Below are 56,649 nucleotides of genomic sequence, written 5' to 3'. Positions count from 1 at the left end.
GCGACGGGGCCGTCGGGTCGAAGCCCACGTAATAGTCCACGGTGCCCTCCGACAGCGCCGTACGCAGCGCGGCCTCGTCGGTGGACTGTGCCACCAGGCCTCGCCATTGCAGCTCGTCGAGAATGTGGGTCACCGTGGATGCTCCTTCTGCTGGGAAGACCGGTCGTCGTCGGTCGGGCGTTGCTCGGCGGGCGTGGCGGCCCGCACGTCATAGTCTGCCCGACGTCAGCGTGTCACTCGGTGCCGGCGCGCTCCCGGGCCTCGGGGGTGACGGGCGTGAACAGGTTCACGAGGGTGCCGTCCGGGTCGCGCACGAGCAGCGACCGGTTGCCCCACGGCATGGTCGCGGGCCCGCTCACGGTCTCGACGGTGTCGCCGAGCCGGGTGGCCGCGGCGTCGACGTCGTCGACGAGGAACTCCACGATGGCGGTGCGGTTGGCCGCCGGCTCGGCGGAGCCGGCGGCGAAGAGGGGGACGGTGCGGGTGCTGCCGACGGCGAGCGTGCCCCGGGCGGTGCGCAGCTCGGCGAACTCGGGCGACGGCCGGTCCGCGGTGACGCCCGTGACGTGCTCGTAGAACGCCGTCAGCCGGTCGACGTCGTCGGTGATGAGACGCACGGAGGCGAGGGTCGTGCGGTGCGTCGTCGTGGGGTGCATGGGTGATACCTCCTGGTTCGAGCCGCGGCCCCTCCGCGGCCTCGGCCAGTCTTCGCCGCCTCCGCGACACCCCTGTGTCGGTGTTTCCGGTGCGTCGGTGCGTGGACCGGGCTGCTCAGTCCAGGAGCGTCAGGGTGCGCAGGTCGCCCTCGGGTACCTGGACGTCCTCGGGTCGGACGGTGCGCCGCGGGGCACGCTCGCTGGTCGCGGTGACCCGGTCGACGCGGTCGAGGCGGAAGGCACGGATGCCGTCGCGCAGCCGGCACCAGGCCAGGAGGTACCAGGCGGTGGAGGACCCGACGAAGCCGAGCGGCTCGACGTCGCGCGTGGTCGCGGTGCCCGCGCGGTCGGTGTAGCGCAGGCGCAGCACGCGGCGGGCGGAGATCGCGTCCGCGAGCGCCGCCGGCACGGGTGCGGCCTGCGGGGGCGCGCCGAGCAGGTGCACGCGGGCGGCGAGCTCGTGGGCGGCGGTCTCGTCGTCGTCCCGCATGGCCGCGAGGATCTTGCGCAGCGCCGTGGCTCCCCCGCCCGCGAAGGGCGTCCCGGCCAGCCCGCCCAGGGCGACGGCGACGGCGACCGCCTCGTCGGGGCTGAAGTTGACGGGCGGCAGCGTGCGGGCGCGGTCGAGGCAGTAGCCGCCGGTCCGCCCCGGCTCGGCCCAGACGGGCACGCCGGTCTGCTGCAGCGCGCCGATGTCCCGCTCGATGGTGCGGCGGCTGACCTCGAAGCGGTCCGCGAGCCACGACGCGCTGCGCGGGCGCGGGGCGACGGCCCGCAGCTCCTCCACGATCGCGTAGAGGCGGTCGGTCCGGTTCACCCCGTGAGCCTATGCCGGGCGCACCATCACGATCGCGACGTCGTCGTCGGCCGTGCCGTCGAGCATTCCTGCCAGGGTCACCTCGACGAGGGAGCCCAGGTCCGCGTCGTGGGCCTGCGCGAGCACCGCGGCGAGCTGCCGCAGGCGGTCCCGCAGCCGGGTCTCCCGGGTCTCGATCAGCCCGTCGGTGTAGAGCACGAGGGTGTCCCCCGGGCCGAGCTCTGCGGTGTGGTCGCGGCGGGTCGCCTCCGGGTCCATGCCGAGCAGGAGGTCGTTGCGGATCTGGAGGATCTCGCACGTGCCGTCGGCCCGGACCAGGAGGGGCGGCGGGTGCCCGGCGCTCGACCAGCGCACGGTGCGGGTCGCGCTGCGCCCGTCCGGCCGGTCGACGTGCGCCACGAGGGCGGTCGCGGTCGCCGCGCTGCCCAGGCCCAGCCCCTCGATGGCCGCGTCCACGCGCTCCAGCACGCGCGCGGGCGTCGCCTGGCTGTCGTACCCGATGGCACGCACCAGGGCACGCAGCTGGCCCATCGCGACGGCGGCGCCCAGGTCGTGCCCGATCACGTCGCCGATGACCACCGTCGTGGCGCCGTCGCGCGTCTCGAACGCGTCGTACCAGTCGCCGCCGATGTCCCGCTCGACCGCGGCCGGCTGGTAGTGCACGACCACGTCGAGGTCGTCGATCTGCGGCGGCTCGCTCAGCACGGCCTGCTGCAGCGCGAGGGACACCTCGGTGGCCCGGTTGCGCTCCTCCTCCGAGCGCGCGGCCCGCAGCCGCAGCTCCTCGTCGTTGGCGCGACGGCGGACGGCGTCGCGCAGCGCAGAGGCCACCGACGTCGAGAGCACGGCCAGGAAGCGGGCGTAGTCCGCGTCCCACGGCCGCACCTCGGTGCCGCACAGCACGAGCACGGCGAGGATCCCCCGCCCGGTTCCGGAGCGGACGGGCTTGACCACCATGCCCGGCACGACCAGGCGCCGCCCCGAACGCAGCGCGCGCAGGACGAGGGCGAGCTCCCGCGGGTCCCGGGGCTCCCCGGTCTCCAGGAGGATCTTGGGGCCGCGGACGTCGTAGAACGCCGTGCGGGCGATGTCCGCGCTCTGCGCCAGCAGGCCCACGACCGGCAGCGCGAAGGCGCGCAGGCTCGTGAACGTCGTGGGCAGCGTCGCGTGCACCTCGCCGAGCACGGCCAGCCGCCGCTGGGTCACCACCTCGTGCGTGGTCTCGGTCGCGATGTCCAGCACGCCGGCGACCCGGCCGTCGTCGTCCAGGAGCGGGCTGTAGGAGAACGTGAAGTAGGTCTCCTCGTCGAACCCGGACCGGTTCATGAGCAGGTACATGTCGCGGCTCAGGGTCGACTCCCCCGTCCTGAGCACGTGGTCGAACAGCGGGCCGACGTCGTCCCAGATCTCCGACCACACGGTCCGCGCCGGCGCACCCAGCGCGCCCGCGCGCTTCTCGGTGCCGAGCATGTCCCGGTGGCCGTCGTTGTAGATCAGGGTCAGGTCCGGGCCCCAGACCAGCATGACGGGGAACTTGGTCGAGAAGCACATCCGGACGGCGTGGCGCAGCGCCTCGGGCCAGGTCTCCGGCGGGCCGAGCGGCGTCCGCTCCCACGCCACGGCGCGCGCCTCCCGGCCCACGGCGCTGAGCGCCGTCGCCTCCTCGAACCATGCCGCGCCCACATGTTCATGCTAACGAGGACCCGGCGCCCGACCGGAACGTGCAGCGCGGCGCGGGTGCGGGCCCGATGAGTTCGCGCGCCCGCCGTCGTCGGACGTGGCATGGATACCGAAAAAGGTCAGCGTCCCGCGGCCGCGTCAGGCAGGCTGGAACCATGAACGACGTCGACATGCCCGGCTGGAAGCGCAACGTCGGGCTGTTCCTGGCGGGCCAGACCATCTCCCTGTTCGGCTCGATGGTGGTCATGTACGCCGTGATGTGGCACCTGACCATCGAGACCCGCTCCGGCTCCGTGCTGATGCTCAGCATCGTGTTCGGCATGCTGCCGCAGGCGTTCGTGTCGATCTTCGGTGGCGTCTGGGCGGACCGGCACCACCGCAAGTTCCTCATCATGGGCTCCGACACCGTCATCGCCGTGGCCACGCTCGGTCTCGCGCTGCTCATGCTCAGCGGCGTCGACTCCCTGTGGGTCATCTACGCGGCCCTGGCCGTGCGCTCCGTCTTCGCGGGCATCCAGACGCCCGCCGTGAGCGCGATGATCCCCCAGATCGCCCCGGCCGACCAGCTCATGCGCGTCAACGGCATGTTCCAGTCCATCCAGTCGGGCATGATGCTGCTCGCGCCGGCCCTGGCCGCCGTCATCTACGCGTCGTTCGACATCGTGACCGTCTTCTTCGTGGACGTGGCCACCGCGCTGATCGGCGTCGGCATGCTCGCGCTGGTCGCCGTGCCGCGCCTGGTGCGGTCCGACGCGGGCGAGCCCGTCAGCTACTTCGGCGACCTCGCCGCGGGCGTCCGCTACATCGGCACGAACGCGCCGGTGCGCTGGCTCATCATCCTCTTCGCGCTCGTGATGTTCCTCGTGGGCGCGCCGAGCTACCTGACGCCGCTCATGGTCACCCGCACGTTCGGCGACGAGGTGTGGAAGCTGACCGCCAACGAGCTGTTCTGGGGCGGCGGCATGCTGCTCGGCGGCATCCTCATGGCCTCGGTCGGGCCGCGGATCACCCGGCGCGTGCGGCTCATGGTCGGCTCCGTGCTGGCCACGGGCGTGCTGGTCGCGGGCCTGGGCGTGTCCACCAACATGTGGGTGTTCTTCTCGATCGGCCTCGTCATCGGCGTCATGTTCGCCGCGCTCAACACGCCTGCGATGACGATCGTCCAGGAACGCGTCGAACCCGAGATGCAGGGCCGGGTCTTCGGGTTCGTGGGCATCGTCATGACCGTCGCGATGCCGCTGTCGATGGTCGTGTTCGGGCCGCTGGCCGACCGGTTCTCCGTCGAGGCCCTGCTGGTGCTCGCCGGCGTGCTGCTGGTCGTCGTGCTGGCCGCGATCCTCGCGTTCCCGGGGGCGCGGCGGTCGCTGGCGCAGGTGGACGCAGCGCCGGAGGGCGCAGCGCCGGAGCCCGTTGTGCCGCAGGACACAGCCGGCCTGCGCTGACCACGTGACAGGATCGGAGCCGTGAGCGCCCCGAAGATCTATGCCCTGCACGAGAACCCCGAGTGGTTCCCTCCGTTCGCCGAGGCCTTCGCGGCAGAGGGCGTGGAGTACGAGGAGTGGCTGCTGACCGACGGCGTGCTCGACCTCGACGAGACGCCGCCGGAGGGTGTCTTCTGGTCGCGCGTCTCGGCCAGCAGCCACACCCGTGAGCACGGCCTGACCAAGGACTACGCGCGTGCCGTGCTGTCCTGGCTGGAGGCGCACGGGCGGCGCACCGTCAACGGGCGGCGCGTGCTGGAGCTGGAGATGAGCAAGGTGGACCAGCTCACGGCGCTGCGGGCCGCGGGCATCGACACCCCGCGCACGGTGGCCGCCGTCGGGCGCGAGCAGGTGCTCAAGGCCGCGCAGGGCTTTCCCACGCCGTTCGTCACCAAGCACAACCAGGGCGGCAAGGGCCTGGGTGTGCGGCGGTTCGAGTCGTACGAGGACCTGGCCGAGCACGTGGCCTCGGACGAGTACGAGGAGCCGGTGGACGGCATCACGCTGATCCAGGAGTACGTCGTGGCGGCCGACGGCGGCATCACCCGCGTGGAGCTCGTCGGCGGCCGGATGGTGTACGCCGTGCGCGGTGACACCGAGCGCGGCGGGTTCCAGCTCTGCCCCGCCGACGCGTGCGCGATCGACCCCGAGACGGGCCGCCCGGTGCCACCGGTCGGCGCGACGATCTCGATGGCGCCGGACGACGACTGGAACCTGTTCTCCGAGCGCGCGGGCTACGACGACCCGGTGGTGGCGCAGTACCTCGCGTTCACCGAGAGGTACGGCATCGAGGTGGCCGGCATCGAGAACATCCGCACGGCCGACGGCCGCGTGCTCACGTACGACGTGAACACCAACACGAACTACAACAGCGAGGTGGAACGCTCCACGACGATCTCGGGCCCGCGCGAGATCGCCCGCCACCTGTCCCGCGTCCTGCGCGACACCTACCCGACCCGCTGAGTGCGGGATCTTCGCCCTTCTGGCACACGACAAAGGGCGAAGATCCAGCACTCAGCGAGCGGGCGGGCGGGTGGGTCAGGCGAAGGCGAAGATCGGGCCGAACGCGACGACGACGATCGCGGCCCAGAGCCCGTAGACCGGGAGGTACTGGGTCTGCCAGCGCTCGACGTCGGCGAACGGGCGCCGGCCGCGGGCGAACCCGAGGTTGAGCCAGGCCGCCCAGACCAGGTGCACCAGCAGCACGAGGTTGAGCCCGAGCGCGGCGACCTTGTTGGCCGTGAACCCGAACTCCGCGATGCGGGTGAGCATCGCCGTCAGCGCGACGGCGTCCACCGCGAGCGCCGCGCCCACCAGCACGAGCTGCAGCCAGTCGAAGATGCCCGCGGGGGCGAGCGGGTCGCGGGCCGAGATCGAGTACAGCAGCAGGAACAGCACCAGCACCAGGATCGCGTCCATGAGGATGAGCAGCTCGCGGTCCACTGCGGTGAGCGGGCCGTTGACCAGCAGCGCGACGAAGAGCGCGACGAGCATGACGATCGTCAGCGGCGTGAAGACCCGGGTGAGCACGGGCGCGATGTTCTCGACCACGTTCTTCTTGGCCTCGACGAGCCATGCGCCCACCAGGAGGGCGCCGGGCATGGCGAACGGGAGGAGCCACTCGCCGAGGAACGGCTCGAAGTCGACCCCGACCAGGCTGAGCGTGCCGAACGTGAGCCCGATGAGCAGGCCGCCGCCGAGGGCGATGAGGGCGAGGTAGATGATGAGCTCGCCGGTGAAGCGCACGAAGTCCATGCGGCGCGGGCCGGACCGCCAGGCGCCGCCCGCGTACACGACGCCGAGCAGCAGCCAGAGCACGACGGGCGTGTGGCTGATCGCGAGGAACCCGGTCATCCCGGGGTCGCCGTGGGGCCCCTCGACGAACGGGTAGAGGTTCACGACGAGCGCGAGCGCGGCGGTCGCCGCGAGCAGGACGGCGCTCACACCCCAGGGGACGCGGCGCTTCCACGCGAAGTAGCCGGCCAGGAACGGCAGGACGGCGAAGACGGCGTTGCGGACCAGCACCAGCTCGTCGGTGCCGGCGGCGTCGAGCAGGATCTTGACCCAGATGCCGGAGGCGACGGCGAGTGCCAGGACGACGCCGAGCTCGCGCCAGCGACCGTTCTCGCCGGCCTCCTCGGGCACCAGCACCAGCTGCTTCCAGAGCCGGCCGGAGTGCTCGCGGGCGAACTCGCGCGAGACCTCGTCGAGGTTGCCCATGCGCTTGACCGCGACGAGGAACGCCTCGTCGTCCTCGAGGCCGCTCGCGGTGAGGTCGGCCACCTGGCCGCGCAGGTGGTCCTCCATCTCGTCGACGTCGGCGGGCGTGATGGCACGGCGCCGCTGCACGTAGCCGCGCCACTGGTCGATCTGCTCCTCGAGCACCGCGTGCTCGGCGCCCTGCGGTGCCCGGGGTGTCTGCTCGCTCATCAGGCCCACCCCTCGGCGACGACGGGACCGGGCTGGACGTCCTGCCAGACCTGCTTGAGCGCGTCGGACACGACGGCCCACTGCCTGCGCCGCTCCGCGAGGGTCTCGCGGCCGGCAGGCGTGATCGCGTAGTGCTTGCGCCGCCGCCCGACGTCGGAGGTGCCCCACGTGGCCTGCACGTAGCCGAGCCGCTCGAGCCGGTGGAGCAGGGGGTAGAGCATGCCGTCGGTCCACTCCATGCGGCCGCCGGAGAGGTCGTTGACCCGCTTGAGGATCGCGTACCCGTACGACTCGCCGTCGGCGAGGATGCCGAGGACGAGCGGTGTGGCGGACGCCGCGACCAGGTCCTTGTCGATGTGCACCTGCACTCCTATGCCTAGTGCTGCTAGGGATGCCTACCCTAGCAGCACTAGGCATAGGAGACCTAGGCAGCCGCGTCAGGTCACCGGCGGCAGACGACGAGGCGGGGGCGCCGGGCGGTACACCGAGACCGTCGGCTCGTCGTCGAGCCAGAACCGCCACGGGAACAGGTCCGCGCGGCCGCCGTTGCCGCTCACGCCCACCCGGGGCCCGGCCAGCACGGTTGCCGGGGTCGCGGCAGGCATCACGGCCACCGCTCCGTCCGGGTCGGTGACGTCGGCGCCGTCGTCGGCCAGGTCGAGGCCGAGCGCGACGGTGAGCCGGGCGGGGCCCCGGGCCAGGTCCCGGTCGGTGCGCGCCACCCCGGAGGCCAGGCGCCGGTCGCGGGCGAGCGCGACGCCGCCGGTCACCTCGCCGGCCCGCAGCAGCACCGCCGCGCCCGTCCCAGCCGGGCCGCACACGACGTTGGCGCAGTGGTGCAGTCCAAGGTGCCGGTACACGTACAGGCGACCGGGCTCGCCGAACATGGTCTCGTTGCGGCGGGTCGGCCCGCGGAAGGCGTGCGACCCTGGGTCGTTCGCGCCGTCGTACGCCTCGACCTCGGTGATCCGGAGCGTGACGACGCCGTCGGACGTCCGCCGGACCAGCGTGGCGCCGAGCAGGTCGCGCGCGACCTCGATCACGGGCCGCCGGTAGAACGCGCGCCCACCCCCCTGCGGACCTGACGTGCTCTCCTCTGTCACGCCCCCCATTCTCGGGGGTCCCGCAGAGGTCCGCCGTCAGGTGAGGGCGCCGTGGCCGTCCAGGTGGAGGTCGGCGCGGGCGCGGGTGCGCTCGCGGGCGTAGTGCTCGGCCTCGTCGGCCATCCAGCGCAGCCAGTGCTCGCGGGCCGCGGCGCCGTCCCGCTCCAGGCCGCGGCGCAGCCGCTCGGCGTCGTCCGCCTCGACCCAGACGCGGAAGGCGCCCAGCGCGTCCACCTGGCGTGCGGCCGCGCCGCAGCCCTCGACCACGAGGTGGGCCGACGGCGGCACGTCGTGCCACTCGGCCCACGCACCCGCGACCCAGTCGTAGCGGCGGTACCGCACCTGCTCCCCCGCGGCCAGCGGGTCCAGCACCCAGCGGCGCAGGTTCGCGGCACCGCCGTCGGGGCCCGCCGCCCAGCCCTCGTAGAGGTCGTCCATGTGGACCACGGGCGCCTCCAGCGCGTCGCCGAGCTGCGCGGCGAGCGTCGTCTTGCCGGACCCGGCCGGCCCGTCGACGCACACCAGGCGCGCGTCGGCGGAGCGGATCCGGGCCAGCACCTCGCCCAGCACCCCTGGCGTGACGGTCATACCGCTCCCCTCATCGGCCCACCCAGTGATTGTGCCCGGAATCCGCGCGAGATCCGGGCACGATCGCTGGGTGGTCAGACCTCGCTCGGCTGGGCCCAGAACCGGTACTCGGTGGCGCGCTCCTTGGCGGCCTCGATCTGCTCCCGCACCCGCGCCGGGGCAGTGCCGCCGACACCGTCGCGGGACGCGAGCGAGCCCTCGACCGACAGCACCGTGCGGACCTCCGGCGTGAGGTGCGCGGAGATCGCGGCGAGGTCCTCGTCGGACAGGTCCCACAGCTCGATGCCGCGGGCCTCGCACACCTGCACGCAGGAGCCCGCCACCTCGTGCGCCACCCGGAACGGCACGCCCTGCCTGACCAGCCACTCGGCGATGTCGGTCGCGAGCGAGAAGCCCTGCGGTGCGAGCTCGGCCATGCGGTCGGTGTCGAACACCATGGTGCGGACCATGCCCGTGAAGGCCGGCAGCAGCACCGTCAGGGTCGCCACCTGGTCGAACACGGGTTCCTTGTCCTCCTGCAGGTCGCGGTTGTACGCGAGCGGGAGGCCCTTGAGCGTGGCGAGCAGGCCGGTGAGGTCGCCGATCACGCGCCCCGCCTTGCCGCGCGCGAGCTCGGCGATGTCCGGGTTCTTCTTCTGCGGCATGATCGAGGAGCCCGTCGAGTAGGCGTCGTCCAGCCGGACGAACCCGAACTCCTTCGTGTTCCAGAGGATGATCTCCTCCGCGATCCGGGACAGGTCCACCGCGATCATCGCGGCCACGAACGCGAACTCCGCGGCCACGTCGCGCGAGGCCGTGCCGTCGATCGAGTTCTCGACCGGCCCGCCCTCCAGGCCCAGGTCGGCGGCCACGGCCGCCGGGTCCAGGCCGAGCGACGACCCCGCGAGCGCGCCCGACCCGTAGGGCGACCTCGAGGCGCGCACGTCCCAGTCGAGGAACCGGTCCACGTCGCGCAGCAGGGGCCACGCGTGGGCCAGCAGGTGGTGCGCCAGCAGCACGGGCTGGGCGTGCTGCAGGTGGGTGCGCCCGGGCATCGGGGCCTCGCCCGCGGCGACGGCCTGCGCGATCAGCTCGTCCACCAGGTCGAGCACCTGGGTGCCGATGGTGCGGGCCTGGTCGCGCAGGTAGAGACGCACGAGCGTGGCGATCTGGTCGTTGCGGGACCGGCCGGCGCGCAGCTTGCCGCCCAGCTCCTCCCCCGCGCGCTCCAGCAGGCCGCGCTCCAGCGCGGTGTGCACGTCCTCGTCGTCGAGCACCGGGAGGAAGGCGCCCGAGGCGACGTCCTGCTCCAGCACCTCCAGCGCATCGATCATGCGCGCGAGCTCCGGCTCGGTGAGCAGGCCGGCGGCCGCCAGCACGCGGGCGTGGGCCTTGGACCCGGCGATGTCGTACGGCGCGAGCCGCCAGTCGAAGTGGGTCGACTGCGACAGCGCCGCGAGCTCCGGCGAGGGGCCGCCGGCGAACCGGCCGCCCCACAGGGCGACCTTCTCGCCGGACGGCGCCTGCGCCGCGCCCGTCGCGCGAGCGGCGACGTCCTTGCTGTCCTGCCCGCCGGCCTGCTCGCTCACAGCGCGCCCGCCGTGAGGTTCGCCGCGGTGCCCAGGTCCACGCCGTTGCCGAACTTCTCGTCGCGCGCGGCGGCGAGCTTGGCGGTCAGGCCGTAGATCTCGATGAAGCCGCGGGCCTGCGACTGGTCGAACGCATCGCCCTCGTCGTAGGTGGCGAGGTTGAAGTCGTACAGGGACTGCTCCGAGCGGCGCCCGGTCACGGTGGCCCGGCCGCCGTGCAGCACCATGCGGATCTCGCCGGAGACGTACTTCTGGGTGTCGTCCACGAAGACGTCCAGCGACTTCTTCAGCGGGGAGAACCACATGCCGTCGTACACCAGCTCGCTCCAGCGCTGCTCCACCTGGCGCTTGAACCGGGCCTGCTCGCGCTCGAGCGTGACGTTCTCCAGCTCCTGGTGCGCCGTGATCAGCGCGATGGCACCGGGCGCCTCGTAGATCTCGCGGGACTTGATGCCCACCAGGCGGTCCTCGACGATGTCGATGCGGCCGATGCCCTGGGCGCCGGCGCGGCGGTTCATCTCCTGGATGGCCTGCAGCGGCGTGACGGGCACGCCGTCGATCGCGACGGGGATGCCCTGCTCGAACGTGAGGATCACCTCGTCGGCCACGGGCGGGAACGTCGGGTCGTCCGTGTAGGAGTAGACGTCCTTGGTGGGCTCGTTCCAGATGTCCTCGAGGAAGCCGGTCTCCACGGCGCGGCCCCAGACGTTCTGGTCGATCGAGAACGGGTTCTTCTTGGTCGTGGCGATCGGCAGGCTGTTCCGCTCGGCGTAGTCGATCGCCTTCTCGCGGGTCAGGGCCAGGTCGCGCACCGGCGCGATGGACTTCAGGTCGGGCGCGAGCGACGTGGTGGCCACCTCGAACCGCACCTGGTCGTTGCCCTTGCCGGTGCAACCGTGCGCCACGGTGGAGGCGCCGAACTGGCGGGCCGCGCGCACCAGGTGCTTGACGATGACGGGGCGCGAGATGGCCGAGACCAGCGGGTAGCGGTCGAGGTACATGCCGTTGGCCCGCAGGGCCGGCATGCAGTACTCGGCCGCGAACTCGTCGCGCGCGTCGGCGATGTACGCCTCGACGGCGCCGCAGTCGAGCGCGCGCTGGCGGATGACGTTCATGTCCTCGCCGCCCTGGCCGACGTCGACGGCCACCGCGACCACCTCGGCCCCGGTGGCCTCGGCGATCCAGCCGATGGCGACGGAGGTGTCCAGGCCGCCCGAGTAGGCGAGCACGACGCGTTCAGTCATGATTGACGTTCTCTTTCCGGTGGTGGTGTTCAGGTGCGATTGTGGTGGGTCTTCAGGCGCTGAGCGCGAGGAAGCGCTCGGCGAGCGCCGATCCGTCGGCGTCGCGCGCGATGACGAGGATGGTGTCGTCCCCCGCGATGGTGCCGAGCATGCCGGGGAACACGGAGTGGTCGATGGCCGAGGCGAGCAGGTTCGCCGCGCCCGGCGGGGTGCGCAGCACCACGAGGTTGCCCGACGACTCGGCCGAGACCAGCAGCTCCTTGGCGAGCCGCGCGAGCCGCGCGGACAGGTACTCCTCGCTCGCGTCGGACTGCGCGCTGCGGTCGCCGCCCTCCCCCGGCACGGCGTAGACGAGCGAGCCGTCCGAGCCGCGCACCTTCTCGGCCTGCAGCTCGATCAGGTCGCGCGACAGCGTGCCCTGGGTGACGCTCACGCCGTCCGCGGCCAGGGCGTCGGCGAGCTCCGCCTGGGAGTGGATGGCGTTGCGCGTCAGGATCGCGGTGATCCGGGCGTGCCGGGCCGCCTTGGTGGTCGCGGTGGTCGCGGTCTGCTTGGTGACCATCAGCCCTGCTCCAGGAGCCAGGTCAGCAGGGCCTTCTGCGCGTGCAGCCGGTTCTCGGCCTCGTCCCACACCACGCTCTGCGGCCCGTCGATGACGTCGGCGGTGATCTCCTTGCCGCGGTAGGCGGGCAGGCAGTGCAGCACGAGGGCGTCGGGCGCGGCGCCCGCGAGCAGCTCGGCGTTCAGCTGGTAGTCGCGGAACGGCTCGGCGCGCTCGGCGGCCTCCGCCTCGTCGCCCATCGACACCCAGGTGTCGGTGGCCACGACGGCGGCGTCCGCCACCGCCTCCTTGGCCGACGTCGTCACGGTCACCGAGCCGCCCGTGTCGCCGGCGATCTCGCGCGCCCGGGCGACCACGTCGCCGTCGGGCAGGTAGCCGTCCGGTCCCGCGACCCGCACGTGCAGGCCGGCGGTGGCGCCGCCGAGCAGGTAGGAGCTGCCCATGTTGTTGGCGGCGTCGCCCACGTAGGCGAACGTGGTGCCGGGCAGCGTCTCCAGGCCGCGGTGCTGCGCGACCGTGAGCAGGTCGGCGAGGATCTGGCACGGGTGGAACTGGTCGGTGAGCGCGTTGACCACCGGCACGCGGGAGGCCGCGGCCATCTCCTCGAGGCGCTCCTGCCCGTACGTGCGCCACGCGATGGCCGACACCTGCCGGTCGAGCACCCGCGTGGTGTCGGCGATCGACTCCCGCACGCCGATCTGCGCCAGCGTGCCGTCCACGACCAGGGGGAATCCGCCGAGCTCGGCGATGCCGGCCGCGAACGACACCTGCGTGCGCAGCGTCGGCTTGTCGGTGATGAACGCGACGGCGCGCGGGCCCTCCAGGGGGCGGCGGGCGAACCGGTCGGCGCGCAGCGCGAGGCCGAGCTCCAGGACGGCCTTCTGCTCGGCGGGCGTCAGGTCGTCGTCGCGCAGGAAGTGGCGGGTCATGCGGGGTCCTCCGTGAGCTGTGCGGGGTCGAGGGCCGCGAAGAAGCGGGCTGCCTCGGTGGCCTGCTCCGCGGTCAGGATCAGGGGTGGCGCGAGCCGGATCGCGTCGGGCGCCACGGCGTTGACGACGAGACCGGCCTCCAGCGCGGCCGTCGCAACCCGGGGCGCGACCGGTTCGTTCAGCACGACGGCCAGGAGCAGCCCGCGGCCGCGGACCTCCTTGACCAGGGGGCTGCCGCACATCTCGATCTCCTGGCGCAGCAGCGACCCGACCTCGCGCACGTTGGTCAGCAGGCCGTCGCGCTCGATCACGCCGAGCGTGGCGAGCGCCGCGGCCGCGGCCACCGGGTTGCCGCCGAACGTGCTGCCGTGCTGGCCGCGGCCGAGCAGGCGCGCGGCGTCGCCGTATGCGATCACCGCACCGACGGGGAACCCGCCGCCGAGGCCCTTGGCGACGGTGACGACGTCGGGCACGATGCCGCCGCCGATCTCGGGCTGCTGGTAGGCGAACCAGGACCCGCACCGGCCCACGCCCGTCTGCACCTCGTCCAGGACCAGGAGCGCGCCGTGCGCCGCGGTCAGGCGCCGGGCCGCGGCGAGGTAGCCGGGCGGCAGGGGCCGCACGCCCGCCTCGCCCTGTACGGGCTCGACCACCAGCGCCGCGACCTCGCCGTGCTCGGCGACCGACCGGGGCGTGAAGGCGGCCTCCAGGGCGGCCAGGTCGCCGAACGGCAGGTGCTCGACGCCGCCGGGCAGCGGCTCGAACGGCTCCCGGTAGGCCTGCTTGGCGGTCAGCGCGAGCGCGCCCATGGACCGGCCGTGGAACGCGCCCTCCAGCGCGAGCACGCGCGTGCGCGTGCCCACCCCGGACGACGCCGCCACGCGCCGCGTCATCTTGAACGCCGCCTCGACCGCCTCCGTGCCGGAGTTGGTGAAGAACACGCGCGAGCCGTCGGGCGCCTCGGCGACGCGCAGCAGCGCCTCGGCCAGGGCGATCTGCGCGGGCGTGCCGAAGAAGTTGGAGACGTGCCCCAGCGTGCCGAGCTGGGCGCTGATCGCGGCGGTCAGCGTGGGGTGCGCGTGGCCCAGCGCGTTCACCGCGATGCCCGCGAGCAGGTCGAGGTAGCGCTTGCCGTCGGCGTCCCACACGTACGCGCCCTCGCCGCGCACCAGCACGCGCTGCGGCGGACCGAACGTGTCCATGACGGCGCCCGTGTAGCGCTCGGTCCAGGCGGCGACCGAGCCGTCCGCGGACAGCTCCGCGCCCTCGGCGGGGACCAGGGTGCTCATGCCGTGCCACCTTCCCGGCCCGGCGTCGCCGGGACCACCATCGTGCCGTTGCCCTGCGTGGTGAAGACCTCCAGCAGCACGCTGTGCGGCTGCCGCCCGTCGATGACCGTGGCCGCGGGCACGCCGCCCTCCACGGCCCGCAGGCACGCCTCCATCTTGGGCACCATCCCGGCCTCCAGGCTGGGCAGGAGCGCCGAGAGCTCGGGCGCGGTGATGCGCTGCACCAGGGAGCCCTTGTCGGGCCACGCGGTGTAGAGACCCTCGACGTCGGTGAGGACGATGAGCTTCTTGGCGCCCAGGGCCACCGCGAGCGCCGAGGCCGCGGTGTCCGCGTTGACGTTGAGCACCTGCGTGGGGTCGTCCTTGTCGGGTGCGATCGTGGAGACGACGGGGATGCGCCCGGCCTCCAGCAGGTCCTCGACGGCGCGCGGGTCCACCTGGACGACGTCGCCCACGAGGCCGACATCGACGGGCTCGCCCTGGACCATCGCGTGGCGGCGCTCGGCGCCCAGGAGGCCGCCGTCCTCCCCGGACAGGCCGACGGCGACGGGGCCGTGCGCGTTGATCAGGCCGACCAGCTCGCGGCTGACCTGGCCGGTGAGCACCATGCGGACCACGTCCATGGCCTCGGGCGTGGTGACGCGCAGGCCGCCCTTGAACTCCGAGGCGATGCCGAGCCGGTCGAGCATGGCGTTGATCTGCGGTCCGCCGCCGTGCACGACGACGGGCCGCAGGCCCACCTGCCGCAGGAACACCATGTCCTGGGCGAAGGCGGCCTTGAGCGTGTCGTCGACCATGGCGTTGCCGCCGTACTTGACCACGACGAGGGCGCCGGAGAACTCCTGCAGCCAGGGCAGGGCCTCGATGAGCACCTCGGCCTTCTGGTCGGGCCGCAGCCCGTTCACGATGTCGCTGCTCATGTGCTGTACGCGCTGTTCTCGTGGACGTAGTCGTGCGTGAGGTCGTTGGTCCAGAGGGTCACCTCGGCGTCGCCCGCGTGCAGGTCGATGGTGAAGGTGACGTCGCGGGAGGCCGCCATGTCCACCTTCTCCGGCGGCTCGTGCGCGCCGCCCGCCTTGCAGACCATGACGCCGTTGACGCTCACGTCGAGCTCGGCGGGGTCGTAGGGGGCCACGTCCTCCGGGACGGTGCCCACCTGCGACAGGATGCGGCCCCAGTTGGGGTCGTTGCCGAAGACGGCGGCCTTGACCAGGTTGGACCGGCTCACGGCGCGGGCGACGGCCAGCGCGGCGTCCTCGGTGGTCGCGTTCGTGACGGTGATCGCGATGTCGTGGGACGCGCCCTCGGCGTCGGCCACGAGCTGGCGGGCGAGGTCGGCGCAGATCTCCGTGACGGCGGCGGTGAGCGCGTCCAGGCCCGGCGCGACGCCGGAGGCGCCCGAGGCCATGAGCACCACGGTGTCCGAGGTGGACATGGCGCCGTCGGAGTCGACGCGGTCGAACGTGACGCGCGTGGCGGAGCGCAGCGCGGCGTCGGCGTCGTCGGCGGCCACGACGGCGTCCGTGGTCACCACGCACAGCATCGTCGCCAGCGCGGGCGCGAGCATGCCCGCGCCCTTGGCCATGCCGCCCACGGTGAAGGTGCCCGCGGGAGTCTCGACGGTGCGCACCGCCGTCTTGGGCACGGTGTCGGTGGTCATGATCGCGGTGGCGGCGGCCGTGCCGGCCGCGTCGTCGGCCGCGAGCGCGCCGACCGCGACGGGCACGCCCGCGAGGAGCTTGTCCGCCGCGAGCCGCACGCCGATGAGGCCCGTCGAGGCGACGAGCACGTCGATGGCGCCGATGCCGAGCTCGCCGGCGACCTTCTCGGCGGTGGCGTGCGCGTCCTGGAACCCGCCCGGGCCCGTGCACACGTTGGCGCCGCCCGAGTTGAGCACGACGGCGCGCGCGACGCCGTCCTTGACGGCCTGCCGCGACCAGAGCACGGGCGCGCCCACGACGCGGTTGCTCGTGAACACCGCGGCGGCGGTGTGCTCGGGGCCGTCGTTGACCACGAGCGCCAGGTCGGGTGTGCCCGAGGCCTTGAGGCCGGCGGTGACGCCGGCGGCCCGGAACCCTTGCGGGGAGGTCACCGTCACGGGGCCACTCCTTCGGTGATGAGGCCGGCGGTCTCCCGCAGGCCGAGGGCGAGGTTCATGGACTGCACCGCGGCGCCCGCGGTGCCCTTGACCAGGTTGTCGATGGCCGTCACGGTGACCACGCGGCGGGCGGCGGCGTCGACGGCCACCTGGACCAGGGCCATGTTGGCGCCGAGCGTCATCGCGGTGCTCGGCCACTGCCCCTCGGGCAGCAGGTGCACGAACGGCTCGTCGGCGTAGGCAGCCTCCCAGGCGGCGCGGACCTGCTCCGGGTCGGCCCCCGGGGCCAGCGGGGCCGTCGCCGTGGCGAGGATGCCGCGGGACATCGGCACGAGCGTGGGCGTGAAGCTGAGGGTCACGTCCGGCGCGCCGGCGGCCCGCAGGTTCTGCCGGATCTCCGGGATGTGCCGGTGCGTGCCGCCCACGGCGTACGGCTGGGCGGACCCGAGCGCCTCGCTCGCCAGCAGGTGCGGCTTGAGCGCCTTGCCCGCGCCGGAGTATCCGTTGGCCAGCACGGCGACGACGTCGGTGGCCTCGACCACGCCCGCGGCCACGCCCGGCTGCAGGCCCAGGGTGACGGCCGTGACGTTGCAGCCGGGCACGGCGATGCGGCGCGTGCCGGGCAGCTTGTCGCGCTGGCGGGCCGCCGTGGCCAGGTCGGCGCCGGGCGCCTCGGCGTGGATCAGCTCCGGCATCCCGTACGGCCAGGTGCCCGCGTGCGTCGAGCCGTAGAACTGCTCCCAGTCGCTCGCCGACTCCAGGCGGTGGTCGGCGCCGAGGTCGATGACCAGCACGTCGTCCGGGAGCTGCGCCGCCACCTGGCCCGAGGCGCCGTGCGGCAGGGCGAGCAGCACGACCTCGTGCCCCGCGAGCGTCTCCGGCGTGGTGGGCTCCAGGATGCGGTGCGCCAGGCCGCGCAGGTGCGGCTGGACCTCGCCGAGGCTGGACCCGGCGCTGGCGTGCGCGGTGAGCGCGCCGATCTCGACGAACGGGTGGGCGGCCAGGAGGCGCAGCGCCTCCCCGCCGGCGTAGCCGGACGCACCGGCGACGGCGACTCGGACGAGCTGGCTGCTGGACATATTCGGTACTATACATAAATATGCAGCACGCCGGTAGCGGAGGTCAGTCGACCAGCGGCAGGTACATCACGTGCAGCCCCGTGTACCCGTGCGCGGGCGAGCGGAAGGCGCCGGGCACCGTGCCGACCACCTGGAACCCGAGCGACCGCCACAGGTGCACGGCCGCCGCGTTGGTCTGGACCACGGCGTTGAACTGGATGCCGCGGTAGCCGTGCTCCCGGTGCCAGGCGATCACGTGCTCGCCCAGCGCGCGGCCCACGCCGCGGCCGCGGGCGGCGTCGGCCACCATGAACGACGCCGTGCCCACGTGGGCGCCGTTGCCCGGCCGGTTGGGGCCCATCTTGGCGGTGCCGAGCACCACCGGGCCCTCCCCGCGGTCCTCCTCGAGCACCACGGTGGCGCCGGGCGGGGGCTCGATCCAGTACGCGCGGGCGGTCGGCTCGTCGATGTCGGTGGGGTAGGCGTAGGTCTCGCCCGCGCGGCACACGGACTCGATGACCGGCCAGACGGCGGGCCAGTCGGACTCGGCGAAGGGGCGGATGTCTCGGCTCACGCACCTCAACGTACCCGCCGCGGTCCGCGTGGTTAGGCTCGGCCCATGCACGCAGTCGTAGCCCGTGAGGCGGGCGGCCCCGAGGTCCTGTCGTACACCGAGATCCCCGACCCGGCACCGGGGCCGGGGCAGCTGCTGGTCCGCGTCGCCGCGGCCGGCGTGAACTTCATCGACACCTACCGCCGCGCCGGCGTGTACCCGATGTCGTACCCGCACGTCGTCGGCGTGGAGGGTGCCGGCACCGTGGAGGCGCTGGGCGACGGCGTGACCGGCTTCGCCGTCGGCGACCGGGTGGCCTGGCACGAGGGTCCGGGCTCCTACGCCGAGCTCGTGGCCGTGGACGCGGCCGGCGTGGTGCCCGTGCCGGACGGGCTGGACCTGACCGTGGCCGCCGCCCTGCCGCTGCAGGGCATCACGGCCCACTACCTGGTGCGCTCGACGTTCGAGGTGGCGCCGGGCCACGACATGCTGCTGACGGCGGGCGCGGGCGGCGTCGGCCTGCTGGCCACGCAGCTCGCCGCGGCGCACGGCGGACGCGTGATCACGACGGTCTCGACACCCGAGAAGGCCGCGCTCTCCACCGCGGCAGGTGCCGCGCACACCATCGACTACGCCGCGCTGGACGACCTCACGGCCGAGCTGCCGGCGCTGGTGCGCGAGCTCACCGACGGGCAGGGGGTGCACGTGGTGTACGACGGCGTGGGGCGGACCACGTTCGAGGCGTCGCTGGCGTCGCTGCGCCCGCGCGGCACGCTCGTGCTGTTCGGTGCGGCGTCCGGCCCGGTGCCGCCGTTCGACCCGCAGCGCCTCAACCGGGCCGGGTCGCTGTACCTCACGCGGCCGACGATCGCGCACTACGCGCTCACCCGCGAGGAGCTCGAGTGGCGCACCTCGGAGGTGCTGGGCGCGGCGGTGTCGGGCGACCTGGACGTCCGGGTCGGGGCCACCTACCCCCTGGCGGACGCGGCCGCGGCCCACGAGGCCCTGGAGGCTCGCGCCACGACGGGCAAGGTGCTCCTGGTCCCCTGACCCGTGCGGGCGGGTGGGTTTACAGGGGCAGCGGGGATGGCGACAATTCACCCGTCCCGTTCCCCTGTGCTCGGAGGTTCAACGTGGTACTTCCTCGCTCCTCACGCCTGCTGGCCGCGGCCGGCGCGACGCTCGTGCTCGGCGTGCTGGCCGCCGGCTCGGCCGCGGCCGTACCCGCCAGCGGACCCGAAGCCGGCTCCGACGACGCCGGCGTCAGCGTCGGCGTCCAGGCCACCGTGCGCCCGAGCCTCGTGCTCGACCGCGACTTCCCCGACCCGGACGTGTCGAAGTTCGGCGACACCTACTACGCGTACGCGACCAACGAGGGCAAGAACCTGCCCTGGGCCACCGCGCCGGACCCGGACGGGCCGTGGACGTACCGGACCACGGACGCGCTGCCGACCCTCGGCGCCTGGGCCCAGGAGGGGCGTACGTGGGCGCCGGACGTCTCGCGCCGCGCCGACGGCCGCTACCTGCTGTACTACACGGCCTGGCACGCGGCGTCCGGGCGCCAGTGCATCGGCGCCGCGCTGGCCGACTCCCCCGGCGGGCCGTTCGTGCCGGTCGGCAGCGAGCCGCTCGTGTGCCCGCTGGAGGCCGGCGGCGCCATCGACGCGTCCAGCTTCACCGACACCGACGGCACGCGGTACCTGGTCTGGAAGAACGACGGCAACGCCATCGGCGCCACCACGTGGATCCACGTGCAGCGGGTCGCGGCGGACGGCATCACGTTCCAGGGCGGCCCCACACAGGTGCTGCGCAACGACCGCGCCGACGAGGCGGGCATCATCGAGGCGCCCGTCATCACGAAGGCGAACGGGAAGTACGTGCTGTTCTACTCGGCCGGGCCGTACTCGACCGACAGCTACGGCACGAGCTACGCGGTGGCGAGCTCGGTCACCGGCCCCTACACCAAGGCGTTCCGGTTCCTCATGACCACCCAGTCGCTCGACGGCGCCGTCCGCGGGCCGGGCGGCGCCGACGTGCTGCGCGACGCGGGCGGCGACAAGCTCGTCTTCCACGGCCACCGGCCCGCGGGCGGGCGGGGCATGTACGTGGCCGACCTCGGCTGGGCGAACGAGCTCCCCGTGGTGCGCGGCAGCCGGGTGCGCTACGAGGCGGAGCGCGGCAGCCTGAACAACTGCTCGGTGCGCGAGAACGCGGCGGGCGCGTCCGACGGCAAGGTCGTCGCCTACATCGACCACGCGGACAGCTGGGTCGACGTCGGCGCGATCTACGTGCCGACCAGCGGCAGCTACACGCTGCACGTGGGCTACGCGAACGGCTCCGCCCAGACCGCCTCGCACACCGTCACGGTGAACGGCTCCGCGGCCGGCTCGATCAGCTACCCCGTGACCGGCTGGGACAGCTGGCGGCAGGCGTCGCAGGACATCACGCTCCGGGCCGGCTGGAACACCGTCCGGCTCGGCAAGGGCACGGCGTTCGCCGAGGTGGACTACATCGAGATCGCGTGACCCATGGCTCCTCGTCGTCGTGTATCTTGACATCAAGATACTCGACGACGAGGAGTTGCGATGGCCGACTGGAACCCCGGTGCCTACCTGCAGTACACCGACGAGCGGTCCCGCCCGTTCACCGACCTGATCGCGCGCGTGCCCGGCTCGCCCGCGACCGTCGTCGACCTCGGGTGCGGCCCCGGCCACCTCACCGCCGTGCTGCGCGCCCGCTGGCCCGACACCCGCGTGACCGGGGTGGACGCCTCCCCCGCCATGATCGAGCGGGCCCGCGCCACCGACCCCGGCACCGAGTACGTGCTGGGCGACCTCACCACCGACGACCACACCGCCGAGCTCGTCGTCAGCAACGCCGCCCTGCAGTGGGTACCCGGCCACCGTGACCTGCTGCCGGCGCTCGCCGACCGGGCACGGCGGACGTTCGCCTTCCAGGTACCCGGCAACCACGACGCGCCCAGCCACCTGCTGCTGCGCGAGGTCGCCGCCCGCGCCCCCTACGCCGACGTCGCCGGACCGGTCGAGCGGCGGGCCACCGCCGACCCCGCCGAGTACCTGGAGACCCTGGCCCGCCCGGGCTGGACCGTGGACACCTGGGAGACCACCTACACGCACGTGCTGCGGGGTCCGGACCCGGTGCTGCGCTGGATCTCGGCCACGGGCGCCCAGCCCACGCTCCAGGCGCTGGAGGCCGCCGACCCGGCCCTGCGCGCCCGGTTCGAGGACGAGCTCGGCACGGCGCTGCGCGCCGCCTACCCCGAGCACCCCTACGGCACCCCGCTCGCGTTCCGCCGCGTCTTCGCCGTCGCGACCCGGGTCTGACCGGGCTACCGCTCCAGGTCGATCACCGTCTTGACCTCGTGCCCGCCGCCGGACCCGTCCTCGAACGCCTCCAGCGCGTCCTCGAGCGGCACCCGGCGGGTCACGACCCGCCGGAGCCAGCCGAGGTCGGCGTCGGCGAGCGCCTGCGCGCCGGCCCGGTAGTGTGTCAGGTTGGCGTTCACGGAACCGATCACGGCGTCGTTGTCCAGCACGATCCCGCGGTTCGCGGCCCCGACGTCGAACTCCAGCCTGCGGCCGGACGACGTCACGCCGGTCAGGCACGTCACCCCGTAGCTCCCGGTCGCCGACAGCGCGTCGAGCACCACCTGCCCGGCACCGGTCGCCTCGATCACGATGTCCGGACGCACGGCCTCGGCCACCTCCGGCACGGGCCGGGAGTGGTACTCCGCGCCCAGGTCGGCCACCAGCCCCGGCTTCGGACCGTCGGTCACCCGGTCCAGGACGTGCACCTCCAGCCCGCGCCGCACCCCGAGCAGCGCGGCCAGCAGACCGATGGGGCCGGCGCCCGTCACGAGCGCCACCCGCGGCTCGAACCACGCCCGCTCCCCCACGAGCTGGACCTGCTCCCACGCCTTGGCCACCACGGTGGTCGGCTCCAGCAGCATGCCCACGTCCTCCAGCGACGGGTCCAGCCGCACGGCGTAGTCCGCCTCCACCGTCCACCGCTGCGCCGCGAAACCGTCCAGCGCCTTGATGCCCCGCTCGGTGTACCGGCCGTTGCGGCACATGTCGAACTGGCCCCGGGCGCACGCCCCGCACGGTTCGGGGTCGGGCCGGCGCACCACGCCGGCCACCAGGTCGCCCGGCGCGAAGCCCGAACCCTCCGGCGCGGTGCGCACCCGCCCCAGCGACTCGTGGCCCAGCACCAGGCGCTCGCGGCCGGGCGGGGCCCAGCCGTACTCCCCCGCCGCGATCTCCCGGTCGGTGCCGCAGACGCCGACGGCGATGCCGTCGACCAGCAGCTCGCCCGGGCCCGGCTCGGGCTCGTCCACGTCGGTCACGGCGAGCGTCCCGGGCTGCCCCGGGACCAGGGTCAGTGCGCGCATCAGGCGGTCTCCTCCTCGACGGGCTGAAGCCGGGCAGGCTGAGGCTCGGGCTGAACCTCGGTGGGCCGGGGTCCGGCCGGGCTCGGGCCGTCCGCGGCCGGACGCGGCCGCACGCCCGACTCACGGTCGCGGACCGTCACGCCGCGGCCGAGCCGCAGCGCGCTGTTGACCAGGCCGAGGTGGCTAAACGCCTGGGGCGTGTTGCCGAGGTGCGCGCCCGTGCGGTGGTCGTACTCCTCGCTGAGCAGCCCGAGGTCGTTGGTCAGGCCCACCAGGCGCTCGTAGAGGGCGACCGCCTCGTCGGGGCGCCCGATGCCGTGCAGGGCGTCGACCAGCCAGAAGCTGCACACCAGGAACGTCGACTCGTCGCCCGGCAGGCCGTCCACCCGGCCGTCGGCGTCCGTGCGGTAGCGCAGGAGCAGGCCGTCGCGGCCCAGCTCGCGCTGCACGGCCTCCACGGTGCCGACCACGCGCGGGTCGTCCCACGGCAGGAACCCGACCTGCCCGATCAGCAGCAGCGCCGCGTCCACCCCGCGCGAACCGTAGAACTGCGTGAACGTGTTCCGATCGGGGTCGTACCCGTTCGCGCAGACGTCGGCGTGGATGCGGTCGCGCACGGCTCGCCAGCGTTCGACCGGCTCGCCCTCCAGGCCGCCGTCCTCCACCGCGCGCACAGCCCGGTCGAAGCCGGCCCACGCCATGACCCGCGAGTGCACGAACGCGCGCCGCGGTCCGCGGATCTCCCACAGCCCGTTGTCGAGGTCGTCCCAGTGCTTCTCGAGGTGGTCCAGCAGCGCCTTCTGCAGCTCCCACGCCTCGGCGTCCGTCTCCAGCCCCGCCTCGCGCGCCAGGTGCAGGGCGTCCAGCACCTCGCCCCAGACGTCGATCTGGAGCTGGTCCACCGCACCGTTGCCGACACGCACCGGCGCGGAGCCCCCGAAGCCCGGCAGCCAGTCCAGCGTGTACTCCGGCAGGCGGCGCCGCCCGTCCAGCCCGTACATGATCTGCAGGTCGGCCGGGTCGCCCGCCGCCGCGCGCAGGAGCCAGGCCCGCCACGCCCGCGCCTCGTCGACGAAGCCGGTGCCCACCAGCGCCTGCAGCGTGAAGGCCGCGTCCCGCAGCCAGCAGTACCGGTAGTCCCAGTTGCGCGACCCGCCGAGCTGCTCCGGCAGCGACGTCGTCGCCGCGGCCGCGATGGCACCGGTCGGTGCGAACGTCAGCGCCTTGAGGGTGATCAGCGAACGGTGGACGGCGTCCGCCCACGGCCCGTCGTAGGTCGAGCGCGCCAGCCACGCGTGCCAGAACTCCTCCGTGTCCCGCAGCGCCACCGCGGCCTCCACCGGCGGCTTCGTGGGCAGGTGGGACGCGTGGTAGGTGAGCACGAACGGCACCCGCTCCCCCGGCCCCACGGTGAAGTCGGCGCGCAGCACCGAGCCCTCCGCCACGCCGTCGTGCGACAGCGGCACCCCCGCGTCCACGCGCACCGAGTCGGGGCCCGCCACCGCGCGCAGCGCCCGGCCCTCCTCGGTGACCCACGGCACCACGTGCCCGTAGTCGAACCGCAACCGCAGCACGGTCGTCATGGGCACCCGCCCGCTGATCCCCTCGACGACACGCACCAGGTCGGCCTGGTCGCCGCGCGGCGGCATCAGGTCGATCACGCGCACCTGCCCCTCGGGCAGGTCCCACTCCGTCTCGAGGATCAGCGTGCCGTCCCGGTAGCGGCGCCGCGTGCACTCCCCGCCCGCCGCGGGACCGAGCCGCCACGAACCGTGGCTCTCGTCCCCGAGGAGGGCGGCGAAGCACGCCGGCGAGTCGAACTGCGGCAGGCACATCCAGTCGACCGCGCCGTCGCGCCCGACCAGCGCTGCGGTCTGCAGGTCCCCGACGATCCCGTAGTCCTCGATGCGACGCGTCATCGCACTCAGACTAGGTGCGGCGCACGCCGCTCACCAGGGGACGCACTCAGAACGACGACGCGTCCGCCGCGTACACCCAGCGGTACCCGGGGTACTCCCCCAGCGACCACAGGTAGTCCCGGGTCGGGTCGTAGGACAGGTCCTCCGCCCCCACGGTCAGCGCGTCCCCGTGCCGCACGAGCGACCCCGACGGCGCACGGAACGTGTGCAGGTCGCCGTCCGAGGTCGGGTTCGAGTGGTCCGACCCGTCGCTCTGGGAGAAGAAGAACTCCCCGTCGATCGCCGTCGACCCCTGCACGCTCTCCAGATCCGTCCGGTACGCCTCCGTCGCCTTGATCACGCCGTCCGACGCCGGCTCGAGATACCGGTCCGTGTAGTCGATCGGCACCCGGACGGTGCGCACCTGAGCGCCCTTCGCGAGGTCGTCCTTGCTGCGGTACTCGCTCACCACCACCGAGTCCGGCGACGACGTCCGGTCCAGCGACACCGACGAGTGCTGCAGCTGCGCGTACCCGCCCACCGTCGAGTCGGCGAACTTCGCCGTCTGCGGCAGCACGTACTTGTAGTCGAACGCGTGGTACGAACCGTCCGGCTGACGACCCACCTTCGACGCGCTCCCCGTCGAGACCCGCCACAGGTGGTCCAGGTCGAACACCCGGAAACCGCCCGACGTGTCCGCCACGTACAGCAGGTTGCCGTACCACATGATGCCGCCCGCGTGGACGTTCACCGGCTTGTACGACGGCGCGCTCGACGTGCCGCTCGGCTCCACCAGCAGCACGTGCCGGTACGGCGGGGCCGAGGCGCTCGCCGACAGGTTCGAGACGCTGATCCGGACGCCCTTGTCGATCCCGTCCTCCGCGTGGTCGTACCAGCTCACGAGGTTGAGGCGCTTGCCCTCGTAGGTGCCCTCGCCGTACGCGTCGGAGCTCGTCGTGATGCCCTGCGGGTACCAGTCGCTCGTGCCCCGGTCGCCGTCGTTCCAGCAGTAGTAGGCCGTGCGGTGCGTGACCGACGGGGCGCTGGGACAGCTCGGGGTGCGGTTGGCGTCGTCGGCCACGGCGCTCATGGTCACGTTGGGCAGCGCCGCGTCGAGAGCTGAGATCAGCGCCGACGGCGTGTGCGACAGGGTGTAGCGGAAGTTGCTCGCGGTGAGCGGGGTGACGGCCGCCGCGAGCCGGTCGCCCGATGGGTCCGGGCCTGCGGCGGGACCCGCCGCGGCGGGGTTCGCCGTGGCCAGCAGGGCGACCACCCCCAGGGTCGCGACGACGAGTGCGGGACGACGACTGCGCATGGTGGTCTCCTTGGTCGAGGGGACTGCTGCTCGTCCACCGTACGGACGGCTCACCGGGCGTGCCAGCAAAAAACCTTCTCTCCTGATGACAGCGTTGACAGTCCGTTTCCCGGGTCGTACGTTCCCCTCTGGCGGGCCGCACGGGCGGTCCGCCGTGCCGAGCAGTCCGAGCAGCGAAGCGGGTGGACCGATGGTGTTCCGAGACCTTGCACGTGCCCTGATCACGGTCGTCACGGCGGCGGGGGTCGTCGTCAGCGGCGGCGTCACCGCGGGGGCGTCCGCACCACGCGCCGACACGTGGTCGACGTCGTGGGCGCAGTCGCAGCAGCGCGCCTCCGGACTGAGCCCGGAGACCTTCCAGAACCGGTCGGTCCGTATCGTGACCCGGGTGACGCAGGGCGGCTCCGCGCTGCGCCTACGGCTGCAGAACCAGTTCGGTACGGCGCCGCTGGTGGTGGACGCCACGACGGCGGGCCTGAGCGCCGGGGGTGCCGCCGTCCGGCCGGAGAGCTTGCGCAGCGTCACCTTCGGTGGCGCCCGCAGGGTGTCGATCCCGGCCGGCGGGCAGGTCTGGAGCGACCCGGTCGCCCTCGCGACGTCCGACCTGGCCGACGTCGCCGTCAGCTTCTACCTGTCCGGCCCCACCCGGATGATGCTGCACGACCTGGCCGGCCGCACCAACTACTTCTCGACGCCGAACGGCGGCGACCGGACCACCGACACCTCGGGCGGCGGCTTCCCCGAGACGCACGGCTGGACCTACCTGGTCAGCGCCGTGGACGTGCTCGGCCCCCGCGTCGGCGGCACCGTGGTGGCGTACGGCAGCTCCGTGGTCGACGGCGTGGGCGCAGACAGCTGCGGTCCCGGCTGCCCGCCGCCCGCCGTCTTCCAGCGCTGGACCGACACGCTCGCACGGCGCGTCGTCGACGAGCTGCCGGGCGACCGCCAGATCTCCGTGGTCAACGAGGGCATCTCCGGGACGACGGCGGCACCGGCGTGCGGGGGCGACGGCAACGACGGCGTCACCCGGCTGGACCGCGACGTGCTCGCCCTGCACGACGTCAAGGCGGTCATCTACTACTACGGCACCAACGACCTGGCCAACAACTGCAGCGCCGAGACCATCCTGGCGGCGTACCGCGACACGTTCGCCCGGCTGCGCGCGGCGGGGATCAAGGTGTTCGTCACGCCGATCACGCCGCGGCCGGGCTACACGGCGGAGCAGAACGCACGCCGCGCCGTCGTCAACCAGTTCGTGCGCGGCGGCGGCAACTGCTCGGGCACGTGCGACGGTGTCTTCGACTTCGACGCCGTGCTGCGGGACCCGGCGAACGCCAACTCGATCCGGCCCGAGTACGACACCGGGGACGGCGTGCACGCCAACATCGCGGGGCAGACGGCGATCGCCCGGTCGGTGCCGCTGGACCGCCTCCGGCGCGCGGTGCTCTCGACCCACTGACGGCCCGCCGCCGGCCCCCTCACCCGCCGCTGGCCCCCTCACCCGCCGCCGATCACCTTCGAGACCGAGGTTGCTTCGCTTTGAGCCCTGTCAAAGCGAAGCAACCTCGGTCTCGAAGAGAAGGGGGCGGGCGCGGCTCGGCCCCCGGGCGGCGCCGGGCGGGGCCGGGCGGGGTGGGCGCGGGGCCAGGCGGGTACTCAGCGGGTCGTGAGGGCTCTCGTCAGCGGGTCGTCGCTGCCCGCCGGGAGCACGCGGAGGCGGCGGGCCGTGGCCTGGGTGCCCTCCGCGGCGACCTGCGCGGCGCGCTCCTTCAGGGACTCCGGCGTGTCGTCGGAGACCCGCAGGAACCAGCCCGAGCAGGCGTCGAGCTCGCCCGCCGCGATGGCGTTCACCACGTCGGTGACCCGCTCGACCGACGTCCACTCGGTGCGGCCCTGGTGCAGGGTCATGCCGGTCGACATGTCGGTGCGCACCACGCCAGGCGCGAGCTCGAAGACCCGCAGCCCGTGCCGGAACCCGTCGTCGTGCAGGTTGGCACCGAGCCGCAGCAGGGCGGTCTTGCTCGCGTTGTACGCCGAGCTGCCGCCCCGCATCTCGTGCGAGCTGGCCCCGGAGGCCAGGTCGACGACCCGCCCGCCGCCGCGCGCGATCATGCCGGGCACCACCGCACGGTCGAAGAGGAACGGCCCCCGCACGTTGGTCTCGAAGACCGACCACCACTCGTCGGGGTCCGCCTCCCACAGGGGGTGCTCCGACTCCAGCGCACCCGCGTTGTTGACGAGCAGGTCGATCGAGCCGAGCACCTCCTCGGCGTGCGCCACGGCGGCGTTCACGGCCGCCGCGTCCGAGACGTCGGCGGTCAGCTCGACCGCGGTCACGCCGAGCGCCCGGACGCCCTCGGCGACGGACCGGATGCGCTCCGCGTCCCGCGCGAGCAGGGCGACGTCCAGCCCTGCCCGCGCGAGACCCAGCGCGATCTCCCGGCCGATGCCACGTGAGGCGCCTGTGACCAGCGCGGTGCGCGCCGGCGGGACCTGTCCCGCCGGCGCCACCTGCGACCCTCCGCTCGGCTCAGCCACGGAGCACCGCTCCGACCCGCTGCGCCGCCGACTCCACGACGGCGTCCCGCACCGCGCGAACCTCCTGCGCGGACAGGGTCCGGTCCGCGGCCCGCAGGCGGAGCGAGTACGCCAGGGACTTGCGCCCCTCGCCCACCTGCTCGCCGGTGAAGACGTCGAACAGCGCGACCTCCTCCAGCAGGTCACCGGCGCCGGTCACGATCGCCGACCGCACCGCCTCGGCGGGCACGTCACCGTCGACCACGAAGGCGAAGTCCTCCTTGGCGGCAGGGAACGCCGACACCGGCGTCGCCACGACGGGCTCACCCGAGGCGGCCCCGACCAGGACGGTCAGGTCCACCTCGAACGCCGCGGCGCGAGCGGGCAGCCCGAGGGTCTCGACGACCTTGGGGTGCAGCTCGCCGGCGTGGCCGACGACGGTGCCGTCGGCGAGCTCCAGCCGAGCACACCGGCCCGGGTGCCACGGCATCCGCTGCGTGTCCGGCACGACGACGACCTCGACCCCGGCCCGCTCGGTCACCAGCCGCGCCGCCGCCAGGGCGTCCTCCCAGCCGGCCGCGCGACCCGCACCCCACCAGCCGGCGAGCTCACGCCGGCCGGTCAGCACGCCGGCGACCAGCCGCGGCTGGTGCGGCACAGCGGCGTCGAGCGCGGCGAGCTGCTCGTCGGTGGGTCGTGCGCCGCCGGGCAGCGTGGGCGCCGCGGGGGCGCCCGGAGCCGGCCGCGTGACCAGGCCGACCTCGTACACGGCGAGGTCGGTCAGCCCGCGCGACACGTTGCGGCGCACCGTGTCGAGCAGCGTGACGAGCAGGGTCGACCGCATCAGCGGCTTGTCGTCCGCCATGGGGTTGACCAGGCGCAGCGACGCACGCCGCTCGTCATCGGCCGGGAGGCCGAGCGCGTCGTACTCGGGCGTGCCGACGAAGGGGTAGCTGAGCGTCTCGACGAAGCCCGACTCTGCGAGCGCCCGCGCGACCGACCGGCGCGTGCGCTGCTCGGCGGTCAGGCCCCGGCCGCCCGGGGCGGACGGGAGCACCGAGGGCACCTGGTCGTAGCCCTGGATGCGGACGACCTCCTCGACCAGGTCGGCCGGTCCGGTGAGGTCCGGGCGCCAGGTGGGCGGCGTGACGGTGAGCACGCCCTCGCGGGCCGGCTCGACCGTCGCGCCGATCTCCTCGAGCGTGCCGCGCACCTGCTCGGGCGTGTACTCGACGCCCGCGAGCCGCGTGGGCTCCGACAGCTTGAGCTCGACGGGCCCGGGCAGCGCCCCCGCGGTCTCGTCGAGGTCGCTCACGGCCGGGTCGGCGGTGCCGCCGCCCAGCTCGACGAGCAGGTCGACCACGCGCTGCGCCGCGACGGGCGGCAGCAGGGGGTCGACCCCGCGCTCGAACCGCTTGGCGGCCTCGCTCGAGAGCTTGTGCCGCCGCGAGGTGCGCGCCACGGTGATCTGGTCGAAGTGCGCCGCCTCCACGAGCACGTCCGTGGTGGTGTCGCTGACCTCGGAGGAGGCGCCCCCCATCACGCCGGCGAGGCCGAGCACCCGGCTGCCCGGGCCGTCGGGCGAGTCGGTGATGAGCAGGTCCTCCGTGTCGAGCGCGCGGTCCACGTCGTCGAGCGTCGTGAGCCGCTCGCCCGCCGCGGCCCGGCGCACGACGACCGGGCCAGCGACCTTGGCGAGGTCGTAGGCGTGCAGCGGCTGCCCCAGGTCGAGCATCACGTAGTTGGTGACGTCCACGGCCAGCGAGATCGAGCGCATGCCCGAACCCTCGAGGCGGTGCTTCATCCACGCCGGCGTGGGCGCGGACGGGTCGATGCCCCGCACGATCCGCGTCACGAACCGGTCGCACCCGGCCACGCCGTTGATCGGTGCGTCGTCCTGGACGCGCACCTCGAAGCCGTCCGCGGTCGCCGCGGGCTCGGCACCCGAGGGCAGACCGTGGTCGGTGAACTTCGCGCCCGTGGAGTGCGCGTACTCGCGGGCCACCCCGCGGTAGCTGAACGCGTAGCCGCGGTCCGGCGTCACGTTGATCTCCAGGACCTCCTCGCCCAGGCCGAGGAGCGCGATCGCGTCCTGCCCCGGCGTGAGATCGGCGGCGTCGTGCCCCGCGCGCGTCAGGACCAGGATCCCGTCGTGGTCCTCGCCGATGCCGAGCTCACGGACCGAGCAGATCATGCCGTCGGACACGTGGCCGTACGTCTTGCGCGCGGCGATCGGGAACGGGCCGGGCAGCACGGTGCCGGGCAGGGCGACCACCACGAGGTCACCGACGCCGAAGTTGTGCGCGCCGCACACGATGCCGCGCGCGCCCTGCTCGTCGTTGTGCTCCGGGCCGACGTCGACCCGGCACCAGTTGATCGTCTTGCCGTTCTTCTGGGGCTCCGGCGTCTGCTCCAGCACGCGGCCGACCACCAGCGGTCCGGTCACGGCCGCGGGGTGGATCGCCTCTTCCTCCAGGCCGACCTTCACGAGATCGGCCGCCAGCTGCTCGGCGGTGAGGTCGGCGGGCAGCTCGACGTGGTCGGCCAGCCAGTCCTTCACGATGAGGGGCACTTCAGATCTCCGTCCCGAACTGGGTGGAGAAGCGCACGTCGCCCTCCACCATGTCGTGCATGTCCGCGATCGAGTGGCGCAGCATGAGCGTGCGCTCGATGCCCATGCCGAACGCGAACCCCGTGTACTCCTCCGGGTCGATCCCCGCCGCGCGCAGCACGTTGGGGTTGACCATGCCGCAGCCGCCCCACTCGATCCAGCCGGCCCCGCCCTTCTTCTGCGGGAACCACAGGTCCATCTCGGCGGACGGCTCGGTGAACGGGAAGAACGCGGGGCGCAGGCGCGTGCGGGCCTCGGGGCCGAACATCGCGCGCGCGAACGCGTCGAGCGTGCCCACGAGGTTGGCCATCGTCAGCCCCTTGTCGACGGCGAGGCCCTCGACCTGGTGGAAGACCGGCGTGTGCGTCTGGTCGAGCGCGTCGGTGCGGAACGTCTTGCCCGGCACGGCGACGTAGAGAGGCACGCCGCGCTCCAGGAGCGAGCGCGCCTGGACCGGGGACGTGTGGGTGCGCAGGACCAGGTTCGACTCGGCGCCGTCGGCACCCGCGACGTAGAACGTGTCCTGCATCTGCCGCGCGGGGTGGTCCGGGCCGAAGTTCAGCGCGTCGAAGTTGAACCACTCGGCCTCGACCTCGGGGCCGTCGGCGATCTCCCAGCCGAGCCCGACGAAGAAGTCGGCGATGCGCTCCTGGACGAGCTCGATCGGGTGGCGCGCACCCGCCGTCGTGCGCTGGACCGGCAGGGTGACGTCGACCGTCTCTTCCACCAGGACCCGGGCGTCGCGCTCGGCCTCGAGCTCGGTCTGGCGCGCGGCGATCGCCTGGTTGATCCGGCCGCGGCGCGGTCCGACGAGCTTGCCCGCCTTCGCCTTGTCCGGGCCGGGCAGCGCACCGATGCCCCGGTTGGCGAGGGCGAGGGCGCTGCGGTCCCCCGTGTGCTGGGTGCGGACGGTCTTCAGCGCGTCGAGGTCGCCGGCCTGGGCGATGTCGTCGAGGGCGGCCTTGACCGCGGCGTCGAGCGCCGCCTCGTCGAGCGGATCGATGGGTGCCTTCTCTTCGGGCGTGGACATGCTTGCCTTCCTGGCGGATTCGGGAGCCGGCTCCGGTCCCCTGCGCGGGGACCCGCATACCGGCATCTGAAGTCTAGGTGCCCGCCAGGGCTCAGGACGCGTTGTCCACAGGGGCAGATCAGTGCCCGCGCGCAGCGGTCGCCGCGCAGCCCATGGCGGGCTGCGTAAATCGGCGGGTCAACGGCTGCATGCCGCCATCATTCCATGCGCCCACGGAACCGGGCAACGGGATCGGTGGGGACGGGACGCCGTGCTTGGCACACTTTTTCTACGGGCGTGCCGGCGGAGAGCGGGTGCGTGGGCGACGGCTCAGCCGTCGAGCGACCAGGTCTCCACGACGTCGTAGAGCGGCCCGCCCTGCGGCCCCTCCCCGGGGCGCGACTCGACGAGCGCGAGGGTGTCCGCCGTCCATGCCGGCCCCGCGTAGACGGACAGCGCCTGCGCGGCGGGCTCCAGCGCGGAGCGCGGCTCGCCACCGCCGCGCTTGCCCCAGCGGTCCCGGCCGCGCGGCGGCTTCACCTGGCCGGCGCGTGCCCGGGCCACGGTGACGTGCGCACGGTGCGGCTTCACGTCGTCGGGCACCTCGCGGGGCGAGGCCGCCAGGCAGTCGGCGGCCAGGTCGCGCAGCGCGTCCGTCCGCCCGTCGACGCCGATCCACAGGACGCGGGCACCGAACGACCCGGCACCACGCAGCCGCAGGTCGACCGGGCCGTGCTTGCGCGCCACGGCAGCGAGCTCCTCGCACAGCTCAGGGACCGTCCCCTCGGGCAGGTCGGCGTAGAACGCGAGCGTGATGTGCAGGTTCTCCCGCGGCACCCAGCGCGGCGACGCGGGTACGCCGTCGATCGCGAGCTCGAGGTGGTCAAGGACGCTCGGGGGCGGGACGACCGCCGTGAACAACCGCACGGCACGATCCTAGGCGCGAGCGCGCCCCGCCCCGCCCTACCTGCGGCGGCGGGTCAGCGCCCAGCCGACGACGACGGCCGCCAGCACGAACGCCACCTGCCCGCCCAGGACGATCCGGTTCACGTCGAGGGCCGGCACCCAGCGCACGCCACGGTCGTCGAGGACGAAGGCTCCGGCAGGTTCGGCGCGCCGGCCGAAGCCCACGCCCCCACCCCCGCCCTCGGCCGGCGGGCGCGGCTCGTCGCCGGCCGGCGCACCGTCGGCGGCCGGGGCCTCCGCGTCGTCCGGTTCGGCGCCCGGCTCGGCAGCGGGACCGGCCGCCGACCCGGCGTCGCTGCCACCCCCGCCGCCCGCACCGCCTCCGGAGACCACGCGCACCGCCGGGACGACGACCACACCGTCGCGCTCCACCGGCTCGCCGTACACCTGCCGCACGCCGAACGACTCGGCAGCGGCCTCGCTGATGCGCCTCAGGTCAGGGATGTACCTCATCCGACCACGGTAGTCCGGACACCGTGGGCCGGACACCGTGAGCGTGGGCACGGCTCAGCGCTGCGCGCGGCTGCTCGCGTACAGGCAGACCGTGGCGGCGGTCGCCAGGTTGAGCGACTCGGCCCGTCCCCGGATCGGCACCCGGACGACGGCGTCGGCCAGGGCCCGGTGCTCCTCGGGCAGCCCCCAGGCCTCGTTGCCGAACACCCAGGCCGTCGGGCCGGCGAGGTCGGGCGCGGTGCCGCTCCCGGCGTCGTCCAGCAGGTCGTCGAGGTCGAGCGCGCCCGCGCCGTCGGCCGCGAGCACGAGGCAGCCCGCGGCCCGCAGCTCGGCCAGCGCCGCGTCGAGCGGGATCCCCGCGACGACGGGCAGGTGGAACAGGGAGCCGGCGGTCGAGCGCACCACCTTGGGGTTGTGCACGTCGACGCTCTCCCCCGCCAGGACGACGAGGTCCGCCCCGGCGGCGTCCGCGGCGCGGATCACCGTGCCCGCGTTGCCGGGGTCGCGCACGGCCGCCAGCACGGCCACGAGCAACGGCCGCCCGGCCCGCTCGGGGTCGCGCGCGGCCAGGGCGTCGGCCAGGGTCGGCGCCTCGCCGCGCACGACGGCGAGCACACCCTGGGCGTCGGGGCTCATCGCCTCGAGCACCTCGGGCGTGCCGACGTGCAGGTACAGGCCGGCGGCGCGCGCGTCGCCGACGATCTCGGCGTACCGCTCCGCCGCCGCCGGCGTCAGGTAGACGTCGCGGACGGCGGCGGGCGCGTGCCGCACGGCCTCGCGCACGCCCTGGGGGCCCTCGACGAGGAACTGACCGTGCCGCGAGCGCGCCGAACGCCCGGACAGTGCTCGCACCTGCCTGACCCGGTCGGCTCGCGGGTTCGCGAGCGTCGCGTCAGGCACCGGCACCGTCCGGGCGTCCGGGATGTTGCTCAACCTCAGGCAGCGGCCGGGGCGTTGACATCCGCCGGCAGCGCGTCCTTGGCGACCTGGACGAGGGCGTTGAACGCGGCCACGTCGTTGACCGCGAGCTCGGCGAGCATGCGGCGGTCGACCTCGACACCAGCGGCCTTGAGGCCCTGGATGAGGCGGTTGTAGGTCAGACCCTGCGCGCGGGACGCAGCGTTGATGCGCTGGATCCACAGCTTGCGGAAGTCGCCCTTGCGCGCCTTCCGGTCCCGGTAGGCGTAGACGAGCGAGTGGGTGACCTGCTCCTTCGCCTTCCGGTAGAGGCGCGAGCGCTGGCCGCGGTAACCGGCGGCGCGCTCAAGGGTTGTACGGCGCTTCTTCTGGGCGTTGACTGCCCGCTTCACGCGTGCCACGTGAGACTCCTTGTACTTCGGGGCTGGAAGGGTTCCGGGCGGCGCCGGTCAGGCGCGCGCCGAGGTCACTTACCGAGCAGCTTCTTGATCTTCTTGACGTCGGCCGGGGCGACGACCTGGTCCATGGCCAGACGACGCGTACGACGGCTGGACTTGTGCTCGAGGTAGTGGCGGGCGTTGGTCTGCTCGCGCATGACCTTGCCGCTACCCGTGACCCGGAACCGCTTCTTGGAGCCGGAGTGCGTCTTGTTCTTCGGCATGACTGCCGTCTCTCCTCATGTCGGTCACCGCTGCTGGAGCGGCGACGTGTACCAGGGCCGGTAAGCCGGCCCGGTGCCGTTGTGGTCTGGGCGACCTCAGCCGGCCTTGCGCGGGGCGCGCGGCTTGGGGGCCACGGGCTTCGGCACCGGCTTCGGGGTCGGGGCGGGCTTGGGAGCCGCCTTCGCCGCGGGCTTGGCCGCCGGCTTCGCAGCGGGCTTGGTCGCCGGCTTGGGCGCCGCCGGGGCGGGCGCCTCGGCGACAGGCTCCTCGACGGGCGCCTCGACAGACTCCGCCACGGCCGGCTCCTCGACGGGCTCCGGCGCAGCGGGCTCCTCGACGGGCTCCGGCGTGGCGACGGCTGCGGGCTCCTCGGCGACGGCCTCGGCAGGCTCCGCGACCTGGTCCTCGACGACCTCGTCGACGTCGGGCTCCTCGGCCGCACGGGCCTGGGCCTTCGCCTCCGACTTGGTCATCCGGCCCGCGTTCACCTCGGCCGCACGCTTGCGCTGCTCGACCTTGGCGTCCGCCTTCTTCTTGACCGGCCCGAGGACCATGGTCATGTTGCGGCCGTCCTGCTTCGGCATCGACTCGACGAAGCCGAGCTCCGCCACGTCCTCCGCGAGACGCTCCAGCAGACGACGGCCCATCTCCGGGCGCGACTGCTCACGGCCGCGGAACATGATCATGACCTTGACCTTGTCGCCGGCCGAGAGGAAGCGCTCGACGTGGCCCTTCTTGGTGCCGTAGTCGTGCGGGTCGATCTTGAGGCGGAACCGGATCTCCTTGAGAACCGTGTTCGCCTGGTTGCGCCGCGCCTCTCGCGCCTTCATGTCGGACTCGTACTTGAACTTGCCGAAGTCCATGAGCTTGGCGACGGGCGGGCGGGCGTCCGGCGCGACCTCGACGAGGTCGAGGTCAGCGTCCTGGGCGAGCTTCAGGGCGACCGCCGTGGCAACCACGCCGACCTGCTCCCCGCCAGGGCCGATGAGACGGACCTCGGGGACACGGATCCGGTCGTTGATGCGAGGCTCGGTGATGGTGATGCTCCTCAGAAGTCGTTGATTGACCACCAGGAACGGGAAATGGCCCCCGCCCTGAACACAGGTGGAGGCCATCACGAGGAAAGGACACGAAGGTCCGGTGACGACGCCACCAGCCCTGCGTACCCGACCAAGGACCCGGCCTCTGTCGGCGCCGTGCGGCGCTCTGTCGTGACTCGGGTGGGATGGGATCCACTTTGCGCACCCGGCTCTCACCGGGTCGGTCGTACGGACACGATATCAGGCCGACGAGCCCTCCCGCCAGGCGACCCGGTGTGAGGTCGGCCGCCGTCGCACGAGCGGGTGAAACTCGTGGCCCACGTTACTGGAATCATTCCAGAAAAGGGGTTAAGGTGCTGGCTATGACGTCGACCGCCCCCGCTCCCGCCGCGCCCGAGGACCTCCTCCGTGGCGCCGGGCTGCGCGTGACGGCCGCCCGCGTCGCCACGCTGCGCGCGGTGGGCGAGCGGCAGCACGCCACGGCGGACGACGTCCTCGGCTCCGTCCGGGCAGAGCTCGGCACCGTGTCCGTGCAGGCCGTCTACGACGTGCTGCACGCGCTCACCGACGCGGGCCTCCTGCGCCGGATCGAGCCCGCCGGCCACCCCGCGCGCTACGAGCGGCGCACCGGCGACAACCACCACCACGTCGTCTGCCGCTCCTGCGGGGCGATCGGCGACGTGGACTGCACGGTGGGCCACGCACCCTGCCTCACGCCGAGCGACGACAACGGCTTCGTCGTGGAGACCGCCGAGGTCACGTACTGGGGCCTGTGTCCCCACTGCCGGTGACCCGGCGGCGACCCCGCACCGGACCGGCACCGGCCCGGCACGAACAGACCCGCAAGAACCCCCGCTAGCAGCACAGGAAGGCACGTCTGAATGACCACGCCCTACACCACCACGCAGACCGGCACCCCGGTCGCCAGCGACGCCCACTCGCTCACGGTCGGCGCCGACGGCGCGACCGTGCTGCACGACCGCTACCTGGTCGAGAAGCTCGCGCAGTTCAACCGCGAGCGCATCCCGGAGCGCATCGTGCACGCAAAGGGCGGTGGCGCCTTCGGCGAGTGGGAGATCACCGGTGACGTGTCGCAGTACACGCGTGCGGCGGCCTTCCAGCCCGGCGCGAAGGGCGAGGTGGCGCTGCGCTTCTCGTCCGTGGCCGGCGAGATGGGCTCCCCCGACACCTGGCGCGACGTGCGCGGCTTCGCGCTGCGCTTCTACACGACCGAGGGCAACCTCGACATCGTCGGCAACAACACCCCGGTGTTCTTCATCCGCGACGCGATCAAGTTCCCGGACTTCATCCACTCGCAGAAGCGCCTGCCGTGGTCGGGCCTGCGCGACGCCGACATGCAGTGGGACTTCTGGACCCTGTCGCCGGAGTCGGCGCACCAGGTCACCTACCTCATGGGCGACCGCGGCCTGCCCGCCTCGTGGCGCGAGCTGAACGGCTACGGCTCCCACACCTACCTGTGGACCAACGCCGCGGGCGAGAAGTTCTGGGTCAAGTACCACTTCATCTCCCGCCAGGGCGTGAAGTTCCTCAGCAACGAGCAGGCGCAGCAGATCGCCGGCGCGGACGCGGACTACTACCGCCGCGACCTGTACGAGGCGATCGAGCGTGGCGACAACCCGGTCTGGGACATCAAGGTCCAGGTCATGCCGTACGAGGACGCCAAGACCTACCGGTACAACCCGTTCGACCTGACGAAGGTGTGGCCGCACGCGGACTACCCGCTGATCCACTTCGGCCACTTCACGCTGAACCGCAACCCGCGCAACCACTTCGCGGAGATCGAGCAGATCGCGCTGTCGCCGGCCAACCAGGTGCCCGGTACGGACATCTCGCCCGACAAGATGCTCATGGCCCGCGTGTTCTCCTACCCGGACGCACAGCGCTACCGCGTGGGCACCAACTACCAGTCGGTGCCGGTCAACCAGCCGCACGCCGCGCCGGTGCACAACTACTCGCAGGACGGCTCGCAGCGCCACCACTTCAACGACGTCGGCGTGCCGAACTACGCGCCGAACTCGTTCGGTGGCCCCGCCGCCGACCCGGCCCGTGGGCACGACGGCGCCTGGGCCTCGGACGGTGAGCTGGTCCGCACCGCGGCCACGCTGCACAGCGAGGACGGCGACTTCGTGCAGCCCGGCATCCTGTACCGCGAGGTCTACGACGACGGCGCCAAGGCCCGTCTGCTGGAGACCCTGACCGGCCAGGGCCAGTCGATCACGATCGACGACATCCGCGAGCGGTTCTTCCAGTACTGGACGAACGTCGACGCGGAGCTGGGCGCCAAGCTGCGCGCGGCCGTCGCCGCCGCCTGACCCGTCCGGGGTCGGTAGCGGGTCCCGCTCGAGAGGGCCGGGCACCCCACGGGGTGCCCCGGCCCTCTCACGTGCCCGCTCGTGTGTCCGCTCGTGTGGTGAGGGGTTTCCGCCGAGCTCGGCGGGAGGGGTTTCACCCGGCCGGTGGTGCCGCTAGCGTCGGCGGTGGCGCCTCTAAAGCGGTTTAGGCGCCGCACCGCCCGCTCGTACCGCCCGGAGACCAAGGGAGCCAACGATGTCCCGCTCGCTCGCCCGAATCGGCGCCGCCCTCGCGGCCGGCCTGCTCGCCCTGACCGCCGCGGCCGGACCTGCCGCCTCCGCACCACCGCCCGCACCCGACCAGGCATTCGACCAGGCATTCGACCAGGCGCCCGACGACGCCTCGCACCGCGTCCTCGCCTTCTACCAGACGATCTACGAGACCGGCTCGGACGGCGTGCGCCGGTACGTCGACCCGAAGCCCCTCGTGGGCTCGGTCACCGACGTCAACATGGGGGCGATCCACCTCAACGCCGACGCGTCGCTCACCGTGAACGACATCCCGGCCGACCACCCCGAGCTCGACGTGATGTGGGACGACCTGGCCACGATGCAGGACCAGGGCGTCACGGTCAGCGCCTTCCTCGGCGGGGCCGCCCCGGGCACGTACCGCTACCTGCGTGAGGACTTCGACCGGTTCTACCCTGTGCTGCGCGACTTCCTGCGCACGTACGGGCTGGACGGCGTGGACCTCGACATCGAGGAGACGTTCTCCCTCGACGACACGATCCACCTGATCGACGCGCTGCGCGCCGACTTCGGCCAGGACTTCGTCGTCACGCTCACGCCCGTGGCCACCGACATGGCCGGGCGGACCAGCTTCTCGGGCGGCTTCTCCTACGCCGAGCTGGAGCGGCGGGCCGGCGACCGGATCGACTGGTACAACACGCAGTTCTACTGCGGCTGGGGCGACCTGCGGTCGACCACGGTGTACGACCAGATCCTCGCCAACGGCTTCACCCCGGGCCGCGTGGTGGCGGGCACCGTGACCAACCCCGCCAACTGCGGCGGGTACGTCGACTGGCCCACCTTCGACGCCACGGTGGGCACGCTCGTGGCCCGCCACCCGGACTTCGGCGGCGTCTTCGGCTGGGAGTACTTCAACTCCGTCGGGTACGACGGCGGTGACCGCACCTCCTGGTTCGCGCACGTGGCGGACGTCGTCGGCCGCTGACCCTGCCCCGAGCACGGCCCGCCCCTGGGCCTGCCGTCCCTGCCAGGACTTCTACCAGGACGGCAGGCCCAGCGCGGCCAGCGCCGAGCGCAGGTGCTCCCGGCCGCGCAGCGAGCCGTTGCCGCGCAGGCGCGTCACCGCGCGCGCGACCCAGCCGCCCTCCAGGCCCTCGTCCCGGTAGAACTCGGCCATGCGTCGCTCGTAGGCGGCCACCGGCCGCAGCTGGCGGTTCACGTCGTACGTCTCGTGGTGCAGGACGGCGGCCTGCGGCAGGCGCGGCTTGACCCGCCCCGGGCAGCCGGGGTCGGGGTGACCCACGACGAGGCCGACCACGGGCGCCGCGCCGCGCGGCAGCCGGAGCTCGGCAGCCAGGGCCTCCGGAGCGTCCCGGACGCCTCCGAGGTAGACCGTCCCGAGCCCGAGCGACTCGGCCGCGACGACGGCGTTCTGCGCCGCGAGCGCCGCGTCCAGGAACGCGGCCACCGTGGTCTCGAGGTACCCGGTCGCCGGGACGCTCCGGCCGCGGCGGGCGGCCAGGGTGCGTACGCGGGCGACGTCGGCGACCCAGACCAGCAGGAGGGGCGCGCAGCGCACGTGGTCCTGCTCGCCCGAGAGCTTCGCGACGCGCGCGAGGCGCGCGGGGTCCGTGATCGCGACGACGCTCCAGAGCTGGAGGTTCGACGACGTCGGGGCGGACTGCGCGGCGGCCACGAGCGTGGGCAGCACCGACGGCGCGAGCGGGCGGGGCAGGAACCGGCGCACGGACCGGTGGGCGAGCTGGACGTCGAGCACCGACCGGGGCAGGTCGGCCGCGGCGGCGACCGTGGCGGCGACCTGCGGCGCGGCGGCGTCGGCCCGGCGTCGGCTCACGCCGTAGCGGGCGGCCACCTGGGCACGTGCCACGGCGAGGCGGCCGGGCCGCTCGGGCGCCTCGCGGTGGCGGACCGGCCGGGCGTGGGCGGTCCGGCCGGCGGGTCGGGTCGTCGGGTCGGGAGCGGTCTCGGTCGGGGTGGTGACCGGAAAGGCGTCGATGGCTGTCATGAGAGCTCCGTGGGGTGGACGGAAGGCTACGCACTCACGTTCAGGGTGGTTTCGTCAATGCCCTGATTCGCCGTCTCACATGCCGGGAGGGCTGCGTTGCCCCGCCGTCGGCCTGTTCTCGGCCTGGAGTGCGCGATCGGGTCAGTATATGGACTCTTGAGAAGTTTTGTGGACTCGTCGGATTTCTTCCTGTTCGCGGCGCCCGTCATGCGCTGAGCAGCCGGCCCGTGGGGACCGCGCGCGGCGCGGTCCCGGCGTCCGGCAGGCCGAGCGCGCCGCGCAGGGTCGTCGCCGTGCGTGCGGTGCGGAACAGGCCCGCGCGCTGCAGGGCCGGCACGAGGTGGTCCGCGATCGAGTCCAGGTCCGCGCCGAGCGAGGAGGGCCGCAGCAGGAAACCGTCCGCCGCCCCCACCGCCGCCCAGTCCGCCAGGAGGGTCGCGAGCTCGTCCGGCGTGTCCGCGACGACGAGCGCGCCGCCCATGGGCGCGGTCCCCTCGAGCGCCTCGACGAGCTCGAGCCGCGCCCGCGCACCGGCCCGCTCCTGCGCGAGCACCACGTACACCTCGACCAGCACCCGGACGGACTCCGGGTCCCGCCCGGCGGACAGGGCCGAGTCGCGCACCAGCCGGCGCAGCCGCGCCGCCTGCGCGGTCTCGGTCGCCACGACGCGCGCGACGTCGGCCGTGCGCCCGGCGAGCGCCGCGCTCGCCGCGGACCGCACCCGTACTACGACGGGCGGGCGCACCCGTGACAGCGCCCCGCCGACGCCCGCCGTGCGCCCGCGGACGGCGAACCGGATGCCGTCGTGGTCCACCCGGAACCGGCCGTCGGCGTCGAGCTCGACCGCACCGGAACCGGAACCGGGCCGCCCGGTCCAGACCTGGTGCACCGACTGGATGCCCGGCTCGACGCGCGCCGCCCAGGCCTCGTCGGCCTCGGCGACGGCCGTCTGCCGGGCCGCCTGCCAGCCCGCCCGGCCCCCGCTCGCCCGGTCCACGCTGCTCAGGGCGACGGCGGCGTGCGCGGCCTCGACGTGCACCGTGTCGACCGCGGGCACCAGGCCCACGCTGGTCGTGACGCGCGCGGCCCGGGCCGCGGCCACCACGGTGTCGAGCCGGCCGGTGACCTGGCCGCGCCCGGGGTGCAGCAGGAAGTCCTCGTCGAGCGTGACGAGGTCGAGCAGGCAGCGGTCGGCGGTCCGCACGAGCTGCAGGAAGCGCTCGCCGTCGAACGGCCGCGGCGGGACGGGGCCGCGGGACCGGTGCGCACCCGGTCGGGCGCCGGCGGCGGTCAGGTCGACGCCCAGCGCGAGCGGGCGGAGGGAAGATCTGAGCGAGGTGGGCTGCGGAGGGTAGGGCACGGCGGGGCTCCGTTCGGGCTGCGGCTGCGCGACCGTCCACGGCGCCCTGCCGGCGGCGCGGGAGGGCGCGCGACGGCGGGTGCACCGGGGCGGGGGGCTACCGGAGGGCAGGCGAGAGACGTCGGAGGACGTGTGGGGGCTGGGTCGGCCGGACCGGGCGCGGTCAGCGGACCGAGGTCGCGGCGGTCAGCGACACGACCGGCGACACGACATGGCCTCGTGCGGGGTGTCCTCGTGCGGGCCGGCGCAGGGCCGGACGGAGGCGGTGGGCGGCAGGGACACGTGGACGGCGGGGGCGGTGCTCCGGGTCATCGTCGTTCTCCTCACCTGCTCGCCTGCGGCGAGCGACGCGTGTTGTCCGCCGCCGGTCGGCGACGGGCCTGGTCCTCACCCGGGGCACCCACCCGCGCGGGGGGTTGCCGTCCGACCAGCCGGGGCTTGGCGTCGGAGCTCATGACCTTGCCGGGACGGATCCACTTTTCCTATCAGTCCGATCGGAATAATGGATCTGTCTCGATGGCGAAGAAGATACGAAGAGACCTGCCCGTCGTCAACGCTCGCCGGAAACTTCTCACATGCCGGACCACCCCCGCACCCCGGTGCCGGTGGGGTGCGGGGGTGGGGGGTGGTGCGTCAGGGGCGGGTCAGGAGCTCGATCTGGGTCAGGGTGCCGCCGTCCGCGAGCTCCAGGCGCAGGCCCGTCAGCGGCACGGGCTCGTCGAGCACGAAGGGGCGCAGCTGGCCCGGCCAGGGCCACCGCTCCCCGGAGCGCTCGTCCAGCACCCGCCCGTCGTCGGCGACCAGGCGCCAGGCCGACGGCGGCGCACCGGCGCCCGCCGAGGTCAGCGTGTAGCCGACGAGCGCCCCGCCCGATCCGGCGTCCGCCGGACGCCACTCGAGCGCGCCCGACACCTGAGCGGGCGTCGTCAGGTCGCCGTCCGTGAGCTCCTGCAGGGGCCCGTCCGCGCCGCGCCAGGTGCCCGCCGCCCGGCCCCAGGGGCCGTCGGACGGTCGCGGCGAGCCGCCCGCCGCACCCCAGCCGGCCGGCGTCGCCGACAGCGCGAACCGCAGCGTCGCTCCCCCGGTCAGGTCGCCGTGCTCCACGGACGGCACCTCGACCGCCCGCTCGGCCCCGGCGCCGTCGACCAGACAGAGCCCCGCCACGTACCAGCGCCGCGCCGCGTCCGGCGCCTCGACGACGAGGTCGCCGCCGGGCCGGTGCACCACGGCGCGCTCGAACAGCGGCGAGCCCACGGCCCACCGCGACGAGCCGATCTCCAGCGGGTACAGCCCCAGCGCGGAGAGCACGTACCAGGCGGACATCTCGCCGTTGTCCTCGTCGCCGTGGTACCCCTGGCCGATCTCGCTGCCGGTCCACAGCCGCGCCAGGATCTCGCGCACGGTCTCCTGCGTACGGTCCGGCCGCCCCGCGAACAACCACACGTAGGGGATGTGGTGCGAGACCTGGTTGGACTGCCCGAGCTGCCCGAGCCGCACGTCGCGCGCCTCGACCATCTCGTGGATCGGCTGCCCGTAGGAGCCGGGCTTGTCGGCACGCTCGGGCGTCGCGAAGAACCGCTCCAGCAGCGCCTCCAGGCCCGCGGGCCCGCGGTGCAGCGCCGCGAGGCCCGCGCCGTCGTGCACGGGGTGGAACAGGAAGTTCCACGCGTCGGACTCGGTGTAGTCGCCGCCCCACGCGTCGGGGTCGAACGGGCCGGGCGCGAAGGCGCCGTCCCGCCCGCGGCCGCGGAAGAAGCCCGTGCCGGCGTCGAACAGGTGCACGTAGCCGAGCGAGCTCTGGTGCAGGTAGGCGGCCTCGTCGCGCAGCGCGCGGCGGCGCTCGTCCGGGGTCGACGGCGCGTCGGCGAGCGCCCGCGCCATGCGCGCCAGCCCCGCGTCGTTGATGTAGCCCTCCAGGCCCCACGACACCGACTCCTCGACGTCGCGCGGCACCCAGCCGCGGGTGAGCGCGAAGGCCTGGCCCTTGCGGCCCACCCCGGGCAGCCCCGGCAGGGCGGTGGCGTTGCGCAGGCCGGCGTCGTAGGTGGCCAGGGGGTCGGGCAGGGGGACGTCGCGCAGGTAGAGGTCGGCGAAGGCGACGTCGGACGAGGTGCCGGTCATGAGGTCGGCGTACCCCGGTGACGACCACCGGGCCACCCAGCCGCCCTCGCGGTACTGCTGCACGAACCCGTCCGCGAGCCGTGCGGCGACCTCGGGGTACAGCAGGGCGTAGGCGGGCCAGCAGGTGCGGTAGGTGTCCCAGAACCCGTGGTTGACGTACATCTCGCCGGGGCGCACGGGGGCGCCGTCGAGCACGGGCGAGGCGTGCACGGGCGCGCCGTCGGCGTCGGTCTCCGTGTAGGAGGAGGGATAGAGGTTGAGCCGGTACAGGTTGGAGTACAGGGTGACGAGCTGCTCGTCGGTGGCGCCCGCGACGTCGAGCACGCCGAGCCGCTCCTCCCAGAGGGCTCGCGTGCGCTCGGCCACCTCCTCGAAGGTGCCGGACACCTCGCGCCCGAGCGCGCGCCAGGCGAGGTCCTCGCTGATGTACGACGTCGCCACGCGCACCTCGACCGTGCGGCCCGCCTCCCCCGCCGCCGGATCGAGCGCGACCGTCGCGTAGGTGGCGTGGTCGCGGCCGGCGGCCCGCCCGGTGCGGAGCACGGACCGGGAGATGCGGCCCACGACGTACATGCGGCTGCGGCCCACCGACAGGGTGCTGCCGTGGTCGCTCCAGCCGGTGAGGGTGCCGTCGTCGTGCACGGTGACCTCGACGGGGGCGCCGTCGGCCCCGGCGTCGCTCACGGCGTCGACCACGAGGTGCCCCGTGGCGGCGCCCGGTGGGAAGGTGAACCGCAGCACGCCGCCGTGGTCGGACGCCGCGACGGCCACGCGCGCGCCGCCGTCCAGGTCGACGTCGTAGCGGTGCGGGCGGGCGGTCTCGGCGTCGTGCGAGAAGGCGAGCGAGCGGGCCGCCAGGCCCGCGTCGGGTACCTCGACGCCGTCCCGTGCGGGGACGAGGTGGAACGCGAGCTGGTCGCGGTCGCCCATCCAGGGGCTCGGCACGTGCGAGATGCCGACGCCCTGCAGGCGCGGCCGGTTGCCCGGGCCGTTGTGCGCGGCCCACGAGTACATCCAGCGCTCGGTCGCGGCGTCGGTGAGCGGCACCCAGAGCGTGAAGCCGTTGGGCACGGCGGCGGCGGGCACGTTGTTGCCGCGCGAGTAGGCGCCGGAGGAGTGCGTGCCGCGCCGGGTGTCCACCAGGTCGGTGCGCCCCGTGCCGGCGCGCGGCTGCCGGAGGGCCACGGTCACGTCGTCGAACCAGACCTCGGTGCGCCCGCCGTCCGGCGGCGCGGTGACGACGGCCGCGGCGCGCACGCGGCGGCCGGGCAGGCCCTCGGCGGCGGCGTCGAGGTCGACGCGCACCACGTTCCAGTGGTCGGCGACGAGGATGCGGGCCGCGCCCTGGCCCTGCGCGGTGGCGGGCATGCCGTGCTGGTCGGTCAGCGCACGGCCCGGCCCGGTCTCGGTGAGCCAGGAGCCGTCGTCGAGCAGCAGGTCGACGGCGACGTGCGTGGAGCGGTAGGTGAGGTCGGCGTCGAGCACGGGCAGCAGCGCCCAGCGCAGGGTGAGGCCCGCCTCCAGGGGCACGTCGAGGCCGTCGAGCACCACCGTGCGGCCGGGGCCGTCGTGCTCGACGAGCCGCGCGTGCTCGCCGGTCAGGCCGACGCCGGGCCGGCCGGCGGGGACGTGCGCCGGGCCGGTCATGCCGCCACCCCCGGGACCGCACCCGTGCTGCCGCGCACCGTGAGGGCGGGCGTGGGCGCGGTGACGACGTCGGCCACCGCCTGGCCGCGCACCACCGACAGCACGGTCCGCGCCACGAGCTCGCCGAGCTCGAACGTGTCGCGGGTCATGGCGGTCAGCGGCGGGTGCGCGAGGCGCACCAGCTCGGAGTCGTCGAAGGAGGCGACCGAGACGTCCCCGGGCACACCGAGGCCGGCCTCGGCCAGCACGGTGACGCCCGCGAGCGCGGCCACGTCGGAGTCGTACACGATGGCAGTGGGCCTTTCGTCGTGGGCGAGGAGCGCCCGTGTCGCTGCCGCGGCCTCGTCCTGCGAGAAGTCCGTCGGCACGGTGGTGATGTCCAGGCCGAGGCGCGCCCCGGCGTCGTGCAGGGCGGCCACGCGGCGTGCGGAGTGCACGTAGGCGGAGATGCCGCCCACGTGACCCACGCGCACGTGGCCGAGCCCGGCGAGGTGCTCGGCGAGCGCCGTCATCGCGGCGTGGTCGTCGGCGAACACCGCGGGCACGGGCCCGGGCGCGCCGTCGCCGCCCACCAGCACGGCGGGCAGGCCCATCTCGACCAGGGCGTCGGGGCGCGGGTCGTCCTGCTCCAGGTCGAGCACGACGACGCCGTCGGTGCGCCGCTCGGCCGTCCACCGCCGGTACACGTCGAGCTCGGCGGCGGTGTCCTCCACCACGAGGAGCTGGAGCGCGACGAGGTCGGCCGACAGGCGCGCCTGCAGGCCCGAGACGAGCTGGGCGAAGAACGGCTCGACCCCGAGCGTCCGGGCCGGGCGGGCCACGACGAGCCCGATCGTGTCGGCGCGCCGCCCGCCGAGCGCGCGGGCGGCGACGTTGGGCCGCCAGCCCAGCTCGGCGACGGCCGCCAGGATCCGCGCCCGGGTGGCGTCGCTGATGCCCGGCCGGTCGTTGAGCGCGAACGAGACCGCCGTCGGGGACACGCCCGCGCGGGCGGCGATGTCGGCGATGGTGGGCCTGCGGCCCGGACGGCGTGCTGTGGTCACCCCTTGATCGCCCCCTCGTCGACCCCGCGGAAGAAGTACCGCTGCAGGGCCGCGAAGAAGACCACGATCGGGACGAACGCGATCATGGTGCCCGCCGCCACGACGCGCGGGTTGTTCGTGAACGTCCCGGACAGGTACTCCAGGCCCACGGTGAGCGTGAACTTCTCCGGCGTGGTGAGCACGATGAGCGGCCACAGGAAGTCGTCCCACGCGCCGATGAACGCGAAGATCGCCACGACCGCCAGCATGCCCAGCACGTTGGGCACGCCCACGTGCCACAGCCGCTGCCAGGCGTTCGCGCCGTCCACGATCGCGGCCTCGTCCAGCTCCTTGGGCACGGCGACGAACGCCGTGCGCATGAGCAGCACGTTGAGCATGCCGACGGCACCGGGCAGCGCGACGCCGAGCAGCGTGTCGGCGAGGCCGAGCTGCCGGATGGTCAGGTACTGCGCCACGATCGTCGCCTCGCCGGGCAGCAGCATGGTGAACAGGATGGCCCCGAGCACGAGCCGCGCCCCGCGGAACCGCAGCCGCGCCAGCGCGTACCCGGCCAGGGTGGCGCCCACGATGTTGCCCACCACCACGATGCCCGCCACCACCAGCGAGTTGCCGGCGAACCCCAGGATCGGCACGGCCTCGAACGCCCGGGCGTAGTTGTCCAGGGTGGGCTCGCTCGGCACGAAGCTCGGCGTCGAGGTGTAGACGTCCTCCCCCGCGCCCTTGAGCGACGTCGACAGCTGCCACAGGAAGGGGCCGACCGTCACGAACAGCGCCACCACCAGGAGCAGGTACCGCAGCACGACCTCGCGGGGCGACGGCGTCGAGAAGCCGCGCGCGCCGGTGCGGGCGGTGACGACCCGGGCGCCCATCAGCCCCGCCCCCGGTTGATCCGCGCGATGAGGAGCAGCGGCGCGAGCGTGACGACGAACAGCAGCAGCGAGAGCGCCGAGGCGTACCCGAGGTTGCCGCTGAACCCGCGCGCGTACATCTGGATGAGCATGACCACGGACACGTCGGCGCCCCCGACCCCGCCCGTCCCGTCCGTGAGCACGTAGAGCTCGGCGAACACGCGCAGCGCGGACACGGTGATCATCACCGACACCAGCAGCATGGTGTTGCGCACGCCCGGCACGGTGACCGACCAGAACCGGCGCAGCGCGCCCGCGCCGTCGACGGCGGCGGCCTCGTGCAGCTCGCGCGGCACGCCCCCGAGGGCCGACAGGTAGATGACCATGTAGTAGCCCAGCCCCTTCCAGATCGTCAGGCTGATGGCGCTGAAGATGACGAGCCAGCGGTCGGTGAGGAACGGGATCGCCTCCGTGACGAACCCGAGCCGCAGCGCCATGGCGTTGATGACGCCCCGGTCGTCGAGCAGCCAGCCCCAGATCAGGGCCACCACGACCGCCGAGGCCACCACGGGCGTGTAGAACGCGGTGCGGAAGAACGCGATGCCGGGCAGCTTCTTCTCCACGAGCACCGCCAGCCCCAGCGGCACCAGGAGCAGGAACGGCACGCACACGAGCATGTAGACGATCGAGTTGACCAGCGCCGTGGCCAGCTGCTCGTCGGTGAGCATGCGCTCGAAGTTCTCCAGGCCCACCAGCTCGCCACCCGACAGCACCCGCACGTTCGTGAACGCGAGGAACACGACGTTCGCCGTCGGCCAGAGGTTGAAGGCGAGCAGGAACACGAGCGCCGGCGCGACCAGCAGCCACGGCGTGAACCACGCGTGGGTGCGGGCCGCGTGGCCCGGGCCGGCCGCGGGCAGGGCCCGGACCAGGAGGGTCCGGGCCCCGCGGGACGGCGTCCGCGACGACGTCCGTTCCGCTGGGCGGGTCGCTGGGCGGGTCATTGGTCGGCGAGCAGCTTGTTGCACTCGTCGACCGCCGCCTCGAGGGCCTCCGCGGAGGTCTTGTCCCCCGCGATCGCCGCCGCGAACTGCTGGTTCACGATGGTCACCATCGCCTCGGTGACCTCGACGGGCTGCAGCACCCGCGCCGTGGTCAGGTTGCCGAACGCGATCTGCTTGGCCGCGCCCTGCGGGGTGCCGTCGCTCTCGGCCAGCTCCGGGTTCTCCTGCGAGGACGTGGTGGACGGGAAGATGCCGGGCACCTGCTCGGCGAACTCCTCCTGGTTGGCGGCGTTCGTCAGGAACTGCGCCAGCGCGAGCGCCGTGGCCGGGTTGTCCGACCCGTGGGAGACGGACACGCCCTGCACGTACAGCGGCGTGGCGCCGATGTACGGCGAGGACGTGATCTTGCCCTCCAGCGAGGGGTTGTTCTCCAGCACGCTGTCGATGAAGTTGCCGCCACCGGTGGTCCACGCCACCTTGCCCTCGGTGAAGAGCTGGCTGTTGCCCAGGTAGGCGTCGGTGAGCACGTCGTCCGGCAGCAGGCCGTCGGCGTACGCGTCGCGGTACACGTCCAGGATCGCCGCTGCCTCGGGCGTGTCGAACGTGAACTGCGTGCCGTCGTCCGACAGCACCGGCAGGCCCGCCGCGGCGAAGTCGCCCAGGCCGGGCTTGCGGCTCATCAGGTACTCGCCGGTCGCGTCCTTCATGGTCTGCGCCTGGGCGACGAGCTCGTCGAGCGTGGTGGGCAGGCGGGCGGGGTCCAGGCCCGCCTCCTCGAGCATCTCGGTGTTCCAGTAGTTCAGGTCCGTGGTGAGGTACCAGGGGTAGCCGTACGTGCCCTCGATGCCGCCGTAGCGGTACGCGTCGAGCGCGCCGGCCACGTAGGTGTCCGCCAGTGTGTCGTCGACGGTCGAGAGGTCGGTGAGCAGGCCCTCGCGCGCCAGCGAGAGCGCGAAGTCCGGGGGCAGGTTCGTCACGTCGGGCAGCTCGCCAGCCGCGGCCTGCGCGAGCACCTTCTCGGAGTAGCCGTCGCCGGGCTGGTCGAGCCAGGTCACCGTGGTGCCCGGGTACTGCTTCTCGAAGGCGTCGATGACGCCCTCGACGTAGCCGGTGAAGCTGGGCTTGAGCGCCCAGGTCTGGAGCGTGACCTCGCCGGTCACCTCGCCCGAGGCGTCCGCCGCCTCGGTCTGCTCGCCGCCGCCCGTGCCGTCGAGCGCACAGCCGCCCAGGGGCAGCACGGTCAGCACGGCCAGGGCGAGGCCCGCGGCCCCGAACCTCCGTGAGTTCATGACAGTTCCTTCCAGCAGAAGCCTCGTCGCGCCTGAGGTCGATGTCGTCGCCGTGCGCCGACTAAAGCGCTTTAGCGCGCCCAGAGTCCCGCTGCTCCGGCACGGGTGTCAAGAGCTGACGCCACCCACGTGCCGGACGTACGGGCCGCCGGTGCGACCCGTACGTCCGACACGTGCGGTGCTCTCGTCAGGCGCGCGTGAAGCGCAGGGTGCGCACCTCGAACGGGCCCAGGTCGACCGCGACGGCGTCGGCGACCGGCAGGGCGCCGTCCGTGACGTCGTCCTCGATGAGGCTGACCGTGCGCGCACCCGACACCGGCACGGCCACCGTCACGGTGCCCGACGCGCGGCGTCCGAGCGCCTCGTAGACCCGCACGACGAGGTCGCCGGACCGGTCGTCGGCCAGCTTGACCGCCGACAGCGTCACGCCGCCGGACACCGCCACGAGCGGCTCGACGCCCGCCGCGCCCCGCAGCTCGCGCGGCCGGGCGCCGAACGTCGTGCCCGCCTCGGTCGCGCCCGCGACGTCCACGCCGACGACCAGACCGTAGCGGTGCGTCTGCACGCCCTGGTCCGTCTCCGGGTCGGGGAACCGCGGGGCGCGCAGCAGGGACAGGCGCACCGTCGTCGTCACGTCGGGCGAGCCCGCCGCCGGCGCGACGCCGCCGTCGGACACCTCGCGCGTCACGTCGTACCCGTACACCGAGTCGTTGACCAGGCCCACGCCGAAGCCCGGCTCCTCGGCCAGCACCCACCGGTGCATGGAGGTCTCGAACTTCGCGGCCTCCCAGCTCGTGTTGGTGTGGGTGACGCGCTTGTGGAAGCCGAACTGCGTCTCGGCCGCCACGTGCTCGGCGCGGACGTCGAGCGGGAAGGCGACCTTGAGGAACTTCTCCGCCTCGTGCCAGTCGGTGGCCATGGTGACCTCGAGCGTCCGGCTGCCCGGCGCCAGGGTGAGCACCTGGTCGAGGCTGGAGGACGAGAACACCCGGTGCACGCGCACCACGGCCACGCCGTCCTCGACCGCCGCCGAGACCTTCTCCGCCTCCCGCAGGTCGGTCACCGAGTTGCGGTAGAACCGGTCCACGTCCCAGGCGTCCCACTTGTTCGGGAAGTCCTGGTGCAGCTGCAGCACGTTGGCCTCCCGGCCCGGCGCCACGGCGTCGCGGCCCGTGGCCAGGTCGACGGCGGAGGTCACGTGCCCCGCCGCGTCCAACGTGATGCGGACGAGGTCGTTGGCGAGCTCGTAGCCGCCGCCCGGCAGCTCGGTCAGCGTGCTCGACGACGCCTCCGGGTCCTGCGCCGGTGCCACCGCGAGCGCGGGCACGCCCGCCTGGGCGAACGCCGCCGGGTTGGCCCGCAGGGGCACGTCGCCCTCGCCGGCCAGGGCGCGCAGCGACCGCTCGATGATCTGCTGGGCGCCCGCCGTGACCACGGCGTGCCGCTCCACGGCCTCCCGGTGCACCCAGGCCACGGACGTGCCGGGCAGGATGTCGTGGAACTGCATGAGCAGCACCTGCTGCCACAGGTCGTCCAGCTCGTCGTACGGGTACGGCGTACCCGTCCGGGCCGACGCCGCGGCGGCCCACGCCTCGGCCTCGACCAGCAGCTGCTCGTTGCGCCGGTTGCCCTGCTTGGTCTTGTGCTGCGAGGTCAGGGTGGCGCGGTGCAGCTCCAGGTAGAGCTCACCCACCCAGACAGCGCTGTCACCCGGCCCTGCCGCGTCGATCTCCGCCCGGGCGCGCTCGAAGAACGCGTCCGGGTGCTCCCAGCGCACCTTGGCGCTGCCCTCGAGGTCGGCCAGGCGCTCGGCCTTGCCGGTCATCTCGCGGGTGGTGCCACCGCCGCCGTCGCCCCAGCCCACCGGCGCGATCGAGCCCGTGGCGTGCCGCGCCTCGCGGAACTGGCGCGTGGCCCGCGCGAGCTCCTCGCCCGAGAGCTGCGAGTTGTAGGTGTCCATGGGCGGGAAGTGCGTCAGCACGCGGGACCCGTCGATGCCCTCCCACCAGAAGGTGTGGTGCGGGAAGACGTTGACCTGGTTCCACGAGATCTTCTGCGTGAAGAACCAGTCGAAGCCCGCGCGGCGCACGAGCTGCGGCAGGGCCGGCGAGTAGCCGAACGAGTCCGGCAGCCAGACACCGTGCGTGCGCAGGCCGAACTCGCGCTCGAAGAAGCGCTGCCCCTGCGAGAACTGGCGGGCCAGCGCCTCGCCCGAGGGCATCACCGTGTCGGACTCGACCCACATGCCGCCCAGCGGCAGGAACCGGCCCTTGGCCACGGCCTCCTTGATCCGCTCCCACACCTCGGGGCGGTGCTCCTTGACCCACGCGTACTGCTGCGCGGAGGACATGCCGTACACGAAGTCCTCGGTGCGGTCGATGAGGTCGGCCATGGACGACGTCGTGCGCGCGACCTTGCGGATCGTCTCCCGCACCGGCCACAGCCAGGCCGAGTCGATGTGCGCGTGCCCGACGGCGGAGATCTCGTGGGCGCTGGCGTCGGCCGGGCTGGCCAGCACGTCGGCGAGCCGCGCCCGGGCGGCGGCCGCCGTCTGGGGGATGCGCTGCAGGTCGAGCACGTCGAGCGCGTCGTCCAGCGCCTGCAGCACACGCATGCGGCGCGGGCCCGCGGGCAGCTCGGCCTGGAGCTCCAGCAGCACCTCGACGTCGAGCGCGAGCGCGTGCACCTCGGCCTCGAAGATCGCCAGGTCCAGGCGGCGCGTCGTGTACAGGGGCCGCGGGGACGACGTCCGGACGTCGCCCTCCTGGGTCTGCCGGAACGCGTCGTGCCCGAGCAGCACCGGGTTGGAGGCGGCCTCCAGGAACAGCTCGACCCGCTCGCCGCCGGCCGCCTGCTCCGCCACCGGCACGTACTGGTTGCGCGGGTTGATGGACTTCACGGTCGTGCCGTCGGGCCGGTACACCAACGCCTCGGCCTGGAAGCCGGGCATGCTGCTGTCGAACCCGAGGTCCAGCACGGCCTCGATCGCGCGGCCCGCCCACTCGGCGGGCACGGTGCCCGTCAGCCGGAACCACGTCGTGCCCCACGCCGGACCCCACGGGGTGCCGACCTCGTAGGGCTCCATCGCCAGGGCGAGGCCCTCGGTCGGGGGGATCGGCTCCCCCGGCAGGGCGTGCCACTCGACCTCCAGCGGGACGGACGTCCCGTGGACGGCCGGCCAGATGCGCTCCGTGAGCACGCGTGTCGCGCGCCCGGTGGTCAGTGTGATGTCGTCGTGCATCGAAGAGGGCCTCCCCTGTGTCGCCGTTGAACGCACGCAGGCTAACCCACCTCGGTGGGACGACCCGGTGGGCGTCTCGGTGAGTGTCCCGGTGGACGTCCGCACCCCCGAGGGGATGAAAGGATGGTCCCCATGAGCAGCACCGACGAGACAACCACCGGCGCGGCCTTCGGCCTCGCCCCGGACGACACCGCTCCGGTGGGCGCTGACCAGGCAACACGCGATATCGCGGAGGTCGCGGCGGTCGAGGTCATCACGACCGCCGCCGTGCACCTGATGAGCGCCGCGGCCGTCAAGTGCGGCCTGGCCGAGGGCGACGACGCCGAGGAGCTCACGGACCTCGACGAGGCCCGGAAGCTCATCACGGCGCTGGCCGCGCTCGTGGTCGCGAGCGCGCCCGACATCGGCAACCAGCACGCCCGCTCGCTGCGCGACGGGCTGCGCAGCCTCCAGCTCGCGTTCCGCGAGGCGTCGGTCATCCCGGACGCCCCGGGCGAGGGTCCGGGCGAGAAGTACACGGGTTCCGTCGTCTGATGACCGAGGCTCCCGTCGTGACGGCCCCCGGGCCCGCGCCCGCCCCCGGTCCGCGCCGGGGTTCCCGCTGGCTCGCCGTCCTCCTGGTGGCCACCATCGCCGTCGGCGCCTACCTGTGGGTGACGACCGTCCGCTGGCAGCACAACGCCGCCCAGTGGGAGGACAAGGCGCACGAGTACGCGCAGGAGGTGGCGTCGCTGCGGATGCAGCTCGACGCCGCCGGCTCGGAGCTGCAGGCCGCACGCGACCAGCTCTCCACGGCCACGGCGCGCATCACCGACCTGGCGAACGAGAAGGCGCAGCTCGGTGACGAGAACGTCGCCTCGCAGCAGTACCTCGACTACCAGACCCAGGTGAGCGCCGCCGCAGGCACCGTGGCCTCCGCGCTGGGGCAGTGCGTGTCGGGTCAGGAGCAGCTGGTCGGCTACCTCAAGGAGGCCGACCAGTACCAGGCCGAGGACCTGCGCCGCTACGAGCGCGAGGTCAACGCGCTGTGCGACGAGGCCGAGCGGGCCAACCAGGCGCTGCAGCAGGAGCTGCGCCCGTGAGGACGGTCGGCCGGGCTCCGGCGCGTGCGGGCCGCGCCCTGCTCGCCGCGCTGCTCGTGGCGGGGCTGCCCGCGCTGTCCGGCTGCGGCGTCCTGCCGCCCATGCCCGAGCCGGTACCCACGGACATCGTGCCGTCAGCGCCCGTGGCGCTCTCCCCCGCGGCGGGCGGCGACGCCCTCAGCCCGGACGGCTTCGACGCCGTGGAGCGCATGGCCGTGCGCATCCGGAACGTCGGCTGCGAGGAGCTGTCCACCGGTTCCGGCTTCGCGATCGACGACCACACGCTCATCACCAACAAGCACGTGGTCGCGGACTCGCGCGGCCTGGAGGTCAGCACGTACGACGGGCACGACATCACCGTCGGCGCGACGTCCACGGCGGGGCTGGCCGACCTCGCCGTCGTCCGCACCACCGACCCGCTGCCGTCGTTCCCGGAGCTGGCCGAGGCCGACCCCGAGCCCGGGGACCCGGTCACCGTGGTGGGCTATCCCGCCGGCGGCGAGCTGACCGTGACCCGGGGCGAGGTCATGGGCAGCACGCGCGACCCGCTGAACGCCAACCTCGGCGAGGTGCTGCTCACGGACGCACCCGTGGAACCCGGCTCGTCCGGGTCCGCGGCGCTGGACGACAAGGGCCGCGTCATCGGCGTCGTCTACGCCAAGACGGCGGACGACAACAGCCTGCTGGTGCCCCTGTCGACGCTCCAGGACATGCTGGCGGACGACACGGCGTTCACGCCCGCGAAGGGCTGCTGAGCCCCACCGGGCGCCCGGACCGGTCCGGGCGCCCGGCGCAGGTCAGCGGGCCGCGCCGATGCGCAGCTCGAGGGAGTCCACGCGCGACGAGATGACCTCGGACGCCGCGAGCCGCGCGTTGACCTGCCCGAGCACGGCGTCCAGCCCGGCCCGGTCGAGACCCGGGTCCAGGGCCAGCACCACCGCGACCTCGGCCGTGCGGCCGGGTTCGGCGTGCGCGCGCACCACGTGCTGCACGGGAGCCGCGGCGACCGCGACCTCGGAGGCGACCTCCGGGTCGACGACGATCCCGTCCTCGTGCGGCACCAGCGCAGGCCGCCACGGCTGCCCCTGCGCCAGTGCCCACACGGCCGGGCGGGGCACCAGCGCCGTCGCCGGGCCGGCGGGGTCCACCACGACCAGTGCCCAGTTCTCGTTGACCGCGGAGAGGGCCGCCCGGGTCGCCTCGACGGGCACCGGCCGGGCGTCCGCCCGCCACGCGCGCATCGTCTCGACGGACGTGAAGACGGGCAGGGCGCGGCGCCCGTCCGGGGCCTCCAGCGCCACCACGCCCGACGACGCCTCCTTGTCGACCGTGAGCCCCTCGGGGTTCTGCTCGGCGACGCCCAGCTCGGCCAGCACCGGCACCAGCACGCGGGTCTCGGCCAGGCGGGCGACGACGTCGCGCAGCGGCACCACTCCCGTCACGTGCCCGGCCAGCAGGCGGGTCAGCTCGGCGTCCGCCGAACCGTCGTCGCCCGCGAACTGGCTGGAGGGCTGGATCGACTTCACGCGACGTCCCCGTGCCCGGCCTCGCCCGGGCGGCCCGCGACGTCGAGCGCCTCGGGCAGCGTGAACGCGCCCGCGTACAGCGCCTTGCCGACCACGGCACCCTCGATGGTGCCCAGGGCGCGCAGCGCGCGCAGGTCGTCGAGCGACGAGATGCCGCCCGAGGCGACGACGTGCGCGGGGGTGCGCGCGGCGACGTCGGACAGCAGGTCCACGTTCGGCCCGCGCAGCGTGCCGTCCTTGGTCACGTCGGTGACCACGTAGCGGGAGCAGCCGGCCTCGTCGAGGCGCGCGAGGACCTCCCAGAGGTCGCCGCCCTCCTTGGTCCAGCCGCGCGCGGCGAGCGTGGTGCCGCGCACGTCGAGGCCGACGGCGACCCGGTCGCCGTGCTCGGCGATGGCCTTGGCCGTCCACGCCGGGTCCTCCAGCGCCGCGGTGCCCAGGTTGACGCGCCGGGCGCCCGTGGCCAGGGCGCGCTCCAGCGACGCGTCGTCACGGATGCCGCCGGACAGCTCCACCTGCACGTCCAGCTCGCCGACCACGCGGGCCAGCAGCTCGGCGTTGGACCCGCGCCCGAAGGCCGCGTCCAGGTCGACGAGGTGCACCCACTCCGCTCCCCCGGCCTGCCAGTCCAGGGCGGCCGCGAGCGGGTCGCCGTAGGACGTCTCCGAGCCGGCCTCCCCCTGCACGAGGCGGACGGCCTGGCCGTCGGCCACGTCGACGGCGGGCAGGAGCACAAGTCGGTCGGTCATCTCTCTCACAATCTCTGGTTCGGAACTCTGAGTGCTGGATCTTCGCCCTCTGCCGGGTGCCAGGGGGGCGAAGATCCAGCACTCAGCGGTGGTGCGGGGTCAGGCGAGCGAGCGGACCCAGTTCTCCAGGAGCTGGGAGCCTGCGTCGCCCGACTTCTCGGGGTGGAACTGGGTGGCCGAGAGCGGCCCGTCCTCCACGGCGGCGACGAACCGGCCGCCGTGGTCGGCCCACGTCACACGGGGCGGACGGAAGACGTTCACGGCGTTCTCGTCGTGCCCCTTGGTGAAGGTCTGGG

The 56,649-nt window shown here is 73.7% G+C and carries 52 protein-coding genes and 1 riboswitch (2 of these 53 cut by a window edge); of the genes, 12 read left to right on the top strand and 40 right to left on the bottom strand.

Annotation, left to right across the window (positions count from 1 at the left end; genetic code table 11):
• From tyrS to APR03_RS07090, 4 genes are all read right to left on the bottom strand, one after another.
• Window positions 1–133 carry the beginning of a tyrosine--tRNA ligase gene (gene tyrS / locus APR03_RS07105; protein ID WP_253834024.1) on the bottom strand. The gene continues 1,127 nt to the left of window position 1, outside the view, so only the first 133 of its 1,260 coding nucleotides appear in the window; its start codon is at window positions 131–133; the stop codon falls past the left edge of the window.
• A gap of 100 nt (window positions 134–233) precedes the next feature.
• Window positions 234–656 (bottom strand): VOC family protein, encoded by a 423-nt coding sequence (locus APR03_RS07100; RefSeq protein WP_253834023.1) that lies wholly within the window; start codon window positions 654–656, stop codon window positions 234–236.
• 115 nt (window positions 657–771) lie between these two features.
• On the bottom strand, window positions 772–1,473 hold the full coding sequence (locus tag APR03_RS07095; RefSeq protein ID WP_253834022.1) for a helix-turn-helix transcriptional regulator: 702 nt from the start codon (window positions 1,471–1,473) through the stop codon (window positions 772–774).
• A gap of 9 nt (window positions 1,474–1,482) precedes the next feature.
• A complete protein-coding gene (locus APR03_RS07090) occupies window positions 1,483–3,156 on the bottom strand; it encodes a PP2C family protein-serine/threonine phosphatase (RefSeq protein WP_253834021.1) in 1,674 nt (557 codons plus the stop codon).
• A gap of 152 nt (window positions 3,157–3,308) precedes the next feature.
• Between APR03_RS07090 and APR03_RS07085 the strand changes: the two genes are divergently transcribed.
• Both APR03_RS07085 and APR03_RS07080 read left to right on the top strand, forming a co-directional pair.
• Window positions 3,309–4,595, top strand: a complete 1,287-nt coding sequence (locus tag APR03_RS07085; protein ID WP_253834019.1) for an MFS transporter — start codon at window positions 3,309–3,311, stop codon at window positions 4,593–4,595.
• A gap of 21 nt (window positions 4,596–4,616) precedes the next feature.
• Window positions 4,617–5,597, top strand: coding sequence for an ATP-grasp domain-containing protein (locus APR03_RS07080; RefSeq protein WP_253834017.1), 981 nt, complete (start codon window positions 4,617–4,619; stop codon window positions 5,595–5,597).
• A 75-nt stretch (window positions 5,598–5,672) separates the two neighbouring features.
• Here the strand turns inward: APR03_RS07080 and APR03_RS07075 are convergent, their stop codons facing one another.
• From APR03_RS07075 to APR03_RS07015, 13 genes are all read right to left on the bottom strand, one after another.
• Window positions 5,673–7,064 carry a permease prefix domain 1-containing protein gene (locus APR03_RS07075; protein WP_253834015.1) on the bottom strand — a complete coding sequence of 464 codons (1,392 nt, stop codon included), beginning with the start codon at window positions 7,062–7,064 and terminating at the stop codon, window positions 5,673–5,675.
• Window positions 7,064–7,426, bottom strand: coding sequence for a PadR family transcriptional regulator (locus APR03_RS07070; protein ID WP_253834013.1), 363 nt, complete (start codon window positions 7,424–7,426; stop codon window positions 7,064–7,066). Before APR03_RS07070 ends, APR03_RS07075 begins: the two co-directional genes overlap by 1 nt.
• A 75-nt stretch (window positions 7,427–7,501) precedes the next feature.
• Window positions 7,502–8,167 (bottom strand): DNA-3-methyladenine glycosylase, encoded by a 666-nt coding sequence (locus tag APR03_RS07065; RefSeq protein WP_253834011.1) that lies wholly within the window; start codon window positions 8,165–8,167, stop codon window positions 7,502–7,504.
• Between the two features lie 36 nt (window positions 8,168–8,203).
• Entirely contained in the window at window positions 8,204–8,755 is a 552-nt protein-coding gene (locus APR03_RS07060) for a uridine kinase family protein (RefSeq protein WP_253834009.1), read from the bottom strand.
• Window positions 8,756–8,829: 74 nt separating this feature from the next.
• Window positions 8,830–10,233 carry an argininosuccinate lyase gene (gene argH / locus APR03_RS07055; RefSeq protein WP_253834094.1) on the bottom strand — a complete coding sequence of 468 codons (1,404 nt, stop codon included), beginning with the start codon at window positions 10,231–10,233 and terminating at the stop codon, window positions 8,830–8,832.
• 86 nt (window positions 10,234–10,319) lie between these two features.
• Window positions 10,320–11,567, bottom strand: coding sequence for an argininosuccinate synthase (locus tag APR03_RS07050; RefSeq protein ID WP_253834007.1), 1,248 nt, complete (start codon window positions 11,565–11,567; stop codon window positions 10,320–10,322).
• Between the two features lie 52 nt (window positions 11,568–11,619).
• Entirely contained in the window at window positions 11,620–12,129 is a 510-nt protein-coding gene (locus tag APR03_RS07045; RefSeq protein WP_253834005.1) for an arginine repressor, read from the bottom strand.
• Window positions 12,129–13,058: an ornithine carbamoyltransferase gene (gene argF, locus APR03_RS07040; protein WP_253834003.1), complete on the bottom strand. Its 930-nt coding sequence runs from the start codon at window positions 13,056–13,058 to the stop codon at window positions 12,129–12,131. Before argF ends, APR03_RS07045 begins: the two co-directional genes overlap by 1 nt.
• A complete protein-coding gene (locus APR03_RS07035; RefSeq protein ID WP_253834001.1) occupies window positions 13,055–14,347 on the bottom strand; it encodes an acetylornithine transaminase in 1,293 nt (430 codons plus the stop codon). Before APR03_RS07035 ends, argF begins: the two co-directional genes overlap by 4 nt.
• Complete coding sequence (argB, locus tag APR03_RS07030) at window positions 14,344–15,267, bottom strand: acetylglutamate kinase (protein WP_253833999.1); 924 nt, start codon at window positions 15,265–15,267, stop codon at window positions 14,344–14,346. The genes APR03_RS07035 and argB overlap by 4 nt, the downstream gene beginning before the upstream one ends.
• Window positions 15,264–16,445, bottom strand: a complete 1,182-nt coding sequence (argJ, locus tag APR03_RS07025; protein WP_253833997.1) for a bifunctional glutamate N-acetyltransferase/amino-acid acetyltransferase ArgJ — start codon at window positions 16,443–16,445, stop codon at window positions 15,264–15,266. Before argJ ends, argB begins: the two co-directional genes overlap by 4 nt.
• A complete protein-coding gene (gene argC / locus APR03_RS07020) occupies window positions 16,442–17,524 on the bottom strand; it encodes an N-acetyl-gamma-glutamyl-phosphate reductase (RefSeq protein WP_253833995.1) in 1,083 nt (360 codons plus the stop codon). Before argC ends, argJ begins: the two co-directional genes overlap by 4 nt.
• Before the next feature lie 43 nt (window positions 17,525–17,567).
• Window positions 17,568–18,077: a GNAT family N-acetyltransferase gene (locus APR03_RS07015; RefSeq protein WP_253833994.1), complete on the bottom strand. Its 510-nt coding sequence runs from the start codon at window positions 18,075–18,077 to the stop codon at window positions 17,568–17,570.
• A gap of 45 nt (window positions 18,078–18,122) precedes the next feature.
• Here APR03_RS07015 and APR03_RS07010 point away from each other — a divergent pair, with 45 nt between their 5' ends.
• The 3 genes from APR03_RS07010 (at window position 18,123) to APR03_RS07000 (ending at window position 21,400) form a co-directional block, all read left to right on the top strand.
• Window positions 18,123–19,106, top strand: a complete 984-nt coding sequence (locus APR03_RS07010; RefSeq protein WP_253833992.1) for a quinone oxidoreductase family protein — start codon at window positions 18,123–18,125, stop codon at window positions 19,104–19,106.
• Between the two features lie 83 nt (window positions 19,107–19,189).
• Window positions 19,190–20,581 (top strand): family 43 glycosylhydrolase, encoded by a 1,392-nt coding sequence (locus APR03_RS07005; protein WP_253833990.1) that lies wholly within the window; start codon window positions 19,190–19,192, stop codon window positions 20,579–20,581.
• Between the two features lie 60 nt (window positions 20,582–20,641).
• Complete coding sequence (locus APR03_RS07000; protein ID WP_253833988.1) at window positions 20,642–21,400, top strand: methyltransferase domain-containing protein; 759 nt, start codon at window positions 20,642–20,644, stop codon at window positions 21,398–21,400.
• 5 nt (window positions 21,401–21,405) lie between these two features.
• Here the strand turns inward: APR03_RS07000 and APR03_RS06995 are convergent, their stop codons facing one another.
• The 3 genes from APR03_RS06995 to APR03_RS06985 are packed head-to-tail and all read right to left on the bottom strand — an operon-like array spanning window position 21,406 to window position 25,680.
• Complete coding sequence (locus APR03_RS06995; protein WP_253833986.1) at window positions 21,406–22,467, bottom strand: glucose 1-dehydrogenase; 1,062 nt, start codon at window positions 22,465–22,467, stop codon at window positions 21,406–21,408.
• Window positions 22,467–24,386: a glycoside hydrolase family 15 protein gene (locus APR03_RS06990; RefSeq protein WP_253833984.1), complete on the bottom strand. Its 1,920-nt coding sequence runs from the start codon at window positions 24,384–24,386 to the stop codon at window positions 22,467–22,469. Before APR03_RS06990 ends, APR03_RS06995 begins: the two co-directional genes overlap by 1 nt.
• Window positions 24,387–24,432: 46 nt before the next feature.
• Window positions 24,433–25,680: a hypothetical protein gene (locus tag APR03_RS06985; protein WP_253833982.1), complete on the bottom strand. Its 1,248-nt coding sequence runs from the start codon at window positions 25,678–25,680 to the stop codon at window positions 24,433–24,435.
• 190 nt (window positions 25,681–25,870) lie between these two features.
• Here APR03_RS06985 and APR03_RS06980 point away from each other — a divergent pair, with 190 nt between their 5' ends.
• The gene (locus APR03_RS06980; RefSeq protein WP_253833980.1) at window positions 25,871–27,139 is read left to right on the top strand and encodes a GDSL-type esterase/lipase family protein; all 1,269 of its coding nucleotides are present in this window, start codon (window positions 25,871–25,873) and stop codon (window positions 27,137–27,139) included.
• A gap of 197 nt (window positions 27,140–27,336) precedes the next feature.
• On the opposite strand, the gene APR03_RS06975 is transcribed toward APR03_RS06980, so the two are convergent.
• The 9 genes from APR03_RS06975 to infC all read right to left on the bottom strand — a co-directional run bounded on the left by APR03_RS06975 (window position 27,337) and on the right by infC (window position 35,931).
• Entirely contained in the window at window positions 27,337–28,218 is an 882-nt protein-coding gene (locus APR03_RS06975) for an SDR family NAD(P)-dependent oxidoreductase (RefSeq protein ID WP_253833978.1), read from the bottom strand.
• Window positions 28,211–30,769, bottom strand: coding sequence for a phenylalanine--tRNA ligase subunit beta (pheT, locus tag APR03_RS06970; RefSeq protein ID WP_253833976.1), 2,559 nt, complete (start codon window positions 30,767–30,769; stop codon window positions 28,211–28,213). The genes APR03_RS06975 and pheT overlap by 8 nt, the downstream gene beginning before the upstream one ends.
• Window position 30,770: 1 nt before the next feature.
• Window positions 30,771–31,838, bottom strand: coding sequence for a phenylalanine--tRNA ligase subunit alpha (pheS, locus tag APR03_RS06965; RefSeq protein WP_253833974.1), 1,068 nt, complete (start codon window positions 31,836–31,838; stop codon window positions 30,771–30,773).
• A gap of 309 nt (window positions 31,839–32,147) precedes the next feature.
• A complete protein-coding gene (gene thpR / locus APR03_RS06960; RefSeq protein ID WP_253833972.1) occupies window positions 32,148–32,744 on the bottom strand; it encodes an RNA 2',3'-cyclic phosphodiesterase in 597 nt (198 codons plus the stop codon).
• Between the two features lie 36 nt (window positions 32,745–32,780).
• On the bottom strand, window positions 32,781–33,236 hold the full coding sequence (locus APR03_RS06955) for a hypothetical protein (RefSeq protein WP_253833970.1): 456 nt from the start codon (window positions 33,234–33,236) through the stop codon (window positions 32,781–32,783).
• Between the two features lie 54 nt (window positions 33,237–33,290).
• Window positions 33,291–34,136 (bottom strand): TrmH family RNA methyltransferase, encoded by an 846-nt coding sequence (locus APR03_RS06950; protein ID WP_253833968.1) that lies wholly within the window; start codon window positions 34,134–34,136, stop codon window positions 33,291–33,293.
• 35 nt (window positions 34,137–34,171) lie between these two features.
• Window positions 34,172–34,555, bottom strand: a complete 384-nt coding sequence (gene rplT, locus APR03_RS06945; protein ID WP_108490904.1) for a 50S ribosomal protein L20 — start codon at window positions 34,553–34,555, stop codon at window positions 34,172–34,174.
• Between the two features lie 65 nt (window positions 34,556–34,620).
• A complete protein-coding gene (gene rpmI / locus APR03_RS06940; protein ID WP_119137562.1) occupies window positions 34,621–34,815 on the bottom strand; it encodes a 50S ribosomal protein L35 in 195 nt (64 codons plus the stop codon).
• 96 nt (window positions 34,816–34,911) lie between these two features.
• Window positions 34,912–35,931 carry a translation initiation factor IF-3 gene (gene infC, locus APR03_RS06935; RefSeq protein ID WP_253833966.1) on the bottom strand — a complete coding sequence of 340 codons (1,020 nt, stop codon included), beginning with the start codon at window positions 35,929–35,931 and terminating at the stop codon, window positions 34,912–34,914.
• Between the two features lie 287 nt (window positions 35,932–36,218).
• On the opposite strand from infC, the gene APR03_RS06930 reads away from it, so the two are divergent.
• The 3 genes from APR03_RS06930 (at window position 36,219) to APR03_RS06920 (ending at window position 39,402) form a co-directional block, all read left to right on the top strand.
• The gene (locus tag APR03_RS06930; RefSeq protein ID WP_253833963.1) at window positions 36,219–36,647 is read left to right on the top strand and encodes a Fur family transcriptional regulator; all 429 of its coding nucleotides are present in this window, start codon (window positions 36,219–36,221) and stop codon (window positions 36,645–36,647) included.
• A gap of 90 nt (window positions 36,648–36,737) precedes the next feature.
• Window positions 36,738–38,189 carry a catalase gene (locus APR03_RS06925; protein ID WP_253833962.1) on the top strand — a complete coding sequence of 484 codons (1,452 nt, stop codon included), beginning with the start codon at window positions 36,738–36,740 and terminating at the stop codon, window positions 38,187–38,189.
• Between the two features lie 235 nt (window positions 38,190–38,424).
• Window positions 38,425–39,402, top strand: a complete 978-nt coding sequence (locus APR03_RS06920) for a glycosyl hydrolase family 18 protein (protein ID WP_253833957.1) — start codon at window positions 38,425–38,427, stop codon at window positions 39,400–39,402.
• A 51-nt stretch (window positions 39,403–39,453) separates the two neighbouring features.
• On the opposite strand, the gene APR03_RS06915 is transcribed toward APR03_RS06920, so the two are convergent.
• The 8 genes from APR03_RS06915 to APR03_RS06880 form a co-directional block, all read right to left on the bottom strand.
• Window positions 39,454–40,443: an NADPH-dependent oxidoreductase gene (locus tag APR03_RS06915; protein ID WP_253833955.1), complete on the bottom strand. Its 990-nt coding sequence runs from the start codon at window positions 40,441–40,443 to the stop codon at window positions 39,454–39,456.
• Window positions 40,444–40,648: 205 nt separating this feature from the next.
• Window positions 40,649–41,803 carry an LLM class oxidoreductase gene (locus APR03_RS06910; protein WP_253833953.1) on the bottom strand — a complete coding sequence of 385 codons (1,155 nt, stop codon included), beginning with the start codon at window positions 41,801–41,803 and terminating at the stop codon, window positions 40,649–40,651.
• A 346-nt stretch (window positions 41,804–42,149) separates the two neighbouring features.
• A riboswitch (SAM riboswitch) is annotated at window positions 42,150–42,262 on the bottom strand.
• A 174-nt stretch (window positions 42,263–42,436) separates the two neighbouring features.
• Window positions 42,437–45,571 (bottom strand): GH92 family glycosyl hydrolase, encoded by a 3,135-nt coding sequence (locus APR03_RS06905; RefSeq protein ID WP_253833952.1) that lies wholly within the window; start codon window positions 45,569–45,571, stop codon window positions 42,437–42,439.
• Entirely contained in the window at window positions 45,568–46,614 is a 1,047-nt protein-coding gene (locus tag APR03_RS06900) for a LacI family DNA-binding transcriptional regulator (RefSeq protein WP_253833951.1), read from the bottom strand. Before APR03_RS06900 ends, APR03_RS06905 begins: the two co-directional genes overlap by 4 nt.
• Entirely contained in the window at window positions 46,611–47,483 is an 873-nt protein-coding gene (locus APR03_RS06895; protein WP_253833950.1) for a carbohydrate ABC transporter permease, read from the bottom strand. The genes APR03_RS06900 and APR03_RS06895 overlap by 4 nt, the downstream gene beginning before the upstream one ends.
• Window positions 47,483–48,466, bottom strand: coding sequence for a carbohydrate ABC transporter permease (locus tag APR03_RS06890; RefSeq protein ID WP_253833949.1), 984 nt, complete (start codon window positions 48,464–48,466; stop codon window positions 47,483–47,485). The genes APR03_RS06895 and APR03_RS06890 overlap by 1 nt, the downstream gene beginning before the upstream one ends.
• Window positions 48,463–49,755, bottom strand: a complete 1,293-nt coding sequence (locus tag APR03_RS06885) for an ABC transporter substrate-binding protein (RefSeq protein WP_253833948.1) — start codon at window positions 49,753–49,755, stop codon at window positions 48,463–48,465. Before APR03_RS06885 ends, APR03_RS06890 begins: the two co-directional genes overlap by 4 nt.
• 187 nt (window positions 49,756–49,942) lie before the next feature.
• Complete coding sequence (locus APR03_RS06880; RefSeq protein ID WP_253833947.1) at window positions 49,943–52,996, bottom strand: alpha-mannosidase; 3,054 nt, start codon at window positions 52,994–52,996, stop codon at window positions 49,943–49,945.
• A 132-nt stretch (window positions 52,997–53,128) separates the two neighbouring features.
• Between APR03_RS06880 and APR03_RS06875 the strand changes: the two genes are divergently transcribed.
• Genes APR03_RS06875 through APR03_RS06865 form a run of 3 tightly spaced genes read left to right on the top strand, consistent with a single transcriptional unit; the run spans window position 53,129 to window position 54,833 of the window.
• A complete protein-coding gene (locus tag APR03_RS06875) occupies window positions 53,129–53,530 on the top strand; it encodes a DUF1844 domain-containing protein (protein WP_253833945.1) in 402 nt (133 codons plus the stop codon).
• Complete coding sequence (locus APR03_RS06870) at window positions 53,530–54,078, top strand: hypothetical protein (protein ID WP_253833943.1); 549 nt, start codon at window positions 53,530–53,532, stop codon at window positions 54,076–54,078. Before APR03_RS06875 ends, APR03_RS06870 begins: the two co-directional genes overlap by 1 nt.
• Window positions 54,075–54,833, top strand: a complete 759-nt coding sequence (locus APR03_RS06865) for a S1C family serine protease (RefSeq protein ID WP_253833941.1) — start codon at window positions 54,075–54,077, stop codon at window positions 54,831–54,833. The genes APR03_RS06870 and APR03_RS06865 overlap by 4 nt, the downstream gene beginning before the upstream one ends.
• Before the next feature lie 42 nt (window positions 54,834–54,875).
• Here APR03_RS06865 and APR03_RS06860 read toward each other — a convergent pair whose 3' ends face one another.
• The 3 genes from APR03_RS06860 to hisH all read right to left on the bottom strand — a co-directional run.
• Complete coding sequence (locus APR03_RS06860; RefSeq protein ID WP_253833939.1) at window positions 54,876–55,604, bottom strand: SseB family protein; 729 nt, start codon at window positions 55,602–55,604, stop codon at window positions 54,876–54,878.
• A complete protein-coding gene (gene priA / locus APR03_RS06855) occupies window positions 55,601–56,353 on the bottom strand; it encodes a bifunctional 1-(5-phosphoribosyl)-5-((5-phosphoribosylamino)methylideneamino)imidazole-4-carboxamide isomerase/phosphoribosylanthranilate isomerase PriA (protein ID WP_253833937.1) in 753 nt (250 codons plus the stop codon). The genes APR03_RS06860 and priA overlap by 4 nt, the downstream gene beginning before the upstream one ends.
• A 99-nt stretch (window positions 56,354–56,452) precedes the next feature.
• A protein-coding gene (gene hisH / locus APR03_RS06850; RefSeq protein ID WP_253833935.1) for an imidazole glycerol phosphate synthase subunit HisH crosses the window boundary here: on the bottom strand, window positions 56,453–56,649 show its final stretch. It continues 448 nt past the right edge of the window; only the last 197 of its 645 coding nucleotides appear in the window; its start codon lies off the right edge, out of view — the gene reads right to left on this strand; it ends in the stop codon at window positions 56,453–56,455.

Source organism: Promicromonospora thailandica (assembly GCF_024171955.1).
GTDB classification, from domain to species: domain Bacteria; phylum Actinomycetota; class Actinomycetes; order Actinomycetales; family Cellulomonadaceae; genus Promicromonospora; species Promicromonospora thailandica.
Note: the sequence above shows the minus strand (reverse complement) of the source record. Positions and strands in the feature narration are given on the sequence as shown.

What these genes read in the sequence shown, in the direction of transcription:
- APR03_RS07100 (WP_253834023.1), bottom strand. Translation starts at nt 656, where the DNA reads ATGCACCCCACGACGACGCACCGCACGACCCTCGCCTCCGTGCGTCTC.
- APR03_RS07085 (WP_253834019.1), top strand. Translation starts at nt 3,309, where the DNA reads ATGAACGACGTCGACATGCCCGGCTGGAAGCGCAACGTCGGGCTGTTC.
- APR03_RS07075 (WP_253834015.1), bottom strand. Translation starts at nt 7,064, where the DNA reads ATGAGCGAGCAGACACCCCGGGCACCGCAGGGCGCCGAGCACGCGGTG.
- APR03_RS07060 (WP_253834009.1), bottom strand. Translation starts at nt 8,755, where the DNA reads ATGACCGTCACGCCAGGGGTGCTGGGCGAGGTGCTGGCCCGGATCCGC.
- APR03_RS07050 (WP_253834007.1), bottom strand. Translation starts at nt 11,567, where the DNA reads ATGACTGAACGCGTCGTGCTCGCCTACTCGGGCGGCCTGGACACCTCC.
- APR03_RS07045 (WP_253834005.1), bottom strand. Translation starts at nt 12,129, where the DNA reads ATGGTCACCAAGCAGACCGCGACCACCGCGACCACCAAGGCGGCCCGG.
- argF (WP_253834003.1), bottom strand. Translation starts at nt 13,058, where the DNA reads ATGACCCGCCACTTCCTGCGCGACGACGACCTGACGCCCGCCGAGCAG.
- APR03_RS07035 (WP_253834001.1), bottom strand. Translation starts at nt 14,347, where the DNA reads ATGAGCACCCTGGTCCCCGCCGAGGGCGCGGAGCTGTCCGCGGACGGC.
- argB (WP_253833999.1), bottom strand. Translation starts at nt 15,267, where the DNA reads ATGAGCAGCGACATCGTGAACGGGCTGCGGCCCGACCAGAAGGCCGAG.
- argC (WP_253833995.1), bottom strand. Translation starts at nt 17,524, where the DNA reads ATGTCCAGCAGCCAGCTCGTCCGAGTCGCCGTCGCCGGTGCGTCCGGC.
- APR03_RS07010 (WP_253833992.1), top strand. Translation starts at nt 18,123, where the DNA reads ATGCACGCAGTCGTAGCCCGTGAGGCGGGCGGCCCCGAGGTCCTGTCG.
- APR03_RS07000 (WP_253833988.1), top strand. Translation starts at nt 20,642, where the DNA reads ATGGCCGACTGGAACCCCGGTGCCTACCTGCAGTACACCGACGAGCGG.
- APR03_RS06995 (WP_253833986.1), bottom strand. Translation starts at nt 22,467, where the DNA reads ATGCGCGCACTGACCCTGGTCCCGGGGCAGCCCGGGACGCTCGCCGTG.
- APR03_RS06990 (WP_253833984.1), bottom strand. Translation starts at nt 24,386, where the DNA reads ATGACGCGTCGCATCGAGGACTACGGGATCGTCGGGGACCTGCAGACC.
- APR03_RS06985 (WP_253833982.1), bottom strand. Translation starts at nt 25,680, where the DNA reads ATGCGCAGTCGTCGTCCCGCACTCGTCGTCGCGACCCTGGGGGTGGTC.
- APR03_RS06980 (WP_253833980.1), top strand. Translation starts at nt 25,871, where the DNA reads ATGGTGTTCCGAGACCTTGCACGTGCCCTGATCACGGTCGTCACGGCG.
- pheS (WP_253833974.1), bottom strand. Translation starts at nt 31,838, where the DNA reads ATGTCCACGCCCGAAGAGAAGGCACCCATCGATCCGCTCGACGAGGCG.
- APR03_RS06955 (WP_253833970.1), bottom strand. Translation starts at nt 33,236, where the DNA reads ATGAGGTACATCCCTGACCTGAGGCGCATCAGCGAGGCCGCTGCCGAG.
- rpmI (WP_119137562.1), bottom strand. Translation starts at nt 34,815, where the DNA reads ATGCCGAAGAACAAGACGCACTCCGGCTCCAAGAAGCGGTTCCGGGTC.
- infC (WP_253833966.1), bottom strand. Translation starts at nt 35,931, where the DNA reads ATGGCCTCCACCTGTGTTCAGGGCGGGGGCCATTTCCCGTTCCTGGTG.
- APR03_RS06930 (WP_253833963.1), top strand. Translation starts at nt 36,219, where the DNA reads ATGACGTCGACCGCCCCCGCTCCCGCCGCGCCCGAGGACCTCCTCCGT.
- APR03_RS06925 (WP_253833962.1), top strand. Translation starts at nt 36,738, where the DNA reads ATGACCACGCCCTACACCACCACGCAGACCGGCACCCCGGTCGCCAGC.
- APR03_RS06920 (WP_253833957.1), top strand. Translation starts at nt 38,425, where the DNA reads ATGTCCCGCTCGCTCGCCCGAATCGGCGCCGCCCTCGCGGCCGGCCTG.
- APR03_RS06915 (WP_253833955.1), bottom strand. Translation starts at nt 40,443, where the DNA reads ATGACAGCCATCGACGCCTTTCCGGTCACCACCCCGACCGAGACCGCT.
- APR03_RS06905 (WP_253833952.1), bottom strand. Translation starts at nt 45,571, where the DNA reads ATGACCGGCCCGGCGCACGTCCCCGCCGGCCGGCCCGGCGTCGGCCTG.
- APR03_RS06895 (WP_253833950.1), bottom strand. Translation starts at nt 47,483, where the DNA reads ATGGGCGCCCGGGTCGTCACCGCCCGCACCGGCGCGCGCGGCTTCTCG.
- APR03_RS06890 (WP_253833949.1), bottom strand. Translation starts at nt 48,466, where the DNA reads ATGACCCGCCCAGCGACCCGCCCAGCGGAACGGACGTCGTCGCGGACG.
- APR03_RS06885 (WP_253833948.1), bottom strand. Translation starts at nt 49,755, where the DNA reads ATGAACTCACGGAGGTTCGGGGCCGCGGGCCTCGCCCTGGCCGTGCTG.
- APR03_RS06880 (WP_253833947.1), bottom strand. Translation starts at nt 52,996, where the DNA reads ATGCACGACGACATCACACTGACCACCGGGCGCGCGACACGCGTGCTC.
- APR03_RS06875 (WP_253833945.1), top strand. Translation starts at nt 53,129, where the DNA reads ATGAGCAGCACCGACGAGACAACCACCGGCGCGGCCTTCGGCCTCGCC.
- APR03_RS06870 (WP_253833943.1), top strand. Translation starts at nt 53,530, where the DNA reads ATGACCGAGGCTCCCGTCGTGACGGCCCCCGGGCCCGCGCCCGCCCCC.
- priA (WP_253833937.1), bottom strand. Translation starts at nt 56,353, where the DNA reads ATGACCGACCGACTTGTGCTCCTGCCCGCCGTCGACGTGGCCGACGGC.